Source organism: Bacillus sp. FCW2, assembly GCF_021228595.1.
Classification (GTDB): domain Bacteria; phylum Bacillota; class Bacilli; order Bacillales; family Bacillaceae; genus Bacillus; species Bacillus velezensis.
The window spans coordinates 1,559,007-1,611,254 of the sequence record NZ_CP089436.1 but is presented as its reverse complement, the minus strand read 5'-3'; the positions used below and the strand labels follow the sequence as shown (position 1 = coordinate 1,611,254).

Sequence of the window (52,248 nt, the reverse complement as noted above, 5' to 3'; positions counted from 1 at the left end):
TTGCTGTCGATTCCGGCGCTTATTTTTCTCATTATCTTCGCGGTGAAATACGGCTCGCCGACAGACATCGTCAGCTTTTCAATCTTCGGTGCTTCAATGCTGCTGCTGTATCTCAGCTCGACTCTTTTGCACAGCATTCAGCATAAAAAAACGAAAGACATTCTTGAGATTGTGGATCATTCCGCGATATACGTATTAATAGCCGGAACATATACGCCATTTTTATTAGGACCCCTTAAAGGGGCGCTCGGTCTGACCCTTTTAATTATTGTTTGGTCGCTTGCCATCGGAGGCATCGTGTTTAAAATCTTTTTCGTAAAGCGGTTTATCATTTTTTCAACGCTTGTCTATTTAATGATGGGCTGGCTGATCATCATCGCCATTAAACCGCTGTACGCTTCGCTGTCAGGCCCCGGTTTCGGCCTTCTTCTTTTCGGCGGCTTATTGTATTCAGCCGGCACAATATTTTATATTTGGAGAAAGGTTCCGTATCATCACGCCATTTGGCACAGTTTTGTTTTAGGCGGCAGCGCCTCGATGTTTTTCTGTATTTTGTTTTATTGCGTCAAAGTTCCCTTTATCTGAAATAAAAAAGCACAGCCTCTCGTATAGAGACTGTGCTTTTTTTATGCACGGAGCCGTTTCTGACCGGCCGGATAATAAGCGGGCTTTATATGTAATTCAATGTCAGCCGGTTTCAGCCGTTTCAGTAATCTGCCCTGCAGCAAGCGGTCTGTTCCCGAAGTGCTGACAGGCACAATCGGGAGATCGAAACGAAGAGCCAGTTCCTCCGGATTGATTTTGCCGTCTTCGGACAGAATCAGGCTTTGCCCTTTTTGCAGACGGACTTCCGCCTCCTGAAACACGGCATCCCGGCTGTCTCCGTCACAAATGACACCCATCAGCCGCAGCCAATTTCCGAGAAACGGCATCCGGAAAGCTTTCTCGCCAGCGATAAAACCAGCCGGCTCTTCAAGATGTCCCGCAAGCAGCAGAAGATCAGCCGGGCGCAATCTGTGATGCACATACAATACGGGGCCGTCCGGTATCGGCTGATCATGATGAATGCCGATTGCCGATCCCGACACGTCAATGCAGCCTCTCATAAAGGCTTTCGGCCGCTCATACACCAGCCTCATCTGTTTTTGAAAAGAAAGTCGCGGGTCAAGCTCTTTTTGATTGATATATTCCTGAATATTTTTCATGAACATAAATACAACGTACATCACAAGGCAGCCGTAACGAATCAATTCTTGTCCCCCTGCTTAAACTCAATTCTTTTTCTCGTATACAAGGTACTCATAATCGTAAGGGTTTTTTTCATCTTTTACTCCCTGTTTGCGGGATGTCAATTCCCATTCAGCTTCATTAAATTCCGGAAAAAAACGGTCTCCTTCAAAGACATGGTGAATTTTTGTCATGTAGAGTCTGTCCGCATAAGGAAAGAGCGCACTGTACAGCTGGGCGCCGCCGATCACAAAGCATTCTTCATCGGCCGGGATCAGCTTGAGCACTTCCTCAGCCGAGTCGGCGGTAATACAGCCCGGGAATAAAGATTCGTCCCGTGAGGTTACAACGATGTTACGCCGGTTCGGAAGCGGGCGTCCGATTGATTCAAACGTTTTCCGCCCCATTACAATGGTGTGACCCGTCGTCACTTTTTTGAAATATGCGAGATCATCGGGAAGGTGCCAAGGCAGATCGTTATCTTTTCCGATCAGCCGGTTTTCATCCATCGCAAAAATAAACGAAATCATACGCTGACAGCTCCTTTGATGTGCGGATGCGGGTCATAATCCTCAATGATAAAGTCTTCAAACGTAAAATCAAAAATAGAATCAACATTTCGCGCAAACCGCAGTTTCGGCAGCGGACGGACATCCCTTGTCAGCTGCAAATTCACCTGCTCCACATGGTTTTGGTAAATGTGGACGTCTCCGAATGTATGAACAAACTCACCCGGTTCAAGCCCCGTCACATGCGCGATCATCATTGTTAAAAGCGCATAAGACGCAATATTAAACGGCACGCCGAGAAAGACATCCGCTGAGCGCTGATAAAGCTGACACGACAGTTTTCCGTCCGCGACATAAAACTGAAACAGGCAGTGGCAAGGCGGAAGCGCCATATGATCAATTTCGCCGACATTCCAAGCGCTGACGATTAAACGTCTGGAATTCGGGTTTGTCTTGATGTCGTGAATCAGCCGGGAGATTTGATCAATGGTCTCGCCGTCCGCTCCGCGCCATGAACGCCATTGAGAGCCGTAAACCGGTCCGAGTTCTCCGTTTTCATCCGCCCATTCGTTCCAGATGCGGACTCCGTTTTCCTGAAGGTAGCGGACATTCGTATCTCCTTTTAAAAACCAAAGCAGCTCATGCGCGATGGATTTAAAATGGAGCTTTTTCGTCGTAAGCATCGGGAAACCTTCCTGAAGGTTAAACCGCATTTGGTAGCCGAACGTGCTGATCGTACCCGTTCCCGTACGGTCTCCTTTTTTTTCTCCGTTTTCTAACACATGACGGCACAAATCTTTATATTGTTTCATTTTTTTCATCCTTTTAAAGTAGTCTTTTAGTAGTGTAACACAATAAAAAATCATTTCTGCAAAATTTCTCAGAAATGATTTTTTTATTTCTTCTCGCTATTACACGCTCATCCAGTCAGGCGGCGTATTGCGGTCCCAGTAAATGCTACCGAGCTCATGATGTGATTGAAATCCGTCTTCAGCGGTATGGTAATGAAAATTAAACCAGTAGCCGTCTTGCGGAGGATGGTCCCGGCGGACGTGAAACCTTAAAAGGTCTTCACCCGTCAGCCTGTTATACACATGAAAAATTTTTTCGGTTTTTCCGGCCGACGGTTTACTGGAAATAACCACATCCTGATACGCTTCATCATCTTGAAACTTGGCTAAATGTCCTGTGATCACATCTTCGATTTTCGGCAGAATTTCACTTCTGTAATCATCTTCAATGACCGGAGAGATTTTGCTGCCGAATTTTAAAAATGATTGATTTTCAGCATCACCGAGAAGCTGCTGCTGATACGATTGAAACAGTAATTCAGGCTCCCGCCCTGCCTTCTCTTCTCCCGGCAGGGCATGTTCATCATAAAAAGCGGTGTAATCATTCTGCTCAAGACTGCTCGACTGTCCTGAAGGCTTGTCTGTCATCAAAGCAGCCGGAGGAGACACGAGACCGAACGTTACAATGGTAAACAGAACCACAAGGGTCTTTTTCATCCACAATTTCATGACAGATTGTTCCCCTCTGTTTTATTGTCCTCTTTTCCTTTATTTTAGCATAGATGAAAGCGCGGCGTCATGTCCGGCAGCGTATTATCATGCAATATGGGAAATTGGTAACTGTGACCGAGCGGATAAACCGCTTACAATAAGAAGGAGAAAAAGGAGGGGATGAGATGATTAACGCTTTATTTGCGACTGTATCACTTCTCACGCTGCTTTATTTTGTCGTTATGGAAATCACTGATTAACGAAAAAGAAGCCCATGATATCATGAGCTTACATGGATGACACCGAAGTGGAAAAGCGCCGTCTTTCTTTTCAGCACCTTGAAGCCGTATCGTTCAAACCGCGGGCTTTTCCAATGGTCTTTAAGCACTACGCATTTTTTCGCCGCCCGGACGGCTTGCGTGATGCACTCTTCGTTAAAACCCTCTTCTGCCAGCGCGCGGAGCGGTGCAATGCCGTCTGACGTTTCAACAGGTTCGTGAAACATCGGGTCAAAATAAATGACATCTACCGATGAATCAGGAAGCTCCCGCAAATAATCGGCGCAGTCGGCATGTTTGACCTGAATGCGTTTCATGGCGGTTTGGAGCTGCTCCATTCCGGTTTCCCACGTTTGAAGTCCTGTTTCAACAAGCAATGAGACAAGCTTGTTTTTCTCCAGGCCGATAACTTGTCCGCTTTTTTCGACTGCCAGGCTTGCCAAAATCGCATCAGATGCCAGGCCGAGCGTACAATCTAAAAAGGAATCCCCCTCGCGTAATCCGGCTGCTTTTAACAACGGCTCGGCTTCCCCTCTCAAAAACCGCTTTGCACGGAACATCGCTGTATTCGGGTGAAAAAAGAACTTCTCCCCTTGCTTCGTGTAAAGTTCGAACCGTTCCTTTCCGATGACTAAAAGATCACCAGCCGCTCGTTCCAGCATTTTTTCAATGGGCTGTTTATTGCGGCTGCAGTAAGTGTCACCCAGCCTGACACTGAGTGACTGCGCTGTGTGTATCGTATATTCGCTTGGTCTGTAACTCGTTGTGATCATTTTTTTCTCCAAAAAGAAAATGCCCGGAAATCGGGCATTTCAGCAGTGCGCATCGAAGGCATCCGTCAGATTTTTCATAATTTCCTCCATGTCATGCCCTTCAATTTCGTGGCGGGGAATAAAATGAACGACCTCTTTCCCTTTTAACAGCGCCATTGATGGCGATGAAGGTTCCTGCCCCGTAAAATATTCACGCATTTTTGCAGTTGCGTCTTTATCTTGACCGGCAAATACGGTAACCGTATGATCAGGCGCTTTTTCATGCTGTAAAACAGCCTGAGTCGCAGCCGGACGGGCAAGACCGGCTGCACAGCCGCACACGGAGTTGACAACGACCAATGTCGTGCCCTCTGCCTGTTCCATAAAACTTTCTACTTCTTCAGCAGTCGTTAATTCCTGAAAACCCGCACCCGTCAGCTCACGGCGCATCGGCACGACCAGCTGGCGCATATATTCTTCATAAGCCATTGACATAAAAAAGCCCCCTCTAAAATCCTTATATGAAGTCAAGGATACTATAGAGGGGGCCGGAATTCAATTGTTCAGGCCTCTGTTTTATATTTTCATGATTCCGCCTGTATTGGCGCTTGTTACGAGTTTGGAATACCGGGCCAGATATCCTGTTTTTACTTTCGGCTCGAAGCCTTTCCATTCGGCCTTGCGTTTTTCCCATTCTTCTTCAGGCACTTGTACGTCCAAAATCCGTTTTTCTATGTCAACGATGACATGGTCGCCGTTTTCTACGAATGCGAGCGGGCCGCCTTCAGCCGCTTCAGGCGATACGTGCCCGATTGAAAGGCCCCGGGACGCTCCTGAAAAACGGCCGTCTGTAATAAGCGCCACTTTCGGGCCAAGCCCCATTCCGACAATCTGAGACGTCGGAGCAAGCATCTCCGGCATGCCCGGGCCGCCCTTTGGCCCTTCATAACGGATAATGACAACATCTCCTTCTTTTACTTTGCGGTTTATAATGCCTTCAAGCGCGGCATCCTGGGAATCAAAGACGACAGCGGGACCTTCATGTCTTGTAATCCCGTCCTGTACGCCGCCTGTTTTGATAATGGCGCCGTCCGGAGCCAGATTCCCAAACAGGACGGCCAAACCGCCTTTTTCGGTAAACGGATTGTCAAGCGGATGAATCACGTCATAATCCTTTACTTCATGACCCGCAATTGTTTCTCCGAGTGTGCGGCCTGTTACAGTCAGCGCGTCAAGATGAAGCGCCCCTTCTTTTTTCGCCAATTCATTAAGGGCCGCCGAGACTCCGCCCGCTTCGTGCAGATCTTCAATGAAGACGTCCGAGGCCGGCGCCAATTTCGATAAGTGAGGCACTCGTTCAGCCACTTCGTTAATGCGTTCTAAAGAGTACTCAACCCCAGCTTCATTGGCAAGCGCAAGCGTATGAAGCACCGTGTTGGTTGAGCCGCCGAGAGCCATGTCTAACGCAAACGCGTTGTCAATCGCTTTTTCGGTGACGATATCGCGCGGCTTAATGTCTTTTTTGATGGTCTCCATCAATTGGGCCGCTGATTTTCTCACAAACTCTCTTCTCTCCGGTGAAGTTGCTAGAATTGTTCCGTTGCCCGGAAGCGCCAGACCGAGCGCTTCAGACAGACAGTTCATGGAGTTTGCCGTAAACATGCCCGAACAAGATCCGCATGTCGGGCAGCCGAACTGTTCCAGCTCCTGCAGGTCGCTTTCACCGATTTTCCCGGCTTGATATGCGCCGACGCCTTCAAATACTGAAGAAAGCGAAATTTTGCGGCCGTCGCTTGTACGGCCGGCTGCCATCGGCCCCCCGCTGACAAAAATGGTCGGAATATTAATCCGCATAGCCGCCATCAGCATTCCCGGCGTAATTTTGTCGCAGTTCGGAATGCAGACCATTCCGTCAAACCAGTGCGCCGAGACGACCGTTTCAACTGAATCGGCAATGATTTCGCGGCTCGGCAGCGAATATCTCATGCCGATATGCCCCATCGCGATTCCGTCATCTACTCCGATCGTGTTAAATTCAAAAGGCACACCGCCCGCTTCCCTGATTGCTTCTTTTACGATTTTTCCAAATTCCTGCAGGTGAACATGCCCGGGAACGATATCGATGTATGAATTGCAGACCGCGATAAACGGCTTGCCGAAGTCTTCTTCTTTTACGCCGGCAGCGCGAAGAAGGCTTCGGTGCGGCGCTCTGTCAATTCCCTGTGTGATCATGTTGCTGCGTAATTCTGCCATGGTGATCCCCCTACTGTTTTTAGACTGTGCATTATTTTTAAAATTTTCAGTTTATTCTAGGGCGCGTTCTGCAAATTTTACAGTATCTTTGCCCTGGCTCGCTTTTCTATTCTTTCTGTATTTCGATAAAAACCCTCCAACAATTAATATTGTACTTACTATATAGAGTTTTGAATCATTTTTCAACAATATTCTAAATAATTTTTATAAAAAGTGAATTCAAATAAAAAAGGTGCATGGCGCACCTTTTTGTTATAACTGTTCTTTTTTTCTGCTTTCAGTCATCTGTTTCCAGACTGAACCTTTCGCCTCTTCTCCGTGCTCAATCCGTTCAATCGCCATTTTGACTTGCAGGCTGACTTCGAATTCCGGATCGTCTTCCGCCGCTTTTAATGCTTCCAGCGCGCTTTCATCGCCGACTTCATATAAAAACATGGCCGCGCGCCAGCGCACAAGCTTGCTTGAGTCACTGAGCGATTTCATCATGGCCGGGATGGCGCTCGCATCGCCGAGATCCGACAGACAGTCACCCGCCGTCCTTCTGACCGTCACCGTTTTGTCTTCAAGCGCTTTGTATAACAGCGGAAGCACAGACGGCTTTTCGATCATTCCCAAATAAACGACGGCTTGTCTTCTGATCGAAGTCTTCGGATCATGCAGCGCCTTTTCCAATACTGGTAAATCGTCTTCACCCGGATCCATTTGCTCAAGATGGGCATAGCGCTGTTTCCAGTCTTCATCATCAAGCATCTCCAGTGTCACTTTATAAGCTTTCCGCTGCACTGCCGGTTTGGCCTCACCCTTTTGCTGTGCGGCTGCTTCTGTCAAACGTTTGAGCCGTTCATCACTGTAGGCGGCCTGAAGCTCTTCTGTGACATCGTGTCCGATTTCGGTAAAATCCCCGAAGCGCACGCCTTGTTCTTTCCAAGCCCGCTCAAATACGACATTTGAAGCTTCGGAACGCAGCTTTAAAATGGCTTCTTGGAAACGTTCCGGAAGGCCGAAGCGCTCTTCACGTTCGCCGTCCGTCAATTTGACCTGCATCGGGATTCCGCTGAACATTTGTACGAAAACCTTCACTTCACCGAACGATTCCTGTTCAGAACGGCTCTCAGACTGCTCCGTATGTTCCATTCCGAAAGCGGAACGGACCTGAGGCAGAATTTCCTTCCAGTCAAAACGGGCGTTTCTCTCCACAGCCAGGAAATCGGCAACGTGATAAACGCCCTTTACTCCTTCAATGTTTAAAATATCACGTACGACAGCCGGAGCATCATCTGCCTGATCGGGTTTGTAATTGTTGCTTTTCCCTGCCGGAAGCTCTTCAGTCAAAATCACTTTCATCGTGTTCGGACTCGGCGTCGGTTCTATTGATTTAATCTTCATATTGGTCCTCCTATGCGCAATCTGACACTTATTCTAACATAGTCGGCACAAGCGTTCTATGGCGCCGCTTAGCTTTTGCAAATGCCGGCCTCTTTTTGGATACGGGCGGCGAACTGCAAAAGAAATTGATGCCGCTCCTCTGCTAAACCGGCCCCCGCTTTTGTATTCATTAAGCCTTTAAGCTTGATTAATTTATCCTCTATATGGGCCAGCACACTTGTTTGAGTTCCGTACATCGGATGACCCTTCGCCCCGGCAAACATAAAAGCCCTGCCGATGCCCGCTGCGCCGATCGCATCAAGCATGTCTGCATCCTGAACAACTTTCCCCTCCAATGAAAGCGGCCGCTTTTTCAGCAGTTCCCTGTGTCTGAATGACATTCTCGTGATAATATCCGTGATCTCCTGAATGGGGCCATCCGCGATGTTGAAAGCAGCCAGCCGTTCTGTCACTTCGCCTGCCGTCAGCCTTTCGCTTTTTTCGAGCTTGGCGTCAATCAGATCATGAACCAGCGCGGCCGTCTCAGTGATAAATAAGTCGGCGCCTTCTTCTTTTGCCATATAAACAGAAAGTGTTGCGACCCGGGAAATATGAAGCCAGTCATGGCCCGTTCGTTCATTGATAAGCTTTTCTCTGACCCAATTCCTGACGCTTTCCAGCTGCTCTTTTTCGTTCACCGTATCACCTCTTATCGGGCCAAAAGCTTCTGCACCGTATCTTCAAGCTCTTTTGGGTTGACGTTCGGTGAAAAACGCCCGGTGACTTCACCGTTTCGGTCCACGATAAACTTAGTGAAATTCCATTTGACCGCTTTTGTGCCGAGCATCCCCTTTGCCTGTTCCGTCAGATATGTGAAGAGAGGATGAGCGTCTGCTCCATTGACATCAACTTTCGCAAACATCGGGAATGTGACCCCGTAGTTTTTCACACAGAACTCTTGAATTTCCGCTTCGTTTCCAGGTTCTTGGTTCATGAATTGGTTGCAGGGAAATCCTAATATTTCAAGACCTTCCTCCCGATATGTATCATAGAGCTCCTGAAGCTGCTTGAGCTGGGATGTGAACCCGCATTTGCTTGCTGTATTCACAATGATCATCACCTTGCCTCTGTAAGCCGATAGCGTCATGTCTTCGCCTGTTATGGTCCGTACGTTTATATCGTAAATTGTCATCTGCGGCCCTCCTTTTTACATTCTTCATTTATTTTACCTGTTTTACACTGCAAAACAAACGGTAACCGCTTTTTCCTTCCACTTAACGGAAAACGTTTTTTTCGAGGAACCAAACGGCTCTTTACCCGTCATAATAAAGAGCCGCTCCGAATTTATGCCCATTTGCCGCTTTTATCCCTGTCATTATGCGTTAAATACGGTTTATTACGCCGGGATGGATTGAAAAATGGCTTAAAAATTTCTATAATGAAGAAAATTAACGGGGAATAACGGAGGTGGCATGTTGCCTATTAATATACCAAATCACCTGCCCGCTAAGCAGGTGCTTGAAAGTGAACACATCTTTGTAATGGATGAAAGCCGGGCTTTTCATCAGGATATCCGGCCGCAGAAGATCGTGATTTTAAATCTGATGCCGAAAAAAATCCAAACGGAAACCCAGCTCCTCAGGATGCTTGGGAATTCACCTTTACAAGTTCACTTTACGTTCTTAATTCCGAGCACACATACTCCAAAAAATACGGCAAGGCAGCATCTGGATGAATTTTATACGGATTTTTCCAGCATCCGCCACAAACGGTTTGACGGAATGATTATTACCGGGGCTCCGATTGAGCACCTGCCGTTTGAAGATGTTTCTTACTGGGAAGAATTGAAGGAAATCATGGAATGGAGCAAAACGAACGTCACTTCAACACTCCATATCTGCTGGGGCGCTCAAGCCGGTTTATACTATCATTACGGCATTGAGAAAGTGGAGCTGCCGAAAAAAATCTTCGGTGTGTTTGAGCATACCGTTCTTAAAAAACATGAGAGATTGGTAAGAGGATTTGACGAGCTATACTATGTGCCCCACTCACGGCATACAGATATTAATACGGAGCAGCTGCAATCGGCTTCGGATCTGGATGTGCTCAGCGTTTCAGAGGAAGCGGGGGTCTGTTTAATCGTTTCAAAAGACGAAAAACAGATTTTCTTAACGGGTCATCCGGAATATGATACCGATACGCTGCTTCAGGAGTATGAGAGAGACATAGAGAGAAATCTTTCAAACGTAGAAGCTCCTAAGCACTATTTTGCGCCCGGCGGGAAAGAACCTGTTAACCGCTGGAAAGCTCATGCAACGTTATTGTTTATGAATTGGCTGAATTATTACGTATATCAGGAAACCCCGTATGAATGGGATTAATTTTTGTTTTGAGTGATACGGTGACAAAAATATGATAAAATACTCTTGATTCAGTATGCGTATAACAAAACTTTAAAATAATGGAACATATCAATTAAATTTAGTTTAAATATGTTGCCGCGCTTATTATAAAATGATGCACTTGTGTTATGTTTATCTATAGACAATAACTCCTTACGATGCATGAAGCTTGCTTGTTGTTGATTACATTGAGGTGAATTTACTTGAATACCAATAAAAAAGTATTAATTTTGACTGCAAATTACGGAAACGGACATGTTCAAGTGGCCAAAACGCTCTACGAACAATGTCTGCGTCTCGGCTTAGATGTGACGGTTTCCAATTTGTATCAAGAGTCAAATCCGATTGTTTCAGAGGTTACTCAATACCTTTATTTAAAAAGCTTCTCAATCGGAAAACAGTTTTATCGTTTGTTTTATTACGGAGTTGACAAAATCTATAATAAACGCAAATTCAATATTTATTTTAAAATGGGAAATAAACGTTTAGGCCAGCTCGTCGAAGAGCATAAGCCGGACATTATTATCAATACATTTCCGATGATTGTCGTACCGGAATACAGACGGAGAACCGGAAAAGTGATCCCGACGTTCAACGTTATGACCGATTTCTGCCTTCACAAAATCTGGGTTCATGAAAATGTTGATAAATATTATGTCGCCACAGATTACGTGAAGGAAAAACTGATTGAAATCGGCACTCACCCGAACAACGTAAAGATCACGGGCATTCCCATCAGGCCTCAATTCGAGGAATCGATGCCGAAAGAGCCGATTTATAAAAAATACAATCTCTCTCCCGACAAAAAAGTTCTTCTTATTATGGCGGGAGCGCATGGTGTGCTGAAAAACGTAAAAGAACTGTGCGAAAATCTCGTTCATGACGATCAGGTGCAGGTTGTGGTGGTATGCGGCAAAAACAGCTCGCTGAAAGAATCCCTCAGCAGCTTGGAAGGTGACAATGCCGACCGGCTGAAAGTGCTGGGCTATGTAGAAAGAATTGACGAGCTGTTCCGTATTACGGACTGCATGATCACGAAACCGGGCGGCATCACACTGACGGAAGCGACGGCGATCGGAGTACCCGTTATTTTGTACAAACCGGTTCCCGGACAGGAAAAAGAAAACGCCATTTTCTTTGAAGATCGCGGTGCGGCTGTCGTGGTCAACCGCCACGAAGAAATTTTAGAGTCTGTCACCTCCCTTCTTGCGGATGAGGAGAAGCTGAACCGGATGAAGGACAATATTAAAAGCCTTCACCTCCCCAACTCTTCTGAAGTCATTTTGCAGGACATTATAAAAGAATCTGAAATGATGGCCGGGAAGGCGGATATGGCATTATCGTAAAAGAAAAGCACACGAACGATTCGTGTGCTTTTTGTTTTTTTCCGGTTAAGCTTTGTTACTGGAAAAATAAAGATAAAAAATAGGGAGCTGCCGCTTGACGCCCGCTCCCATATGGTGTATAGTTGAACCATCATTTAACAACGTTTACATACGTACGGTTGGATGATGACAAAATTTTTTTTAGCACGAAGGTGCTACAGTACTAGGAGGAATTAAGCAATATGCAAAACGGTAAAGTAAAATGGTTCAACAACGAAAAAGGATTCGGCTTCATCGAAGTTGAAGGCGGAGACGACGTATTTGTTCACTTCACTGCTATCGAAGGAGAAGGATACAAATCATTAGAAGAAGGACAAGAAGTTTCTTTTGAAATTGTCGAAGGTAATCGTGGACCTCAAGCTTCTAATGTTGTAAAACTCTAAACTCAATACATGTTGATCAGATGACAAATAGAGGAGAGGCGTATGCCTCTCCTATTTGATTGCCGTCTGAATCTCAATGGCGACAAGATTCTGCTTGCAGCGCTGCTCGATTTCTTCAATTTGTTTCTCCATTGACGGCATTCCTTTTTTTGCCATTTCCGCTAAACTTCCCAAATCACCGTATATTTCTTTAAATGTCTGCTGAAGGATTGTTTTTAAATCTTTATCATTCACGGCTGGTTTTTCCCTTCTCTCCCAAGATACCCTGAATAATAGTAAATTAGCCCTAATTAATCAGGTTCAATAGTTATATCGGCTTATTTTCTATATTTTTTTCTATTTTCCGTACATATTTCTAAAAAAAATCTCCAAACTATTTGCGGAGGTGTTTTTTAATGGACTCTGAATTTTTTCCAAACGGACTGACGGATAAACGCCAGCTTGAATTAGCGGTGGAAACGGCCCAGAAAACAACGGGAGCGGCTACCCGGGGCCAAAATTCAACTTTGGTGGAATCTGCGCACCAGGCGATTCAGGATGCCAGAACGATGTCACAATCCAGTGAACTGCAGGCTCTCGACCAGGATTTTCTGCAAAAGCAGCGAATGCTTCTCGACGATTGCCAGCATCAGCTCGATGAATTCGAAAAATAAAACCGCAGAAGCTGCGGTTTTATTTTTTATTGATTTGTCAGCACCTTGCCGTAGGCTTTCAGCTTCTCCCCCACCGTGCATTGGTTGATGCAGAAAGAATGAGCGTGCGTTTTTCCAAACTCTTTGCGGAAATGCTTTTTTACGAAACAGTCTTTGCAATATTCATCCTGAAGCTCTGTCAATTCTTTATAAATGCTTTTTTTATCCAATATCAGTCATCTCCGTTACCTTCTAATGTTATGCGGCTTTCAATCTGCCGGTCCGAGAGAATTTTTCTGGCAAGGTCATCCGCTTCTTGATTTTCCTTTCTGTTTACGGCTTCATATGTCGGTGTCAGCTTTAAGGATTCGAGCAGCGCTTCAATTTTATCCAGCCATTCGTTTTGCGTTTCATCATAACACGGCCAGCTGCCGTCAAGCTGATGTAAAACGACGAGGGAATCCCCTCTTATCGTGATTGAATTTCTGCTTGCGCCAAGTTCCTGCACTTCCTTAAGCGCTTCGTACAAAGCGGCATATTCCGCCTCATTGTTCGTCTGAAGCGTTAAGCTTTTGTTTTTCCGTATGCGGTGCCGCTTGCCGCCGAGAGAATAATACACGACAATTCCGAGTCCGGCGCGTCCGCTTGTTTTGTCAAAGCCGCCGTCGAAATACACTGTAATGTCGTCAGGTTCGTGCGCAAGCTCTTCAGTAAGCTTTTCTAATTCTTTAAGCGTCCAGCTCGCGCCTTTTTCATCCTCAAAATAAATGTCTTTTATATAAGGAAAGCGGCTGACTTCTCTTGCAAGCATGCGCGCTTTCGGAACGGTCAGCCAATCTTCGGAAAAAAACGCGACAGGGCCTGTTCCTTTTGCTTCTATTTCGATATACGGCTTAAGATTCATTGAAATCACCTTACCATTCATTAGTTGACGGGCGTGTGCTATAATCAAACCATTCTCAAATTGAAAGGAAGTCAGCAGGTTTTGTTTAACGATGTGTTATGGATCTTATTTGCGGTCATTCATTTTATCATTGTTCTTCTGTTTTATAAAGGATTTGGCAAAACGGGCCTATTCGTATGGATCGGTTTCGCCACGGTGTGCGCCAACTTGCAGGTTGTCAAAACAGTCGAGCTGTTCGGACTTACGGCGACACTGGGAAATATCATGTACGGCACCGTTTTCTTCGCAACGGATGTGCTGAATGAAAAATACGGTCCCAGGGAAGCGCGCAAAGCCGTCTGGCTCGGGTTTTCCACTCTGCTCGCTTTGACATGCGCCATGCAGGGGGCTCTTTTATATAAACCGGCTGCGTCAGATATCGCACAGCCGGCCCTTGAGACGATTTTCGGTTTTCTGCCGCGTGTTGCGCTCGGAAGCCTCTTGGCTTTTATTTTCAGCCAAACGATAGATGTTTATGTATATTCAGCCATTCGGAGAATCTTTCCTTCAGACAGGCTTCTCTGGCTCAGAAACAGCGGAAGCACGGCGCTCAGCCAGCTGCTGGATACATTTATCTTCACTGCCGTGGCCTTTATCGGCGTTTATTCCGCGGGAGTATGGTTCAGCATCTTCATTTCAACTTACCTGATTAAATTTGCGGTATCACTCATTTCTGTCCCTTATGCGTATGCGGCAAAACGAATGACACCGAATGGAGAGTGACGGATGATGCCCGCTGAAATTTATGTAGACGGTGCAAGCGCCGGAAACCCGGGCCCGTCCGGTATCGGTATTTTTATTAAACATGACGGGAAAACAGAATCTTTCTCAATTCCGATCGGCGACCATTCAAATCAGGAAGCTGAATTTCTCGCTTTAATTGAAGGAATGAAGCTGTGTGCCGCCCGCGGATTTGAGTCCGTGTCATTCCGGACGGATTCGGATATCGTGGAGCGGGCCACAGATCTTGAAGCGGTTAAAAACAAGGCTTTCCAGCCGTTTGTGGACGAAATCATCCGCTTAAAGGCCGGATTTCCATTGTTTTTCATTAAGTGGATTCCCGGCAGACAAAACCAAACAGCCGATCAGCTCGCAAAAAAAGCGATTCGGCTGAATAAATAACCGGAATGAAATTGCGTCTCACTGTTCATCCTACAAATGAGGTGAACAGCTATGAGAAAAGAAAATAAAGGCCGGCTGACCGGGGGCGTGAATCCTCAGGGAAATATGGAAGGAAACGCGCATAAAGACCCGAAATCAGCCCTTGAAAACAACGCAAAAAAAAGCAATACAAAACGCTAGAGGGATCAGCTGATCTCTCTGGCGTTCAGCTTTTCGAGCATTCTTTCAATTCCTTTTATCTGATGGCGTCTGAGCATTAAGGATGCTTCTTCCATCTTCAATGAAAAAAGTGCTTCTTCAAGCGTACAGACTAACGGCACCTCGCAATGTATTTCAGCAAGCTGCCTTGACAGCTCCAATTCTTTCAGGCTTTGCTGAATTTTCGTTTGCTGGCCCTTCGGCAAGAGAGCGAGGCTTTCTAATAACCGGTCTATGTTTTGATATTCACGGATCAGCTTGTACGCCGTTTTTTCCCCGATCCCTTTAACGCCGGGATAGTTATCGCTCGTGTCTCCCATCAGCGCCTTAATGTCAATCAGCGCTTTTGGCGGAACTCCCGTTTCTTCTCTGAATATCTCATCTGTATATACCTTATAATTGCCGATACCCTTTTGCAGCAGCGCTACTTGAACTTGATGATTCAGCAGTTGAAGCAGATCTTTATCACCCGTTACAATCGTAATTTCCGCTTCCCCGGAAAATAGGGCAGAAAGCGTACCGATACAGTCATCCGCTTCATAGCCTTTTATGCCGATGTTTAAAAAACCGAGCTCTCGCGCTGCTTCTTTCGCTAGATCAAATTGCGGAATCAGCTCTAGCGGCGGTTCGCTTCTGTTGGCCTTATAATCTTGAAACAAGTCATTGCGGTACGTTTTGCTTCCCATATCCCAGCAGCAGACGACATGTGTGGGTTGAAACGTATCAACCGCCGTAATAAGATGCTTTAAAAAACCGTTGACGCCGTTTGTGGGAATTCCGTTTTCATTTATCATAAAATTGCGATGAACGGCCGTCGCGAAAAACGAGCGGAACAAAAGCGCCATGCCGTCAACGAGCAGTAATTTATTATTCATATATCGAAACTCCTTTTTATTCAATGTTCCTATTTTACCAAAGAAGGCGGTAAAAAAACAGCATCCCCCCATTTGGAAGATGCTGCCGTCACGTTACTCACCGTGTCTTTTATTGCTTGCTATCAGCTTTTCAGCTTCACGGCCGGCATAAGAATCAAATTTCTGTCCGAAGCCGTTTTTCTTTTTGGCATTGTTATTCTGCTGAGCATTTCTGTTTCCCAGTTTTGTTCTGCCCATGGTCATATCCCCCTTTAGAGAAGATACGAATAGTATGTACAGCAAGCGCTGATGACACACGCGGCAGGTTCATCCATTACTGTCTGCTGACGAATTCTTTCACCATCTCTTCACTTACGAATCGTCTTTGCGGCACGATGCCCTTTTTCGCCAGCTGGTTCATTTTTGCGGTGATGCCATTGATGGCATCTGTCGTGAACGGTTTATTCTGTCTGCATTTTACAATGGCTTCTTCAATGGCCTGTTCACGCTCATAATCAAGCTGTACAAATGTTTTGACGTGCTGATGCTGTTTTGCGGAATGTGCTGAAATTGCTTTATGGACTTCTGACATAAAAGGTTTCATCTCGCTTTTTTCATTTTAGTCTACCACGACTGATATCTGCCCGCCAACCGGATTTTTAAATTTTCAGCATTTCATCTTTCTTTTTCCATGCTTTTTCGGCTTCGTAAAGGTGTTCAATTTCCCTTGCACTCGTATTTTCCGCAAGACCTTGTAAATAAGTGTCCCGCTGCTCGCGGATCTGGGACAGGCTTTTATCCGCCATTTCTTCTTGCAGACGGCGCACCTGCTCAGCATATCGCTCTGAAAGGCTTTCTTTCTCCTGCTCAAGCCACTTTTCTGTCACTTTTTGCAGGCTGAGCCTGAGCCCTTCTACAAACGCTGCTTTTCCGTTCTGTTCAAAAAACTGCTTCGGTGATTTAACTTCCTTTACGTGATGTGAGAATGCCGAGACGTCAATGACCGGAGCGACCTCTTTCAGCTGAACGGCAAATTCGTTTTCACCGCTGACATAAATGGAGAAATCTCCGTCTTCCATAAGCTTCTTCTGACAGTTTTCCATCCATTCCTCAGTCATATGGCGCTCAATAAAACCGGTCATCCGGATATCGAGCGTTTTCAGCTCTTGAATATATTCAAAACGGAATTCCTTGAGCGCTTCATTCAGCGCCGCTGATATATTTTGTTTCCAATCACCGTTTTGAAGACCCGGATGGAAGGCGGTTTTCAGCATATCATTCGCATAAAACGTCAGGCGATGTTTAATGTGATAGAGCTGTTCTTCCGTATCTTTCATCACTTTTCGAATGATGACCTCAGACGTACGGCGCTTTGAAATGTCACCGAGAGCTTTTTCATAGGAAGACTCCAGACGCTGTTTCTTTTTCTCTTTTTCTTCTGCCGACTGGTGAAGAGATTCGTGAAGCTGTTCCACCATACCGCACAATTTGTCCGCCTCTGTTTTCAGCTGGGCGCAGCTGGCCCTCATTACATCTTCCTCAATAAAGTGCTCAAGCCCGGTTCTTACATCAGAGAACCTGTTATAAAAAGCTGCTTTTTTACCCGCAAGCTCTTCTTTACTTGAGACATGATATAATTTCGGCCGGTTAATTCCCTCTTTTGAGAGTTCTGAGCGGACATAGTCTTTGACGGTTTCCAGCTCGCTTTCTGTTTTGGCCAGATCGGCGGCGTTAATGACAAAAAACATTTTATCCATGCCGAATGATTCTTTGACGAGGCCGAGTTTCTTCAGAAAAGACCTGTCTCCTTTTGAAAAAGAATGCTGATAGTACGTCATATAAAAGAACGCGTCAGCATCTTTTATATATTGAAAGGCAAGTTCCGTATGGCGCTTATTGATACTGCTTGCTCCCGGCGTATCAACAATGGTGATGCCTTTTTGCGTGAGAGGCGAATCATAATACACGGTGACTTCTTTTACGCAGCAGGCCGTTTTTTCTTCGGCTGCGTACGGTTTTACATCTTCAACCGGCACAGTCAGTGTCAGCCTTTGACGGATCTGTACTTCGTACGTATCAAACGCCTGCAGCATCGTCTGAATCACCGGGATGAGTTCATCGGGAACTTTTCCCTTTTTAATGGCATAATTCCATCTCTCTTTCAGTGAACGCCCCTTTACGTCAGTGTCTTTCAGCTCAGTCAGCTGAAGCATTTCAGCGTCCAGCTCCTCCTCCGTTTTAAAAACGATCTCCGCAGATTTATGCGGTTTGCCGTCTTGCGGTTTCGTTATTTTGTTGATCGTAGCCGTTGTGGGCGTCGGTGATGACGGAAGCACGTATTCACCGATAAGCGCATTTGCAAATGATGATTTACCGGAACTGAATCCGCCGAATAACGCCAAGGTAAACTGGCGGTTTTCAAGCCGCTCAATCCTGCTTCGAAAGGCTTCTGCCTGTTTTCCTAATATGCTTGAGGATTCAAGAATCCCGGCAAGCTCATAGAACCGATCAGTCTGCTCTTTTATAGGAAGTTCCTTCATCGCATTTTTTTCGGGCTTGTTTACTTCATGCCGTACAGCCTCTTTTGGTTTCTCTTTTTGGACGGGCGCTTTTGCAAGGCGTTTTTTTCGCGTATACCAGTCGCCGTTTCCCGTATCACAGGTCAATTCTTCTTCCCACAAAGCGCGGACTCGGGCTGCTTTTTCCAAGGCATTGCGTTCTTCTTTTGCCGATTGCGCGAGCTCATCCCTTATTTTCTTTTCTTTTTCGAGCCGGTTTTTCAAGTTCTCAATAAGCGGTCCGTTTTTTGTCTGAACATAAGCGGTCAGCTCCTCAATGAGTTCCGCTGTCTGTCTTTTGGCTTCCCTTCTGATCATTTCAGCGAGGTCTTTCGTATAAGTTAATACGTATTCAGATGAAAAGGCCGCTCCCTGCTTAAGGGCCTGAGCGGTGATATCATCAGAAAGCGGTGTGCGGTACGCCTGGATTTTCCTGATCAGTTCGTCCGAATCCGCTTCATACCGCTTGGCCGCTTTCGTAAATGTGTCGATAATATGCCAATCCGCTTCCCCTTCCGTTCTTTTTTTAATATCGGCAAAAAATTCAGCATGCCTTCTTTCTTTTTCCGAAGCCGTTTTCGCTTTTGAAAAGAATAATCCGGTTTTAAATGAGGGCTGCTGTGATTCAATATAAGCAGATGCAAGCTCCCTCATCTCAAAGGGCATCAGATTAGCGTTTTGCAATATGTTCTGCACGTCTTTTCTGATGTCTTTCTCTGCTGTTTCAGCCTGTTGAACGGCTTTTTTAAGCTCATCTTCAACAGAACGGACAAGTGCTTCTTGTTTGTCAAACTGCTCTCCGTTGCCGTTTTTATCATCTTTTACGAGCATCTCTTCATGCTCTTTGACTAAGTGCGCAACTTTTCTCTCCGTTAAGGACCATAAATTTGTTTTTGCCTGCTGTTTCAGCTTCTGCAGATGTTTTTTCAGCTGTTCCATGCCGTTTAAAGGATGGTCAGGCTCAGTGACAGACGTAAAGAAAAGCGATTCTTTCGGTATTCCCGCGCCTTCAAGCATATCTTCCACCTGCCTGCGGTACTCTTCAAACTTCGTTTCAGTTTCATCATGTCTGTCAATTTGGTTGACGATCAGAAACAAATTCGGAATACGGTCCTTGATGGAGCTGAGAAACAGCATATTTTCTTCTGAATGAACGTGATTATAATGAACGACGTAAAATAAAGCGTCAGCCTGATGAAGAACCGAAGCCGCAGATAAAAAATGCGCTTCGTCCGTCGAATCAATTCCCGGTGTGTCGATGTAGGCCGCATAAGGCTCTGACTCCTTAAAGCCGGCATAGACTTCCACCGTTTCAATTTGCTCACCATCTTTACAGAATTGCTGCACTTGTTCTTTATCGTAACTTCCTTTGATCTCTGCATAAGCCCCGTCCGTCGTATGAAGCACGACTTTATCTTCACCGTGCCGGATGACAACGAGGTTGGCGCTTGTAGGAATCGGGCTTGTCGGCAGTATGTCTTCACCGAGCAATGTGTTTAATAAAGAGGACTTTCCGGCCGAATAATGCCCGGTAAACGCGATATAAACCTCTTCATCAGCCGCTTTTTTCATAATGGCCGCGAGCTGATCGGCCCGTTTTTCATCCTGATGATCCAAAAATTGTGCGTATAAGGCACCCGTTCTGCTGAAAATCTCCCTGTTATGGCGTTCTTCTTCTGTCATGTGTCTTTACCCCTTTGTGTCTGTCGCATCAAATGACGTTTTCATTTTTAGAAAGCTCTGAAAAAAACCTCTCCCCCATTTTACACAAGAATGGCACACTTTTCTTCAGGAAACGCAAAAAAGCCGCCGATATCGGCAGCTGATAAAGAAAAAACACCCGCGGCAGGAAAAACCGCAGATGTTTAAGAAGACATCGATTTATTCGAAACTTTTTTCAATACGAAACCAATTAAAACACTGTATGTACAAACGGCTGCAAATAAAAATAACATTGTCATTTTCGGCACCACCTTGAATGAGAATCATTTTCATATTTACATCTTATCATGAGTGAGAATGATTTTCAATCTCTATTTTGCGGTGTTTTCTTCTAGCGCTTTCTCTTCGGCGCGAATCCTCACAGTGAGCATGCAGGCATTGAGAATCGAAAAGAGAAACAGTGTCCAATACGCTCCGTATAACAGCGGCAGAAAAATAAATTCTAAGATGACGACCGCGTAGTTCGGGTGCTTCATCCACCTGTACGGCCCCTTTCTGACAAGCTCCGCATCCGGCACGACAAGGATTTTCGTATTCCAATACCGTCCTAATGATAATAGCGCCCAATACCTGATCCCCTGTACAAATAAAATGATACATATAATGGCGGCCCACCTTGGAGAAAGCGTTTTTTGAAACGCCGCCACCTCAGCTGTAAGAGAGACAAAAAAGAGCACATGCATCAGGACGAGAAAGGGATAATGTCCTTCTCCGTATTCGACTGCGCCTTGCTTTTTCACCTTTTGCTCATTGCGCCGGGCCACGATCATCTCCGCAATCCGCTGGGCCGCAAGCAGCATGATAAACAGCCAAAACATTAAGAAGCCCCCTTTTCCCAGCCGAACAGCAAAAGCTCAGACGAAAATCCCGGCCCGAGAGCGCCGATCAGCCCTTTTTCGTTTTCTTTCTGCCGTCCGTGGAGCAACTGTTCTTTTATCACATGAAAAATAGTTGCGGAAGACATGTTCCCGTGTTTTTGCAGCACCTTCCGAGATGCCGCAAGCTGCCCGGTGTCCATTGAAAGACTCGTTAAATAGGCATCAATGACCTTTTTCCCGCCGGGATGGGCAAGAAAGGTTTTAATGTCGTGAGGACTGACGCCATATTCAAGTAAAAATTCATCAACATTGTCCTTCAGCCACTGTGAAACCAGGGTGGGAATATCTCTTGAAAAAATGACTTGAAAACCGCTGTCCGTGAATTCCCAGCCCATCACATCTTCCGCATCCGGCATCATCACCGATTGAGTGGCGAATATCCGCGGAAGAAGCGGCTGTTTGACGTCGTTTCGGTTCGCCTTTTCTCCTCCGATTAGTACTGCGGCAATTCCGTCCGCAAACAGGGAAGTTCCGATTAAGTTGCTTTTTGACTTGTCGTTCGGCTGAAACGTTAAGCTGCAGAGTTCAGCCGCGATGACAAGCACGTATGCTTCAGGATACGCGCGGCAGTATTCGTATGCCCTGGACAGGCCGGCCGCTCCGCCCGCGCATCCTAAACCCCAGATCGGTATCCGTTTTGTTTTCGCAGAAAACGGAAGCTGATTCATCACTTTCGCTTCAATGCTGGGTGTCGAAAGCCCGGTGCTGGAAATAAAAAAGATCGCATCCACTTTTTCATACGGAAAGGGATTTGTTAAACAATCCGGGTTTGTTAAACAATCAAGTGCCGCATCCGCACTGTGCTTGACGGTTTCTTCCGTATACAGCCGGTTTTTTTCTGAAAAACCCCGTGCCGTTTTATACCATTCAATCGGCCGGACAAACTGCCTTGATTCAATTTCGCCGTTTTGAAAGGCTTTTAACAGCCGGTCAATATCCTTAAATGAATCGGCAAACATCCCTCTCGCAAAATCCGCCGCCGTTTCTTGCGAGACATGATACTTCGGAATGCTCGTTCCGACAGATAACACATATGCCATGCCCATCACCTCTTTACATAAAGTTTTCCGCTTTTTTCCTGAATGTATGCATAAGTGTGAATCGAGGATTTCACTGACATGCCATTTTAATAGGAAATTGGCCCTTTTGAATAAGAAACCGTTCGACTATACTTGATCCATTCATAAAAAAAAGGTTGTGATAAGAATGCTGAAGCCTGTCATTCTTAGAGGGTCACTCGTACAGTTAGAGCCGCTGGCGATTGATCACACTCAAGCACTTTGTGACGCTGCTTCAGAAAATAGGACGACTTACGCTTACACCCATGTTCCTGACGGAATCGAAGAAACAAAGCGTTATATTGAGCGCGCGCTTTCCGATTATGAAAAAAGACTTGCATTGCCTTTTGCAGTACGGAGTCTTGAAACAGACCGAATCGTCGGGAGCACGAGGTTTATTGATGTGGAAGTGTTTACGCGGCCGACAGATGCAGCTCCGGAAGTATGTGAGATCGGCAGCACTTGGTATGCCTCTGCCGTGCAGCGGACCGGTGTCAATACGGAATGTAAACTTCTGATGCTGACCCATGCGTTTGACGTGTGGCAAGCTGTCAGGGTGACGCTGAAAACCGACGTTCGCAACCAGCGCTCACGGACTGCGATTTTGCGGATCGGAGCCCAATTTGAAGGGATCCGCCGCGCACACATTCCGGCTGTCGACGGCGGCCTCAGAGATACCGCCTACTACTCCATCCTTCGGGAGGAATGGCCTTATATCCGGCAAAACCTTTCTGGCCGGCTCAAAGCATATAACTGAAAAACCTGCCGATATACGGCAGGTTTTTTTACATATTCGGATCATAGACGTATAAATTGAGATCGATCCGTCCGTCTGACGTGACCGCTACCCCCTCAGCTTCAAGAGACAGCTTCTGTACGGAAAACATCTCTTCATCTCTCAATCCGATTTCGCCCTTTGCATTGATGACCCTGTGCCAAGGAAGATGATGCTTTTTACTCATGGAGTGAAGAATCCGCACAACCTGCCTCGCTCCCCGCGGACTTCCCGCAAGACCGGCAATTTGACCATACGTCATCACTTTTCCTTCAGGTATCTGTTTGATAATGGCTACCGCCCGTGCCGTAAATGTCATGCAACTCCTCATTTCGCAAGAGCAGATGATTTTTGAGAAAATCAGCTACTTCCTGATCTTATTTTTATAGATGATAATTGCTTCATCATCATACTTATTTCAACTCTGCGTTTAAATAGATTATCTGTTTGTTCACAAAAAATTAACAAAGATAAGCATGTACTTATTTAACATAATATGTAATAATACAATTGTATTAAAAAAAGAAAAGGAGTGTTTACAATGAAAATGAAAAAAACTTTAGCCGGCTCAGCCCTATCACTCGCTTTACTCTGTTCTGCCGCCCCTGCTTTTGCCGCAGGTCCTGCTGATACACCTTCTGCAGAAAGTAAAACGAAGGAAGTATCTGCTTTGGCGACGTTCATACTTAATGGTTCTGGCCCTGATTATCCTACTTCAATTTACCGGAATGGAATCACCTATTATTTAGACAACATCACCTTCCATGGTGCTGATGGCACTTGGACAGCCGTCTACAAAAGCTGATTTTTCATGACGGGCGGAAATGACGGGCGGAAAGTTTGTCTTAAGTAATAACTAAAAATAATCCGTATGTTACCGTGCAGATGAGAGAATAAATGATTGCTAACATGTATCTAAGAAGTGTCAAAATTGAAAATTATGACAGATTCTGTATTATCTCTTGCTCTACTTGTATCAGCATCTCCTGCTTTTGCAACTGCTGGACGGTATCAACAATTGGTATCTAAAAGGAGTTTCTTTCTGGAACGGAATCTGGTATGGGAATGATGAGCGCTGTTACGAATATGAAGGGGGCTCTGTCCCCTTTTTCTAGTTTCACTGACCTTAATAATTGATCCGATATATATGCCACTTTAGAAACTAATGGACAATTAGACTACGAATTAAAAGATGACTGTAAACCATCAAAGATCTTAAAAATGTGATCGATCCAAAATGTCTTAACAAAGAGCCTCGGCCTCAAAAAGATGATCAAGCCAATATATTCGAGGAAATCAAAAAACACCAGACTCAGCACAAGCCAAAAAATCTTGAATAATTCGCGGATTAGTAAGCCTTTTGTTATTCAAAACCGAAGCCGAATCAGACCGTTAACCGCCGATCATTTTTTACCGAAACCGGTTTACAAGAAACAAAAAAAGCATCTGAAGCAGATGCCTTTTTTCAATCGATATTGCGATGATGAAAAGAGTCGGTATTCCCCGTATTTTCCGACGAGGTCCTTGTATGCGCCTGAATATGCTTTTCAGCCGGCTATAAAATCATTGATTAATTGATCAGTCGTTAATATTGTGGCGAATTCATCATGCAATGTTGCCAGAGATATATTGTGAATAGTCTCTGCATCATAATATGTATCATTTTGGTCTCTCATTCCAAAGGCTGCTGTTGCATCTGAAATCAGGTATGTATCAAATCCTAAATTACCGCTCATCCTTGTGGTTGTTGAAACACAGTGCGGTGTAGTCAAGCCAGTGATTACGACAGTTGTTATATCATTTGCTTTTAAAAGCTCTTCTAGATTAGTACCAATAAAGCTGCTGTTTACTTTCTTGGTTATAATGACTTCTTTATCCATAGGTTTAACGATTTCCTTTATAGCAACCCCCTCATTTTTTGGATAAAATAAAGAACCAGGTTTATCAGAAATATGTTGTATGTATATGACTGTCCATCCTTTTTCTCTCCATAATTTCAGTATTTTGCTGATATTTTCTTCCGCCTTTACGTTATTTCGTTCTCCCCACTTTTTATCATCAAAGGCTTTTTGTACATCCACAATGATTAAAGCTTTTTTCTTTTCTGCCATCAGATAACCTCCTATATTGAAAATTCGTATTTATAACATTTTAAATAAAGATTTTACTTTTGTACAATTGTTTCAGTGTTAAATTTCATATCGCACCTTCCCCGTTGGAAAAGCATTGAAATATCTAAAGCAAGCACTCACTCAAAAGCTGCAGATCACCAGAGGCCGGCAATATTCAACTCTTTTTCTCTATATACTTATCAATATCCTGAAATAAAGCCTCAACAGTGAATGATAGGATTGCCCCTAACTAAATTCACACTCACAAAATATTAACAAAAAAATCCTTGGTCATTTTTGTATTTTATGTAATAATACAATTGTATTAAAAAAGGAGTGTTTAAAATGAAATTGAAAAAGGTTTTAACTGGTTCTGCCTTGTCTCTCGCTTTACTCGTTTCCGCTGCCCCTGCTTTTGCATCCAGCCCTGGCAATACAAATAGCGACTCAACTCAAACAAAAATTTCGACACAAGCGACCAAAGATTCTTTTACAATGGATTACCTTCATAGATGGGATATCCCAAATACAACTGTTAAGAATGGTGTTACTTATTACCTTAAGAAAGTAGAGATAATCGAAGGGTTCTATCGCGCAACTTTTGAAGGATGGATTAATTAAAAGAAGGGGCTTTCCCTTCTTTTCACTCTCTTTTGTAAGGATCTGTGCACAAAATACTCGTTCACGTACATATAGTGCGGGACGGTTTTTCGGCGAAATAAGGCGGATGCCTCATCACTCAATTTAGTTTCTTTTTCAAAAAATGAAAGAGAATGCCTCGCAAAAAGTTCAGCAACTTTCGGAAGCATCCTCGATCTGGATAAAATAAGATGTTATTTTAAAGAAAAACGGATAACTAACCCTCTTGAACCCTTGTCACATCAAGGGTTTTTTTCGTTTTAGGAATCATGTTATAAATAATATTCAAAATCACGGCGGTAAAGCTTCCGGCGACGATTCCGTTTGTGGTCAGCAGATTTAAGTAAGACGGCAGGTGCTTAAACATATCGGGAACGACGGTTACACCGAGTCCCAATCCGACCGAACACGCGACGATCAGAAGATTTTCCTGCTTTTTAAAGTCAATTTGACTGAGCATTTTAATGCCGTAGGAAATGACCATGCCGAACATGGCCACCATCGCGCCTCCCAGCACCGAAGACGGGATGATGGTCGTGAAGGCTGCGATTTTCGGAAAAAGGCCGAAGAGCATTAAAAGTGCGCCCGTGACACCGATGACCGCGTTTTTCTTAATTCCCGTCAGCTGCACGAGGCCGACGTTTTGGGAATAAGCCGTGTACGGAAAAGCATTAAAAATGCCGCTGATGAATACCGCCAGGCCTTCCGCGCGGTAGCCTTTTGCTAAATCACGTTCAGACAGGCGCCGGTTTGTCAGGTCACCGAGAGCGAAATAGACGCCGGTTGATTCAACAAGGCTGACAATGGCAACGATGGACATCGTAATAATCGGTGCCGCATGAAATGTCGGCGTCCCGAAGTAAAACGGTTTAATCATTTGAATTGCGTCAGCACTCGCCACATTGTCAAATTGCACTTTTCCCATAAAATATGCGATGGCCGTCCCGATGACAATGCCGATTAAAATCGAAATGGATTTCAAAAATCCTTTTGTAAACCGATAAAGCAGCACGATGATGACGAGCACCGTAAATCCGAGGGCAAGGTTAGCCGGATCACCGAAATCCTCGCTGCCTTCCCCGCCGGCAATATGATTCATCGCGACCGGCATTAAGGTCATCCCGATAATCGTCACAAGCATTATAGTTTAAGTACAACAATAAAAAGAGCCAGATTAATGGCTCTTTTCTTTTGCTAATAAATTAGACATTACTTCATTCACTTTTAAATTGACTTTCTTAATTGCTTCAGCAGATGGTTGATTCATGCTTTCAATCGTTATATGATATTTTTCTATTTCAAACGATTGCTTTGAAGATGACTTAACGAATTGACTCATACAGCACTCACACTCTGCTGTTCTTTTTTAATCAAATCATCGCAAAGCTTATTCAAGTAATATGTATAGTTAACTTTTTTCTTCATCGAACGGACTTCTGTGCCGATCTCTTCGCAAATTGCAATTGGGATACTGGATTTGTTTACTTTATTCTTATATGTATGTGACAACTGATTTTCAGCTATGTTCTTATATGTAAGGAAATCATTAATATGTACGAAATAAACTTTGTTTTCCGGCTCTCTAAACTGAAATAGAAAACCAGGAATTATGTTTGGATATTGCGCTGCCTCTTTTAAATGTTTAATCTGTTGTGGCTTGATGATCTTTTCACTGAAAGATACAGACTTGTTCTTTGTTGATTTAAGTTCAAAAGGAAAAAGATAACCTTTAAAGTGCAGGAAACAATCGTATTTGTTTTTTGATACAGCTGCTCCCCTTTTCAAAAACATTGGGTTAACATCTTTAATTCTATAGAAGAACAGCTTTTGATCTGCAGCTGATTTTTCTATATTTGCTTCAAAAACCTTGCCTTGGTTTGTACCTGCCAATCAATCACTCTCCTAAAATATTGAAATCAGAATTGATATTAAAATAAACCTTTGTTACACTGTTTTATGTCAATTAATATTGAAAGAAGTGTACGAAATGAAGCAATGGACACCTCTACGCCCTCGTTTAAATGAATTAATGTTTGAATATGACCTCACAGTTGATGACCTTTTCAAACGCACAGGATATCCGAGACAACGTATCCACGATTATATAAGTGGGGCTAAAGCTAATATGAACTTAGCTACAGGCATGACTTTTGCTGATGCCATTGGTTGCTCAATTGAAGAGCTGTACGAATGGAACCACGAAGAAAGAAGAAAAGTTAAATCTTAATCCCTTTTCGAGCCCATCTGATTTCCTGCATCAATTCTTCATTATTATCTGAAAGGTTGATTAGGTTACGGTGGGCTCTTTCGTATTCTTTTTCTTCAATGGCCTCCTTTGCTGTTTTCATTTGCCTATCCATCTTATTACACAGTGCTTGAATTGAATGATAAGGCTTGTTAATTGTTCTCGCCTCTTTTCCCTATGTTATTTGAATTTATTGTCTCGCTACTAAATGGTAACTATATCATGCGATTATGTATGTCATTTCTTGATTAAGTAATTGTCCATTATCACTTAATGGGTAACTAGTATATCAGGATCATTCGCTCTATATGGAAATTCTAAATGATCATCAAAGTAATGTACTGTGGTATGCGGGCTATGAAAATTCCTATTATAGTTACTAGTTCTCATTTTTATTGTGCTACGGTTATACATCTCTTCCCACTTCAAATAGGCGACTTTATTGTTTTCAGTATCAACTAAAGCAAGAACATCAAAACTAGTTTTCGAATACACATTGTTAGATCTGCGAATATCAAATACCAATTTATCATTCAGAACCTTATCAGAAGCTTTTACTTGAATTTTAAAGGATGCACCATTTTTTATAGCAACAATATCAATTAAGCTTCCATTATTCATTGGGGAAAAAAGCTCAAACCCCTTTTTAGTTAAGTCATATAAAACTAGAAACTCTCCACAGTCCCCAGTTTTTCTTTTTTCATCTTTTAATAGACCCATACATTCACCTATACTAATTTTATTTTTACTCTAAACAAAAGACCGATTTTATTTAATGTTCAACTTACTTTATTTGAGTCATAAGACAAGTGTACTCGTATCCAATAAAGTGCATCGGTTGCTTCATGAAAATCACCTTTAAAGAAATTCTTGGTCGCACTCCTTGATAAGAAAAAAATGTGTCTCCAATCGTCTGATTTAAAACCGAAAACTCTTTTGATCATTGGAGCAGTCCTCCCTCGTTTTGCGCAATTCTTTTTCCCTCTCTTTATTACTAATCTTCAAACAACCCCTCCTTTCTCGACTCACATCCCCCAAATAGTTAAAATCAGATAAGTCCCAACACAAGTCGCAACACCGGCCACAAACCCCTGAATAAGGCTGGTCAAACGAATGTACCCTAATTTCTTAAATATCTCTTTCATCCCTTAGGCCTCCATAGTTCTAACCCCTCTTTATTAATTTCGATTAACAGTTGATTAATTTTTTTATAGTCGGGGGCGTTAGGCAAATCTGAATTTGCAGCAGCGACCTTTAATTGAGCATCATACTCCTCAATCATCTGCATAGCTTCTTCAAAAGAGTATTTTCCATTACGGCAGTCTAATAGTAGCTCTCTGTTAGTTCGGTAAGTACTGAAATCACCAGTTTTTAAAATTTCAATTGCACTGGTAAGTAAACGTACACCGTGCATAAAAAACTTTGTATCGTAGCCATACTGCTCAATCAAGTCCTGTCTCCCACTCCCGTTAGACACCTTGTTCTTCAGTTTCTGGATCTGGGAGTTGGCGTAACCCCCAAAACGTTTTTGAATAAGCTTTGATAAGAACAAGTGACGGCTGTCAATGATTTTCTGACCTAGGCGAGTTAACTTTAGGTATTTATCAGGACTAACAAATAGGATTTCAATATTGTTAGGTACTCCGCTCATAGCATCTTTAATGAACTTGTTAACATGAATGATGCTAATATCTACGTCGTCCTTTGTGTTTTTAAAGTTTTTTCCGCCGCTTGTGTGGTATTCATTAAAGGATTCTAAACCTAGATAATACTCTTCTGGGGGAATACACACTCCCTTGAAATCACGGTCTGAATCTTCTGTGTTTGTTCCATATGCGTAACTGCCTGTAGGTGAAAGAATAATAGTTCTTTCATCTAACCAAGATAAATTTGATTTTTCATTAGGTAGCTCCATTTAGACCCCTCCATTCTCAATAGAATCAACATTTTATTCATTTAAAGCAAAAGTCCAATTTTTACATCATCGACGTAATCAAGGTCAAGTGTTAGTGTTTTACCTATTCTCAAACCCAACGAGTTTTCACTGTCGTTTTTAATTATGATATGCCCTGTGTCAAAGTTGATATTTGCAACTTCAAACCACAAATTATTGTATAATGCTTTCCCAATCATAGTATCAATCCCTCTCTTCCGTATAAAATTAGAAACGATTTGTCTATTTTTCTTCTATTGTGTACCCTGCATCTAAAAGCATTCTTTTTGCTTTTTTATACCTCTCATCTCTTTTAGACTTATCATCAAATAGTGTCATATTGGGGTGTCCTACGCATTGATTTAACATTATTCTAAATGCCTTTATGTCTAAGTTGGCAGACCCATCACAGCCTATATTTAGAGCATATTTACCATCTTCAAAGTCATATTTGTATAAGTGAATTACGCCCCTCTTTTTATTATCCACTTAACCCTCTCCTTTCTAGTTTATGAAGTCCCAAAGTAAGAAGAAACTTTTGTTGTTACTGTTAATTACATGTTTTGCAAAAATACCAATAAAAGATTCCGTATGAGTGTCTTTGCAAATGTCCATATTGATAACATTTATCGCATTGTCCATATGGCATGGTTTCACTTTTCAAAGTCATCAAGATCGATTCCATAAATGCTCTTAATCCAATCTTTAATTGTATAATCCCATCCTCCAAGAAGGCCATTCCAAGCTAGGACATCTCTAAACACTTCTGAGTTCGTCATTTCTAGAATTTCTTTATCCATGGAGACATCTTCCTTATCTAAACCTTCTCTCTGTCTTACATACTGAATAATGCTAATTGGGTACTTTTCTTCTAACAGTTTTGTGTAATCCATTCTTCATTTCCCCTTTCTGGATAAAATCGAAAAATAAACAATTTATTCTTTTACAGATAACATATCAAACGTTATTAATGTTCCTTCAATTTGCTCTAAGGAAGGAATTTCATCTACTGAAAATTTTTCTTCCATTTTCTTTTGAATTGATACTAACAAGTCATATGATAAAGTCCATCCTCTTTCTAAGTGCTTTCCGCTTGCGTATTTCAGCTCCATATCTTCAATTCCCTTCTGTATAAAATTAGAATTTTATTTTCTCTATCCTAGTCGCTTTTAATTAACCTCCCTTGGATTAAATAGACCCAGTCTAAATGAATATGCCCTACGACTTCTTCCTTTTCATTAACTAACTGAGTACCGTTTGATTTTTCAATTGTCTGTTTTGCAATCTCCGCATCTGTTTTGGAATAGTATGAAAAGGCCATAGGTTCTTCATCATGATCTTTATATACAACTGTCCACACATCATCTAATTTTTTCTTCACGAATTCACCTCATATTTCAAATGTCTTCAACTCAAACGTTTTATACGTATCAACTTGCTTACCTGGTATCTCATTTACTCTAGAATACATATCATAGTCATATGGATATCCAATGCAGTTCATGTGAAAGCTCGTTCCTTCTTTATAAAACTCAGCTTGTAAATGATCATGGCCACAAACCCAATGTTTTGCGTTAATGAACGGGACATCAACCATGTAGCATGTATTAGGCTCAAATGGAGAATAAGGATTGTGAACAGGTGGAACATGTGAGACAAATACATCAACTTGTGCATTTTCAAGAGTGTCATACCATCCCATTGATTCTTTCCACATTGCTCGTACTCCATCTTCTTTGCTGTATCCATTAAGACTGATATAGTTTGAATCATTAGAGACACCTTTGAAGAAATCCCATCCTTCATTTCCTTTTGGAAGATACCACATGACATCTCCAGCAAAGACTTTTCCTTTGTATGTATCCGTAGACTTTATTAATGGAGTGACATTATTGATGTCTGCTGCCTTCTGAATTAAATCTTTCACTCTTCCCAATGAATCGGAATATTTTCGTTGCTGATTCTTACTGAGTAAATAAAGATCATGATTACCATATGTGAAGTAAACCTTTTCATACTGCTTTGCTACTTCATCAAGTACCCACAGTGTCTGTTGATTCCACTCAGTAAAGTCACCGGCAATGATTAATACCTCTCCATTTCCATTCGATATTAACCTTCTAATAATCTCCCTTGTTCGTTTTTCCCATTTGATTTGGTTATTGTTCCAAGGTATCCAGTGATTAATATGAAGATCTGAAACATAATCGATTTTCATATTATCCCCCTTCTTTGTTTAAGTACATAAACAGTTGCATATAATTGTTGTTAGTGTATCCATATGTATTATGAAAATGTTCATGGCAAGAATCACACAAGGTCAACCCGTTATCAACTTCTAGTCGAATATCTTTATGCTCCATATAATTATAGATATGGTGAGCAGTTAAATAATTTTTCTTTTTAAGCCAGCATTTTTGACATGTGTAATCATCCCTCTGTAGAACTTTCTTTCTCCACTGTAAATATTCACGATACTTTCTGTCATTTATCCTCTGAGTATCAGTTTTATTCTTATTCCACCTCGGATTACCTTCTCTAAAACGACTCTTCCTATAGCACTGCTGGCATCCCCCTCCTTGTTGAAAATAGTTCCACGCAATTTCTCCATAGTGTCCATTCTTACATTTAAAAGCTAACTTGCTCTTTTCGTGGGCGTATTCATTTGATAAAAGCAATAAGTTTTTCTTTAAGAATTCTTCTTTAATATAATCAATGCTCAATTTCAGGCTTTCCTGATGACATTTTAAACATTTAGATCCATTATTAATTTGAGACCACAATTTTGTTGATTTATGACCATTCTTTAAACAGATCAAATCAACTTTACCTTTTACACCTTTGTATTCTGATGTTAAAATAAACCCTCTTTCCCGCGCTTTATCCTCATAATAAGAATGGCTATGTTTTTTACATTCATATTTTTTATTTTTGTACAACCGGTTAAATTCATTATATTTAACTGACTTAACATTTGTGCATTTCTCTTTGTCACAAGAAACTAAAACCATTTTTTCAGAAGTAAGTGGTAAATGATAATATGGCACATGAAATTTATCCCTCCAAAAGGTAAATTCATATCCTAGTGTTTGATAGTGTCTCGATGTCATAGGATTCCAGCTGACCTCAACCTTTTGTTCTTTAATAATGCCTATACATTTCACTCCTTTGTTTATTGTTCATGATTACAAAACGTTTGGTTCGCTTAGCTAAACAAAGTATGAATGGCCAATTTCATTAATCAAGAGGGGTCTGTCCCCTCTCTTTTTTATGCTCCTCTTCCAAATCCGTATAAAACTACTGGCATTGTATTCACCACCTTTTATAATGTTCCTATTAAGCTCCCCGTCCAGGGTTGTGTAGCACCTGTCCCATTTTCCCACCTCCTTTTTCAGCCTCAAGATAACTCGCATTCTCTTTAAAATACAGATTTCATAAAGAATTAAGTCCAGCACAGTAATTGCAAAACGCTACTCCGTTGTTAGTTGCCCAATCTTCCCCCAATTCATCGCCACACTCAGCGCATCGGCAGCTCGATATTACTTCGTTTAGAAAAGTAATGTGATCGAGTAGCGACGGAATATCTTGGCGGGCGTTTGCGATGAAATTTGCGTCCTCTTCATCCGTTGTTTGTGCAGTCAGTAATCCGCCAATTGTTCCGATATTATTTAATCCGTTTGGTGATTGCTTCCCGATTCGCCACGGGCCTTCCGTAGCCTTCTCCGAACGCTTTCGGATTACTTCGAGTTGATCTTTCGTCAATTTATCGATCATCTTCTGACCTCCTCACGTAAGGCTTCGATTTCGTAGAGAAGGCGCCAAACGTGATGATAAAGGTGTTCGGGTACGCCGAGCTGTAGCGCTGATATTGCTTCGTTTAATTCGTACGGTGTCGGTCGTTTCATCGCGCGTTCACCCCTTCGATTTCGATTCCGAGAAGGTCAAGTGTATTGCGTATTCCGGTTAATACTCCAGCATTATGGCGTTTAGCTTCAATATCCCCTGCTACATACCTCTCATCCCGCGATCTTTTTATATGCTCATAATAGTCCCGCAGTTTTTCCTCAGGTGTCGGTTCAGATTCATAACCGTTAATTAATGCAGCAGCTAATGTTAATAAATCAAGATTATATAAACAACCGCTTTTATTATCGCCAACTGTTAAGCTATCATTTGTATATGATAGCAATATTCCTTCATCGCTCAATCTTAATCGGAGTTCTTCTATAGCCTCTGCCTGTTCCTTCGTGATTGTCGGCTTCATTTTAACGCCTCCTCTAAGTCATCTAGTTCTTCTTTCGCAAAGTGTCGCCATTCCGGCATTAAGTCGTCCATAAGTGATACGTTTAAAGCGAATGACTTCACAAGCATTCCGACCAACTTCTGACGGTCTTCTTTCAATCGCCTGTTATCCGCGCTCAAATCCATAAGCTCTTGCCTGATGCGGCATAATTCATTTGACATTGCGAATATATTCCGGGGCATGTCATTCTTCAATCGTTCATTCTCTGCAATAGTCTCAGCTAATGCACAGCGCAAAGACTTGTTATCCTCGACAACCTTCTCAACCTCTGAATGAAAGGCTTTATACTCTGATGTCTTCTGCTTCACTAGTTCTTGTATCTCCTGTATTTTCTGTATCTCGTTATTACGATCGCATATAGGTCGGCCGTTTTTATCTTGCATCGCTCTAACAGCCTTTTCAATTTGATCTGAAAAGCTTGTGTTGTTATTCACGCGATACACCTCTAAGTTAAATTTATTTGATTCTCAATTTCCTCAATAAACGCTGCTAAAGCTTCTTCATTAACCATTACTTGTCCATCCTGGACTTTGACGATTTCTTTCATTCGTTCATCCATATTTCTAAATTCTTCTGCTTGCTGCACAGTAAACATCGCTCTGTATTTCTTTATGTATAAAAGAAAATCTTTAAGTACTCCGATCTCCCCAATTTTGTGGAGATTAAAATCTTCTTGTTCCACTTCTAGCCGGAGTAATGCTGCTTCCTTTTCTAAAACGTCAACTTCAAGCTGTTCTTTCTTTGACAGCAATTCTCGCTCTTTTTGTTGCAATTAATCACCTCCTTATAAGGATTCAATATGTATTCACAATGTGAATGTGGATTATGTCTTTAAACCGATTCATACTGTAAGTGCTTGTTTTTCTTTTTGCTAATTTTATACTCTGCAATTTTTAGTGATTCAAGAGTCCAACCGTTATTGTTCAAACTCCCGAAAAGTGTGTTCATTAATTGGAGCTCTTGTTTTAAGTTTCTTCTCTTTCTCAATATCCTTTGACCTTTTAACGAAAGATGATATCCCTCTGAAGCATTAAATTTTGCCTCTTCTAACTTGTGATAAAATTCATTGAGCTCTTTATCAACTTTCCCTAGCTCTTTATAAAGGTTATCAATTTCATTTTGAAGTCGTTGTTTAGTCTCCTCAATTGCAACAAGAGGTTTGGAAATGGAAACAAGATAATCTTTTGCAGTTTTCATAACGTCACTCCTATTTATTATTTTATTTTTATTCTAAAAGTATGTAAAAAAAGACAAGCTTTTAACTTGTCTTTATCTTATCATTCAACTTCTCAAAAGTCTATAACTATTTTATTTTTATCCTTAATTTATTTTGAGTAAGTCACAAATGAATAATTAAATGTGGTATTGTTGTGTGCTTTCCTGTGATCCTTTTCAATTACTCTCCAATCATCATTTAACCTTGGAAAATATGAATCTGCCTTCTCAGCAACTGAGTCAACAATCGTCAAATAAACCTTATCAGCATGTGGCAAGAATGCCTCGTATATAGTGCCTCCTCCGATGACCATTACTTCTTCATCTGTATCCAATTGTCCTCGTATGAGCTTTAATACATCATCAATCGAATGATAAACAAATGAAGAATGATCAGGCTTGAAATCCTTATTTTTAGTCAATATGATATTCCTTCGATTTTGAAGTGATTTACCTGTAATATTTACGATCGATTCGTATGTATGTCTTCCCTGTATACACAGCTTTCCTGTAGTGAGTTCTTTAAAACGTTTCATGTCTTCAGGAATATGGTACAGCAAATTATTCTCATACCCGATGGCCATTGATTTGTCGCAGCAAGCAATAAGAGATAGCATTATACTGCTACCTCAAAGTAAAGCTTGTCTCCATGCTTATAATTAATCAGCTTGAAATCGTCAATTGTGAAATCACAGAAGTCCTTTACATCTGGATTAATCCATAACTCAGGTGCTTCATACTGCTCTCTGTCCATTTGAATTTTTAAATTGTCTATATGACGAGTGTACACGTGACAGTCTCCAATATTGAAGATATACTCACCTAGCTCATATCCAGTAACTTGAGCAATCATACGCTGCAAAACATTGTACTGGAATACATTAAACGGATTCCCGAGCGCAAGATCATTACTGCGACAGAAAACTTCTAAATGCAACTTCCCGCCTTTTACAAGCCATTGAGTGCCATAAACACAGGGCGTCAATGCCATAGAGTCTAATTCATCAGGATTCCAAAGCGTTGTAATATGTCTGCGTGATGATGGATTATTTTTCAACTGATGAAGAAGATAATCAACCTGATCAACCTTTTCTCCGTTTAGTATTCTGTTCTTCTTACCAAGCTGATAGCCATAGGCATTGCCGATCGTACCGTCTTCTTGTTTCCATTGATCCCAGATATGCACGCCCATCTTGTTTAATTCGTTAACATTGTTTGATTTAAGCTGCCAGATCCAAAGTAATTCCTTGATCGCCGTTTTCCAGGCGACTTTTTTAGTCGTTAAAATTGGCACTTCGGAATTATCAAAACGCATTTGCTTACTGATTACACTTAATGTATGTGCTGGTGTTCCATCAGTGTCCCATTTGGTTCTGACATTGAGTTCTTCATCTGATATCCCATTATTAATAATGTCATTTATGATTGTGTTGTACTGCTTATCAAATTGAGTCATATTTCCATTCTCCTTTATTGAAACCAACTGATAATAAAGTTAACCACGAAGACAATATTACCGCAAACAAACAGCATATACACGAACTTGTTTTGCTTATTGTTTGAGTCACCTTCCAAAACATCAAGAATTTTAAACATCGTTAAACCGGTATAAATTAAAGCAAAAGCTGTCCAAGCTAACATTAGCAAGTCTCCATGTGTAATCAGTCCAATAGTAGCCAAGGGGATGATGAACGAAATCCCCTTGAACAATGTCATGACATACACTAAGTTCTTATTCTTCTTCAGTTCTTTATACGGTGAGTTAGAAAGCAAACGTGTGACTTTAGCGTATACGTTCTGTTTCCCTCGAGTAATTAATCTAATTTCATTAATGTTTAGTGCAAATAAGTATGCTGCAAGTAATAACGTAAAGTATGTAATCCTAATACATCTCCTTATTTTATTTTTATCCTATAAATAATTATAACTAATCAAACAACTCTCCGGCTCTCTTCATGTCTTTGATTTCTTCACTTACACTTTCTTTGATTGTATGAGGTAGCTGGTCAATTCCTCGTTGTATTCTTTTCTGACCTGTATTTCTTATATGTAAAGTTAATTCTTTAAACCCTTCCATTGATTCATCTGAAATTAAATCAAACTGATGTTGAATCTTAGCTAATAAGCTTATGTATTCTTCTTCATCTTCACTGAATAATTTTAGGCCATTTTTAAGGTTGTCTATTTCTTTTAGATGGTTTTTTATTTTCTTTATGTGATTATTCATATTTCTTCACATACTCTTTGAAAACATCGGCAATTTTATGAGTATTGTGGAATACAGTTTGCCCTAATGAAGTGGCATGAGAATAAAGAGGGTGATTATCAATATTTTTAATTTCTTCTTGTAAACAATCAAGAAGGATTCTTTCTGTTTTCACTGACACTTGTTCTAACAGCCAACTGTTCCCGTTGTCCATAGAAAGCTGAATTCTTATTTCTGGCGGCAAGTTCTTAAATGCATTAATAAAGTCGTCAACCTTATATTGATCAGTCGGATTTAGCCTTGTTTTAATTGAAATTTTCATTTTCAAATCTCCTTTTTGTTTTAATTTGATTCTAATAAACTCAAAAAATTAACTGCTGCAACTCTATACCTTTGGTCTTCTTCATAAGCTGCAACTTGTTTCATATGCTCCAAAAACACATCTTCAAGCCCATGTTTTTGAATAAATCCTAAACACAGCCCATTCCTGAAGAGCATGTCGTCATATTTTGCTTGCAAATCTTTATAATTGTTATTGTTTATCGTCTTTTTCCTCCTTATTGTTTAGATAAAAGTCTTCTTTTATAGAGATGTGCATTCCATCAACACCCCTGTTTTTAAAACCTTTTCATGAAACAACCGCTTTGTTGGGCATAATTGTCGAGCTTTTTGAGTATTTTAAGTTGTGCCCTGGCTGAGACCCTCCACTGGACAAACATCATGATCAAAGCCAGGGCTTGTATTACTTAGTTCCAGTCGATCCGTGACCGCCTCGATCATCGTTGCCTAAATGATCTACCTCAATCAATTCAACTGCAGGCATCTTCTCCATGATTCTGAACTGACAGATACGCTCCCCTTTTTTAATTTCTGTATCCCGTAATGCATAAGCCGGAAAGAACCAGAAATCATTGTCTCCCTTGTAGGACTCATCAATAACACCCATTGAGTTTGTCTCAATGATGCCAAAGTTTTTAAATGTACTTGAACGTGGAACAACATGAGCCTCATATCCTTCCGGTAGCTCCATTGCTACTCCTAAAGGGATAAGTTTAAATTCGTCCTTTTTGATTGCTACATCTTCAGCCGCTCGGAGATCAATCCAATCCCCTTTCTCAATTTTGCTGATCCTTGTTTGTGTATCATCTAAATATTTGATTTTAATTTGCATTATGTTTTATTAACTCCTTTAGTTTTTTATGTGAAACATCTATTATCCAAAAATTAAATAAGCAACCCAATCTGAGTACCGTTGAATAATCCAGTCTACACGTTTAATCTTGCAGAAGGTTATCCAATCAATTATCCATAAGGGTATTATAGTGATTAAAAAAACCAATAACAATATGTACTTCCACCACAAAAGCCTGTTAAAATTCCAACCGAATATGGTCAGCCCTCCCTTTTAATTACAATAAAATCACCCTTTTTTCATAATTCCTTTAACAACTCATCAAGTTCATTAGGCTTAAAACCAATACTCCGCTTTACTTCTTCTCCTTGCTCATTAAGCAAGAAAGTTACCGGTACACCCATGACACCAAATTGCGCTGCCACTTCTGGTTTCTGTGTTACATCAACTGTCTCATATTCGACTCCTGCTTTATTTAAGTAATTGGATACCATTTTGCAAGGATTGCAATTCGGTTGCTCTAATTTAATCAGTCTCATGAAATAACTCCTTTGTTAATGAAAATGAAATCTGAATCCTTTAATGGCTCCACCGTTGCTTTTTTGTACCCATTCCCTTTTTGGCTAAAGAAGTCATGCGACTTAGTTTTAGTGCTCAATCCATTAATAACGATTGGATTAACATCCTCTTCTTCAAACCAATGATCAAAGCCCAGATTGTTTAATGCTTTATTCGCATTGTACCTGATGAATTTCTTTACATCTGGAGCTAAGCCAACCTGATCATAAACATTTTCTGTATACTCCAATTCATTTTCATAAAGCTCTTGTAGCAAGCTTAAAGCCCATTCATACAGTTCTTTTTGCTTCTTAGGCGTTTGTTTCTTGTATATCTCCTGTGCTAATAAACCGACGTAAACGCCGTGAATCGCTTCGTCTCTAATACCCCTAGTTCAACCGAGTTCGCTACTCTCGGCTCGTTGCCCTGTTGCAACCGCCTTACGTTACCGTAAGGAGCAGACTATATCATCATCCCTGTAGGATGCCTCCCGTTTCGATTTAAGGGGTTCTCACCCACGCCAATAGCTTGCGCCCTACTCGTTTTGCGGAATTTCGCCGCCTATGCGATAGTCGTTGAACGTTCTATGCGATCCCATAAAGTCTTCCATCTTCTTTTATGTCGAATCAGACTAACGTAACGAGGATGAAGGCTGTATTTTTCACCAGCTTCAACATTGTTCATTCCAGCAAGCAAATCATAGATTAAATTTGTTGCCTCTGAGTCTGTGAGCTTTGACATTGAATTACTTTCTCCAGGTTGTCCTGACATTAATCCAATTTTCATTGCGTGTAGAGTATTTTCTTTAGGTGTAACTATCTCTAAATTCCGAACGTGATTGTTTAGTTTATTTCCATCTATGTGGTTTACAAACATTCCTTTTGGTATTTCATGAATAAAATATTTTGCGACTAACCTATGTACTAAAAAGTTCTGTGTTCCTTTATTCGGATGCGTGTATCCTATCATTTCATAGCCATGTGGCGTAATAAATGTCTTTCTTGGTTTCTTTAATTTTTTTGATATGATAACTCCCGTTTCCGTTATCCACCAAGGTGCTTCATCGACTTCTTTCCTTATCATTTTCACCTCCTTTGGGTTCGCATAGCTTCGCTGCTGATTGTCCTAAAAAGGATTTTCCAGCAATTAGAGAGGTTCACATTTGCCGTTGCCGACAAAAGGGACTATTAAATAATCAGGTTAATGATCTCACCGCTTTGCATCAGTTTTCCTTGTCCGTAGAAATATAACGGATAATAGAAACCGCTGTAGAAAAGGAAACTCTCCAGAAACACAGACGCAACCATTGCTTTGAATAAGGAAATAACATCGTTTTTCTGAACTGCTTTATAAATTGAAACAATTGTTCTTGCTTTCTTTTGAAGAAACCTATTGTTTTTCACCCATTCGAAGACTTCATTGATCTGCTCGGTTGGAGCTAATGTAAGAAAGATGTTGCTGTAAGACTTCGCATGGACAGCGTTTTCCATCATCGCCATGAAATTAAGAACCGCTTTTCGCTGATGGCCTTCGACGTGCTCGGCCACAATCGGCATGCCCGTGTTCCCCTGCTCTGTATCAAGCAGTGTCAGACCGGCGAGCACCTTCATATACGTATCCTGCTCATTTTTACCTAAGTATTTCCAAGTGAGGAGATCGCCGTTTAATGCGATCTCTTCCGGAAGCCAAAACTGCTTTACGTTTTGGTTGTAAAACATTTGCGTAAAGTCGTCTTCGTGCCGCGACCAATCGGCCGCCGTATGGATTTCGTTTGCGTTCGTCAATTATTCGTCCTCCTTTCCCCGTTTGCCTTTATGCTTAACTACACCCAACACTTCCGATGTCTTGATCTCGTCCCGGTATCCTAATAAGCAGTTCAGTATCGGGAAGTCTTTATGGCGAACTTCGAGGTACCCACCTTCATACGCTTGAATAACTTTCGCATTAATTAATGTACCCCCGAAGTAGTAGATAATTATGTCTCCACGTCGTATACTCTTCTGTCTCTCCTCACTTAAACCGCGCATGACAAACACCCCTCCTGTGTCGTATCTTTAGTCCGTGCATAATAAAGCGTCTTGATTCCCTTATGATGCGCGTATAAGTCAATCCGGTTTAGATGGCGCGTCGTCATCGTATCTTTCAAAAACAGCGTAAACGAAATGCCTTGGTCGACGTGCTGCTGAATAGTGGCAATAAGATCAACTACCTTAAACATATCCATGTCGTATGCTTCCTTATAAAAGAACCAATTCTGAGCCGATAAACCTGGCATTGGATAATATGTCTTACTGTTTCCGTATGTACGTTCCTCGATTCTCTCCATAATAGGCATTACGCCGGCCGTAGATGATTGAACGTATGAGATGCTTCCTGTAGGTGCAATAGCCTGCCTATACGAATGATACAAGCCATATTTCATAACATCCTCTTTAAGCTTCATCCAATCTTCAATGTTAGGAATATGTTGATCTCCAAACAGGTTTTTAACCATTTCATATTTAGGGATATAATCGTTTGTCACGTACTTATCAAAATACTCGCCTGATTTGTAAGTTGATCCGTCAAACTTGTAGTACGTCTCTCCTGTTTCTCTTGCAATTTCCATTGAACGCTGCAGGGAGTAGAAGTTAACCATCATAAAGTATGTATTTGCAAAGTCCTTAGCTTCTTCACTTTCATAAGGGATTTTATTTTGAGCTAGAAAACCATGCAGGTTCATCTGCCCTAGACCAATTGATCGCATTAGTGTATTTGCTCTCGCAACAGCTGGGGCATTAACAATGTTTGTTTTTCTTGTAACAGTTGTCAATGAGTCAATTGCTATTCTAACCGTTGAAGCAATTGATTGATTATTCATTGCATTTACAATGTTCATGGATCCAAGATTACATGAAATATCTAATCCAATTTCATCTTCCTGATCGTAATCTGTATAGACTGACACTTGTGATGCTTGGAGGACTTCAGAGCACAAATTAGAAAACTTCACTTTTGAAATATGTTCATTTGGATGCACTTTATTTACATTGTCAGCAAACATGATATAAGGATATCCAGATTCACTTCTTAAAATGGCCAATTGCTCCAACAGCTTTCGAGCATTTCCTTTTGCTTTTCTAACCCTAGGGTTTTCAACAAGCTCATCATACATTTTATTGATGTCCATCTCATCAAGATACTGCCCATATTCTTTGTAAACTGAATGAGGATAGAACATGTAAAAATCCTTATCTTCTCTTGCCAATTCAATAAATTTATCAGGAAGAACTACACCAATAGACAGTGTTTTAACTCGGACATCTTCATCAGCACTTATTTTTTTGGTATCCAGGAAGTCTGTAATGTCTGGATGGAACACGCTTAGATAAGCTGCTCCAGATCCTTGCCTTTGTCCCATCTGATCTGCATATCTAAAAGCATTATCTAATAGCTTCATAACACCTACGACACCTTTTGTGGCGTTTTCCACATCTTTAATCGCTTCACCTCTGGCTCTTAATTTGTTTAGATTAAGCGCTACGCCACCGCCCACTTTAGACAGCTGCATGGAAATATCGATTGCCCGTGAAATATCATTCAAACTGTCTCCCACTTCAAGCAAGAAACAGCTTACCATTTCACCTCTTCTCTTACGTCCTGCATTAAGGAAAGTAGGCGTTGCCGGCTGATACTCTTGCTTCATCATGGCGTGTACTTCCTCAGTAGCCTTTTCATAATCACCATCTGCACAATACAGAGCTACAATTGACACACGATCCTCATATCTTTCCAGAATCTTTGTTTTGTCGTTTGTCTTCAATGCATAGTCATTGTAGAACTTAAAGGTACTCATGAAAGATGGGAATCTGAATTTGTAACTGTAAGCAATTTTAAAAATCGATTTAATCTGCTCAAATGTGTATTCGCTTAAGAATTCTTCTTCGTAATAATCATTTTTAATCAGATAATCCAGTTTCTCTTTTAAGTCATGAAAAAAGACTGTATTTTGATTAATGTAATCAACAAAGTAGCTGTGTACTGCCTCCTTATCCTTCTCAAATTGAAACTTACCGTCTTTCTGAATCATGATCTCATTATTGAGCTTGATCCACTTTGGTATTGTGTTTGTCAATAAGTTGTACCTCCCGATTAATCTTCTGTAAGTCTTGTTTTGTTCCACTTAGTTCAAACTTTAATAACAATGGTACGTGGAACATTGCTGAAACCTTGTCCCCAGCTAAACCATAGTTATCACCCCAAACCTTGTTACCACTCACAGCAACCCCTTTTATTTTATTTTTATTCTTAACAATAAAATTTAAAGTCCTTTCAGGTACTTCCCCAAAGCCTATCGTATATGTAATATGTATGAATTCTTCTTCAACGATTAAGTCATCTGTAATTTCAATGATGTCGAAGTTTAACTCCCTTTGTAATGCTTGAGCAAATCTTTTCACATTACCTGTCTTGCTTTCATATGTAATAATCAATATTCTTTATATACTCCGTTAACTACGCTGTTCGTGGTTGTTTCTGCTTCATTTTCAGCATGATGGAATGCTTCTGATATTTCTAAATTAATGTCTCCCATTTCCACGTAACCATTAGCCATACTTTCATATAACGAGCTCTTCTTTTCTTCAACAACAGGAACATAGTCTTCTAGATTTTTTTCTAATTCAACAAATTGATTACCCTGTTGGTCAGTGGCAATAATATCTCCTTCGATCACAGGAAAAGATTGCCCATCAGCTAAATGAATATGAGTATTCTCAGTGGCTATTGTAAAGGTGATAATGTTTTTCTTTTTTACATACGGTTGAGTTGAATCAATACGTCTAACAGCTCCCATTCCACAACTCCCTTTTCTCTATTTTTTGTGTTTATCTTTTTCGTGTCTTATGTCCAACTTATCCATATCATTTAGAATATGGTCAATAACAACATCACTGAACTTACCGTAGACCTTATATCCAATTAATTTGCTTCTCAAATCTCTCCACTTTCTTGCTGCACTCATACTACTTCCCCTTCCTATGAAACTGTGATTTTATAGAATTAATCTCTTACAATAAATGTCCATCCATTACAACTATGCCTTCTTCTCTGCCTTTTAAATTGTTTGTAATCTCATCTTTAAAGAAGAATCCTTGTTCAAATCTAGTTCTATGAATGTAGGCTTTTACTGCATGATCTAATGAAACTTCATACATTTCTTTGCTAAGATTCTCTTCGTCATCATCAGCAACTTCTTCTGTATATAGCTTCATTGCCTTTTCTTTTGTATTTGCCTTGATTAATGCGTAATATGGATCACTTACCTCAAAGAATTTCATCATATTTCGTCAACTCCTAATCTATTTTTGTGAATCTCTTAATCTCTTTACCATCAATAATCACTTTTCCAAAGAACATTTCTTTAGGTCTTGCCCAAAGAACAGCGTATTGGTCTTCATATGTAACCAGCTTTTCTTCTGTTTCAGTGTGAATGACCTCTCCTATAACCTTATACAGACCGCCTTTATAATGTCTAAACCAGCAACCAATTACTTCGTATGTATCCATTTGAACTTATTTCCCCTCAAATTTCAGTTTTAGTCTTTCATATTCTAATCTTTCTCGCTCTTCTTTTTTCTTCTGGTATTCAATTTGACGAGCTTCTTCTGCTTTTTTAAGCTTCAGCTCATAATCAGCCCAATCCTTTTTTGTAATGATTTTTAGTCTATTAAGTTCATGTTTTGCATATCTGTTCTCATATAACTCTTTTTTTGCCCGGCATTCATTAAATACAATGGTATTTGTTTGATCTTCGTCCAAATCAAAAACCTGTTTTACAATCAACACCCCACCATCTTTGGTTACGATTATAGTGCTATCACAAAATCGGTTTGCATGAATGAATCCAATTTCTTTGCCGATCAGATCATTCGGTTCTGATATAAAGTACATTTCCTGCCTCCTTATTTAAGACTCCTCTAAATGAAACAATAAAACATTTTCATATGGATCTAATTGAATTTCATTGCTTGTTTCTTCACCATTAATTCTGAATTCAATTGGCGTATCTCCGTTAAAATCAAGTTGGTCTTGCAACGCTTTAATTACATCACTAACTTTAGCATTAATTAATTTCCCATTGATCTCATCATAAGCCATTGGTTATTCCTCCTTTTCTCTTTAAAATCATCCTTTTAAAGTAATGAATAAAATCCCAGTTCGCTGACCGCCCCGCCAGCCATTGTTTTGAGCACTTTGAATTCTAATTTAACTGCCAAGTCACCTGCCATGTTGAAATGAATTTTATTAATGTTCACCTTTAACACCTTTGTTTCGCCCTCATAACTTGTCAATTTCATTTTAAGTGGGTCTTTTTGTGTTCCGTTTAAATCAAACACCTTATATGCCGTTGAATTCTTATCAACGTCTAAAGTAATCCTGTCCTCATCCTCAACAGCTTCAATGTTCTGGTAGTAAAGAACGATTTTCGTTTCCTTAGGTAAATGGTTATTAAATTTTTCTCTATAAACAGAGATTTCTTTTAAAATCATATATGACTCTCCTTTTGCAAAGTTGGTTTAAAATAAAACTTTTAACCGGTTACGCGTTCAGAACTCCGCTCCATTCATTGAATTCCTTAATGTCATTTGCTTTTCTCTTTTTTGTTGTTTCTTCTGATTCGACATGACTAACAATTCGCTTAACTTTATCAACCAACGTCAATCGTTTTAAGGGAGAAGGAACATGTAACAAAGGCATTCCATTGCCTGCAGCCAGTGTGCATTTTGTAACAACATCCTTAACCTCCCATTCTAGAATTTCCCACCCTGCCCTCTTTCCTTCTTCAGCAATTAATTTAATTTCATATGTACCTCTAGCCGTTGTAATCTTCTTTGTTAATTCCATAACATCACCCTCCATGTATTTAAGTTCATGCGATTGAAGAAAAGAATTCTTTCGCTTTGAATATTCCGAATTTCTTCTTGTTAAATAAATAGTGTGCTCACATACAGAACAATCAACGCAAAAGCTGAATACAGTAAAGACTTACCTGCTTTCTTGAAGATGTGTTCGTTTTTTTCTTGATCTGACCGTTTTACACCTTTGACAAATACATTGAGTAAAACACCAATAACAAATGCATGAGGTAAAGTAACATGAACATTTTGAATATCGTATGTATCAATAAGCAAAGGATTTAACACGTGATTCAATCCATAATAGACAACTAGTGACATAGTCAATGCTTCAACAAAAATAAGTAACCCAACTACAATCAGAGAACCTGATCCGATAAAGAAACCGTTCCAAATATCTTTTGTATCCTTATTCAAAAAAATCTCTCCTTTAGTCTTTTTTAATTAACCTCTTCCACCAGGATGTTTTACTCACTTCATTTTGTTCTTCAACTTGATGATTCTCTTGTCTGACATGTTTCTGCCATTCCTCTTCAAATTCCGCTTGCTCTTTAATTGCTCTTTCAAGACTTTCTTTGTCTTCAATTGTCTTAATGATCTTATCAGTCTGATATGTCCATTCATTTTTTATGTTGCGCTGCCTGTCTGTTACGACTACGTATTCGTTAAACCCTGGGATATACACTTTCCCTCCGACTTCAATTGGGTCTAAATCAATAATTCCTTCGAAGAAGGCTTTGAACTCAGTTTTTTCCTTTTCAGTAATACCGCAAAGAATATCCAGCCCCCAACTTTTCTTAATTACCTTCCCTTCAAATGTTGCTTTATGCCGTCCCACTTATCCACCTCCTTATATGTAACTTCCTAATGTGTAATCTGAGATAATTCCCTCTTCAATTAAGTAAGACATAATTTCTTGGACTTTATCATGTATGATATGTGGAAATTCAAGTTTTTCTCTTGTATAAGCATTCATGTAGTACTGATAATCATATGGTTGCAAACTTCTTTCATTTAGAACATCAATTTCACCGTTTAGACTGTTTTTATGTATTGTTAAATTAAAAGTAATGTTAGGGTGAATTGATTTTATGAAGTACCACTTTGATTTCACGTGATCTGTAAAACCGATGCCTCTCATTTGTTTCTCTTCAAGTATGTGAAACCTCATTTTTCTCCCTCATTGATGATTTTCTTTACGGCTTTTAAAAGCATGTTTAGTGATTTCTTGTCACCCATTTCATCCCGATTGACCTCAATAAAGTGAACTGCTGACATTAATTTATCCTGCATTTCAGTTGCTCCTCTCGATAAAAATTGAATTTCATTTAAAATTTATTCAAATGGCTCAAAATCGCTTACAGGAACCCATTTCCAACCCCCATAATGTTTTTTATAAATCAAAAATTCTTCTTGGTTTTTATCGTTTCTTCTCGTTCCATACACCTCAAAAATGTCCTCTTCGTGAGTAATATGCTTAATCATAGCCATTAATTTTTTCTCTCCTTTGGTTCTAATTTGTCGTATACTGCGGTTGCCCGGGAAATTATGAATATTGCCTTCTGACTATTTCCCTTCACATTGTTCATATCACTGTAAGAATAACTCCAAGAATGAGTGAACACCCTCCAATTAAGAAAACCGTAAAATAGAATGGTCTGCCTTCTTTAAAGTTCTTATTCTCAACCAAGCATGCCATTCCATTGCCTAAGAATATTGAGCCGAATAAGATCAGACCCAGTACTAAATATGAAATTTCATTCACCTCGATTCTCGATAAAAGGAATATTTTATTTTTACTCTTAAAGTAGTTGTAAGTAACCCAATGTCTTTTCTAATTTCATGTCTTTACAATTTTCAATGCATTCTTTCTTGATTGCTTCTCCACATTCTTTATGTACCGCGAATTCCTTATATTCTTTGTTGTCAGCTATTCTTATGTAATAAACTATGTCGCCAATGTGATCCTTGCATTTAACACACTCCAATGCATCACCTCGCTTCCTATATTTCTAATATACTCGCATCTCATCAATTAATCAATAACTATTTTATTTTTATTCTAAATATTTTTTAAAAAGTAGGAGAGTTTCCTCCCCTACAGTACAATAAGGCTGCTGCTAATGGTTTTGAGTTCGTTTATGAAATACACGAACGATTATTGCTGCTATGAAGAATAAGGCAAACAACCCAAAAGCCATTGATCCATCCTTTAAAATTATCCCAAAGATCAACAATGCGCAACCAGACAAAATAAATAGTATTTTACTTAAGATATTTATCATTTACACTTCTCCATACAATCAAAGAATGCATTTACACCAATAATACCAGCAGAATTTACACAAGCATAGCAAGCAGTCCCCGCTGTTGCTGGAACACCAGCTGTGCATGAAACTCCACATAAAATAGCTAAACCGGTAATTGCCCATTGGCTAATATTCTTATCACCTAAGCAATCTGATACGCATCCAGTCCAACTCTTCTGAGCACTCATCATGTTAGATGAACTTACTTTGTCCTCTGAAGCTTGTTTTGTTTCAAAGACCCCTGACTTGTCCTCATCCTTAACACCATTAACCCAATAATTCATTTCGTTTTGAGTACTGCTGATTTTCTTCATGTCAACTTCATAGTACTCTTCAATATTCATATCGCTATCAAACGAAACATTGAATGAGCTAACTCTGTCTACTTTTTCATTGTCCACGTATAAATAAGAAACCGAATAAGTTACTGTTCCATCATCATACTTGATACCTCTAACTGATGCATTATCAAATACCTTTTCGTTTGATTTATGATACTTAATGTCTCCATCTTCAATTGCTTTTTCTGCCTTGGATAGAAGTTTTTCCTTAGTCTTTTTACTCACATCAATAGTGTGATCTGCAATAAATTCTGCCTCTGATTTTACTTTACCCTTGTCGACATTATCTGTTGAAATTGTGCTCTTTGCATCACTGTTCGGAGGAAATGTTGAAAAGGCCAGGACAAATACGGCAACTAGTGCTAAGATCGTTCGATAAAAATTGTTCATTAAAATATCCCCTTTGTAAAAATATAATTCTCATCTGGCACCAATACTTATCAAACAAACAATCTCATAAATCACCTTCTTTCTTTAATAAATGCTACCAATCATATAAATAATTGTTAAGAAATACTGATGATTTTGAATATTAAGTAACACAGATGTCCTTATATCAAGGGGATATTGCTCACCTTTATAAACAACTTATGTAATTTTGTAATTCCTTAGATTTAGTAAAAATCTCACCGAATTTTTTGTCTATAGTTTTCCATTGTCTTTCAGATGTTGAAGGCAACTCATTTTCCAGATAAATGAACAACTCATCAACTCTGCTACTAAGTTGATCTATATTTTGCACAAGTGTTTCTTTTATTGGGTCAGATATGTGCACGGATCCGTCCTCCCTTATGAAAAGATAATTACCGCCTTGCTGTTGTTATTTTTTATGTACGGTGAATGTTTTCTCTGAAGGTAATTTGTCCCCCCACCTTCACCAATGCTCACGTTATAAACAATCTTTACCTTATGTATGTCTAATACCTTTCGTTTAGCCTCTTCTGTAGACGCTGCTTCAATTACCAAAGAAGCGTTTTCGTCATTGTGATCTTTACATCTAACATAGTACCTTTTCAATAAACATCCCTTTATCCTTTCTTTTTATCCTGTTGTATTAATCCTCTTTTAGGTAAGTCTTAAAAAACTCTTCTAGGTTTGCAGCAATCGCACCAGCGACTTCTGCATAATATGTATGGCTCTTCTCTTCGGATCTTAAAAGCTCAACTGCAGCCTTAGCAATGGCTTTTATTTTCCCCTCGTCTAATTTGCCGCTTCTTACTTCATCTTTAATTTTTTCTGCCTTCTCTTTTAAGCTTTCTGGATAGTTCATCGCAGCGTTCACCTCTTATATTTTATTTTTACTCTTTAAAATTGATCTTTTAAACAGTTTCACAAACACTTCACACATTTCAAATATTTAACATGCTAGACTGGAGTTGTAATCACAATCAAAACCTAGGAGGTAATTCTTATGAAAAAGTTTTACAAAGGATTGATTGTTTCTGCTCTATCGCTTTCAGCACTAGCGCTTCCTGCATTCACATCACAGGCTTCTGCTTTAACCCCTGTCAAATCAGTTGATCAAGTTAAGCAGCTAGGTGATCCGCTTGGTACAGTTGATTTTCACATGCTTAGGAATTCTAATGTATCTCTATTAAAAGGCTACACCCGATGGGAAATTGTATCTGGAAGCAACCTTATAAGCATTAGTTCCAGTGGTGTCGTATCCTCTCATTCAACTTTGGGTACAGCATTGGTTTACGCGTATGACATTAACGACAATTATGTGATTTATAAAATTACAGTAGAAGCACGTTAGTTTACTAAGGAGTGTTAATTCACTCCTTTTAACTTTATTTTCACTCTAAATATAATGATATTTTAAAGTAATTTCCGTTCAATTTCTCCCCAGTTCATAACACGAATAAACCTGTGGTCATCCCTGTTATGCGGTGCATCAAATAGTATCTTCATTCCATCAAATGTTTCTAAGTTATGTACCCCGTCATCAATCATGATGTCTGCTTTAATTATGTTTTTATTGCCACAAAGCACCACATTGCTATGTGGAATAAATGGAAAATGCTCTGTAAGCCATTCTAACTTTGCTTTAAGGGATTCTGGATGGTTTGTTGCAGTAGTAACAACATATACTTCATATTTCTTCGTCAGCTCTTCAACTGTCCTCTGACTCCCTTCTATAACATCCAGATTCCTGAATAATTCGTAATCCAAATGTCTATAAACATTGTTTTGGGTATTTGAATATTTGCTGATATCCCAGCACAGTATATCTTCCTCTTTTAGAAAAGGATCATCATGGGCATTAATGTAGGCTACCCAATCACTTAATAAATCAGCTAAAACTTGATCCATATCAATTGCAATTACTTTCTTCATAAATCCCCCTAATCCACTAAAAAGATTATGCCTTTAGCAATTTCTTCGCTAGACCACTGTTCTGTATCCCATGAATATGTATGTAACCCTACATCGCTCATTACTTCTCTGTATAGCTCTAAAACCGGTTCAATGTCTACATCATTTATGTATTCATCACCACGTTCACGTAAACGCTGCTTAATAACTTTTGGATCAGCATGTAAGTAGATCACTTTTGTTTTATCTCTAATCTTCTCCTCGATTGCCCTTTGTTGCTCTTTCGTTAAGATTGAGTAACCCTTGAATTTCTTCGCATAAACCAAATTTGAATATATGTATCGATCTATAATTACATTGTCCTCGTCGGCCAGCTTACTAAAGTGTTCAAACAGCTTCTCATTACCGCTCTTAGCTAATTCAAAGCTAGATCCTTTTATTACCGGGTATCCGAGTTCTTTGCTTAGCTTTTCTGCTACTGTTGATTTGTAGCAGCAGTCAGTGCCTTCTAAAATAATCATCATCATTTGTCTTCCACCCTTCTTACATTGCTGAAGCCAAGCACTCTATATGAGCCGTCTGGATACTCAACTTCTAATTGTTCATGCCCTTTATCAACTTGTGCAACAACACCAATCTCTCCTGTGAAACCTGCAATCACCTTCTCTCCCTTTTTAAACATACAATTAACCTCCTTTAGCTGGATTTAATTCATGCTCCTTGAAGAATGTAATATCACCTGTTTCATCACTGACTGCGTAATCATATGTGGCAGAGTGTAGCAGCTCAATAATTTTCCCTTCCCGTCCAACATGATGAGGACAAGCGTTCTTTGCATTCTCATTTATGATGACTTTTAACCCTTCTGGATAAGACCAAAACTTCGGCAATTAATCACCTCCTAACTAATAATTGAGATTGTCCCCTTTTGCTTGCCAAAATTAATTGCGTCACGCTCGGTTGCTACAAGCAAGTCCACTTTATTTCCAACAATTGCTCCTCCAGTATCAATTGCAATTGCTTTGAACTTTTTCCCACCAATGCTTACTTCAACTATTGAATTCAAGGGAATAACACTTGGGTCGGTTGCAATAACACGATACCCTTTGTAATAGATTGATTGAGTGACATCAACACCTGTTCTAGTTGTTCCTGTGCATCCTTCTTGGCAGTGGGCAATATAAGCACTCAGCTTAACCTGGATGGTTTTCTTTGCGGCCGGTGGCTTGTTTTCTTTTTCCCCAA

Annotated in this window: 82 protein-coding genes and 4 pseudogenes (2 of these 86 running past the window's edge); 14 read left to right on the top strand and 72 right to left on the bottom strand. The window is 40.6% G+C overall.

Going from position 1 to position 52,248, the window contains the following annotated elements:
- A protein-coding gene (locus K3G25_RS08445) for a PAQR family membrane homeostasis protein TrhA (protein ID WP_003153625.1) crosses the window boundary here: on the top strand, nt 1-585 show its 3' portion. 54 nt of this gene lie to the left of the window's left edge; 585 of the gene's 639 nt are visible here — the last part of the coding sequence; its start codon lies off the left edge, out of view; the stop codon is at nt 583-585.
- A gap of 41 nt (nt 586-626) precedes the next feature.
- Here K3G25_RS08445 and K3G25_RS08440 read toward each other — a convergent pair whose 3' ends face one another.
- The 10 genes from K3G25_RS08440 to K3G25_RS08395 form a co-directional block, all read right to left on the bottom strand.
- On the bottom strand, nt 627-1,250 hold the full coding sequence (locus tag K3G25_RS08440; protein ID WP_095060728.1) for a lysophospholipid acyltransferase family protein: 624 nt from the start codon (nt 1,248-1,250) through the stop codon (nt 627-629).
- A 21-nt stretch (nt 1,251-1,271) separates the two neighbouring features.
- Entirely contained in the window at nt 1,272-1,757 is a 486-nt protein-coding gene (locus tag K3G25_RS08435; RefSeq protein ID WP_007409527.1) for a dihydrofolate reductase, read from the bottom strand.
- Nucleotides 1,754-2,548: a thymidylate synthase gene (locus tag K3G25_RS08430; RefSeq protein ID WP_003153622.1), complete on the bottom strand. Its 795-nt coding sequence runs from the start codon at nt 2,546-2,548 to the stop codon at nt 1,754-1,756. Before K3G25_RS08430 ends, K3G25_RS08435 begins: the two co-directional genes overlap by 4 nt.
- Before the next feature lie 99 nt (nt 2,549-2,647).
- The gene (locus tag K3G25_RS08425) at nt 2,648-3,256 is read right to left on the bottom strand and encodes a YpjP family protein (RefSeq protein WP_007409526.1); all 609 of its coding nucleotides are present in this window, start codon (nt 3,254-3,256) and stop codon (nt 2,648-2,650) included.
- Nucleotides 3,257-3,518: 262 nt separating this feature from the next.
- A complete protein-coding gene (locus K3G25_RS08420; RefSeq protein WP_232489674.1) occupies nt 3,519-4,289 on the bottom strand; it encodes a class I SAM-dependent methyltransferase in 771 nt (256 codons plus the stop codon).
- Nucleotides 4,290-4,328: 39 nt separating this feature from the next.
- Nucleotides 4,329-4,763 carry a BrxA/BrxB family bacilliredoxin gene (locus K3G25_RS08415; RefSeq protein WP_003153619.1) on the bottom strand — a complete coding sequence of 145 codons (435 nt, stop codon included), beginning with the start codon at nt 4,761-4,763 and terminating at the stop codon, nt 4,329-4,331.
- Between the two features lie 81 nt (nt 4,764-4,844).
- Entirely contained in the window at nt 4,845-6,521 is a 1,677-nt protein-coding gene (gene ilvD / locus K3G25_RS08410) for a dihydroxy-acid dehydratase (RefSeq protein ID WP_007409524.1), read from the bottom strand.
- A 252-nt stretch (nt 6,522-6,773) separates the two neighbouring features.
- Nucleotides 6,774-7,907, bottom strand: coding sequence for a conserved virulence factor C family protein (locus K3G25_RS08405; protein ID WP_128496692.1), 1,134 nt, complete (start codon nt 7,905-7,907; stop codon nt 6,774-6,776).
- A gap of 68 nt (nt 7,908-7,975) precedes the next feature.
- Nucleotides 7,976-8,584, bottom strand: a complete 609-nt coding sequence (locus K3G25_RS08400; protein ID WP_160182738.1) for an HD domain-containing protein — start codon at nt 8,582-8,584, stop codon at nt 7,976-7,978.
- An 11-nt stretch (nt 8,585-8,595) separates the two neighbouring features.
- Nucleotides 8,596-9,078 (bottom strand): glutathione peroxidase, encoded by a 483-nt coding sequence (locus tag K3G25_RS08395; protein WP_014418163.1) that lies wholly within the window; start codon nt 9,076-9,078, stop codon nt 8,596-8,598.
- 283 nt (nt 9,079-9,361) lie between these two features.
- Between K3G25_RS08395 and metA the strand changes: the two genes are divergently transcribed.
- The 4 genes and pseudogenes from metA (at nt 9,362) to cspD (ending at nt 12,056) form a co-directional block, all read left to right on the top strand.
- Entirely contained in the window at nt 9,362-10,267 is a 906-nt protein-coding gene (gene metA / locus K3G25_RS08390) for a homoserine O-acetyltransferase MetA (RefSeq protein ID WP_003153608.1), read from the top strand.
- Nucleotides 10,268-10,491: 224 nt separating this feature from the next.
- Nucleotides 10,492-11,634 carry a diglucosyl diacylglycerol synthase gene (locus K3G25_RS08385; protein WP_007409520.1) on the top strand — a complete coding sequence of 381 codons (1,143 nt, stop codon included), beginning with the start codon at nt 10,492-10,494 and terminating at the stop codon, nt 11,632-11,634.
- A gap of 94 nt (nt 11,635-11,728) precedes the next feature.
- Nucleotides 11,729-11,840: pseudogene (locus K3G25_RS08380) on the top strand (hypothetical protein); the annotation flags it as partial.
- A gap of 15 nt (nt 11,841-11,855) precedes the next feature.
- Nucleotides 11,856-12,056 (top strand): cold-shock protein CspD, encoded by a 201-nt coding sequence (cspD, locus tag K3G25_RS08375; RefSeq protein ID WP_003153604.1) that lies wholly within the window; start codon nt 11,856-11,858, stop codon nt 12,054-12,056.
- A gap of 51 nt (nt 12,057-12,107) precedes the next feature.
- Here the strand turns inward: cspD and K3G25_RS08370 are convergent, their stop codons facing one another.
- Nucleotides 12,108-12,290: a hypothetical protein gene (locus K3G25_RS08370; protein ID WP_012117812.1), complete on the bottom strand. Its 183-nt coding sequence runs from the start codon at nt 12,288-12,290 to the stop codon at nt 12,108-12,110.
- A 161-nt stretch (nt 12,291-12,451) separates the two neighbouring features.
- Between K3G25_RS08370 and K3G25_RS08365 the strand changes: the two genes are divergently transcribed.
- Nucleotides 12,452-12,709, top strand: a complete 258-nt coding sequence (locus tag K3G25_RS08365) for a DUF2564 family protein (RefSeq protein ID WP_014418165.1) — start codon at nt 12,452-12,454, stop codon at nt 12,707-12,709.
- Between the two features lie 26 nt (nt 12,710-12,735).
- On the opposite strand, the gene K3G25_RS08360 is transcribed toward K3G25_RS08365, so the two are convergent.
- Nucleotides 12,736-12,918: a zinc-finger domain-containing protein gene (locus tag K3G25_RS08360; RefSeq protein WP_003153581.1), complete on the bottom strand. Its 183-nt coding sequence runs from the start codon at nt 12,916-12,918 to the stop codon at nt 12,736-12,738.
- 2 nt (nt 12,919-12,920) lie between these two features.
- Nucleotides 12,921-13,592: a ribonuclease H family protein gene (locus tag K3G25_RS08355; protein ID WP_014418166.1), complete on the bottom strand. Its 672-nt coding sequence runs from the start codon at nt 13,590-13,592 to the stop codon at nt 12,921-12,923.
- A gap of 81 nt (nt 13,593-13,673) precedes the next feature.
- Between K3G25_RS08355 and K3G25_RS08350 the strand changes: the two genes are divergently transcribed.
- The 3 genes from K3G25_RS08350 to sspL are packed head-to-tail and all read left to right on the top strand — an operon-like array spanning nt 13,674 to nt 14,933.
- On the top strand, nt 13,674-14,354 hold the full coding sequence (locus tag K3G25_RS08350) for a queuosine precursor transporter (RefSeq protein WP_012117815.1): 681 nt from the start codon (nt 13,674-13,676) through the stop codon (nt 14,352-14,354).
- 6 nt (nt 14,355-14,360) lie between these two features.
- Nucleotides 14,361-14,753, top strand: coding sequence for a reverse transcriptase-like protein (locus K3G25_RS08345; RefSeq protein ID WP_031304201.1), 393 nt, complete (start codon nt 14,361-14,363; stop codon nt 14,751-14,753).
- Between the two features lie 51 nt (nt 14,754-14,804).
- Nucleotides 14,805-14,933: a small, acid-soluble spore protein L gene (sspL, locus tag K3G25_RS08340; protein WP_003153575.1), complete on the top strand. Its 129-nt coding sequence runs from the start codon at nt 14,805-14,807 to the stop codon at nt 14,931-14,933.
- Nucleotides 14,934-14,938: 5 nt separating this feature from the next.
- Here the strand turns inward: sspL and K3G25_RS08335 are convergent, their stop codons facing one another.
- From K3G25_RS08335 to K3G25_RS08305, 7 genes are all read right to left on the bottom strand, one after another.
- A complete protein-coding gene (locus K3G25_RS08335; RefSeq protein ID WP_021494215.1) occupies nt 14,939-15,826 on the bottom strand; it encodes a 5'-3' exonuclease in 888 nt (295 codons plus the stop codon).
- A 93-nt stretch (nt 15,827-15,919) separates the two neighbouring features.
- The gene (locus K3G25_RS08330; RefSeq protein ID WP_014418168.1) at nt 15,920-16,063 is read right to left on the bottom strand and encodes a hypothetical protein; all 144 of its coding nucleotides are present in this window, start codon (nt 16,061-16,063) and stop codon (nt 15,920-15,922) included.
- Between the two features lie 76 nt (nt 16,064-16,139).
- Entirely contained in the window at nt 16,140-16,397 is a 258-nt protein-coding gene (locus K3G25_RS08325; RefSeq protein WP_012117818.1) for a YpbS family protein, read from the bottom strand.
- 67 nt (nt 16,398-16,464) lie between these two features.
- Nucleotides 16,465-20,046, bottom strand: a complete 3,582-nt coding sequence (locus tag K3G25_RS08320) for a dynamin GTPase (RefSeq protein ID WP_232489673.1) — start codon at nt 20,044-20,046, stop codon at nt 16,465-16,467.
- Nucleotides 20,047-20,228: 182 nt separating this feature from the next.
- On the bottom strand, nt 20,229-20,324 hold the full coding sequence (gene fbpC, locus K3G25_RS08315; protein ID WP_025284905.1) for a Fur-regulated basic protein FbpC: 96 nt from the start codon (nt 20,322-20,324) through the stop codon (nt 20,229-20,231).
- 72 nt (nt 20,325-20,396) lie between these two features.
- Nucleotides 20,397-20,903: an isoprenylcysteine carboxyl methyltransferase family protein gene (locus K3G25_RS08310; RefSeq protein WP_003153565.1), complete on the bottom strand. Its 507-nt coding sequence runs from the start codon at nt 20,901-20,903 to the stop codon at nt 20,397-20,399.
- The gene (locus K3G25_RS08305; protein WP_100261850.1) at nt 20,903-22,003 is read right to left on the bottom strand and encodes a type III polyketide synthase; all 1,101 of its coding nucleotides are present in this window, start codon (nt 22,001-22,003) and stop codon (nt 20,903-20,905) included. Before K3G25_RS08305 ends, K3G25_RS08310 begins: the two co-directional genes overlap by 1 nt.
- A gap of 166 nt (nt 22,004-22,169) precedes the next feature.
- Here K3G25_RS08305 and K3G25_RS08300 point away from each other — a divergent pair, with 166 nt between their 5' ends.
- Nucleotides 22,170-22,778, top strand: coding sequence for a GNAT family N-acetyltransferase (locus K3G25_RS08300; protein WP_100261851.1), 609 nt, complete (start codon nt 22,170-22,172; stop codon nt 22,776-22,778).
- A gap of 28 nt (nt 22,779-22,806) precedes the next feature.
- Here K3G25_RS08300 and K3G25_RS08295 read toward each other — a convergent pair whose 3' ends face one another.
- Complete coding sequence (locus K3G25_RS08295) at nt 22,807-23,115, bottom strand: MGMT family protein (RefSeq protein WP_014418174.1); 309 nt, start codon at nt 23,113-23,115, stop codon at nt 22,807-22,809.
- A gap of 222 nt (nt 23,116-23,337) precedes the next feature.
- Here K3G25_RS08295 and K3G25_RS08290 point away from each other — a divergent pair, with 222 nt between their 5' ends.
- The gene (locus K3G25_RS08290) at nt 23,338-23,601 is read left to right on the top strand and encodes a hypothetical protein (RefSeq protein WP_017418009.1); all 264 of its coding nucleotides are present in this window, start codon (nt 23,338-23,340) and stop codon (nt 23,599-23,601) included.
- Nucleotides 23,602-24,343: 742 nt separating this feature from the next.
- On the opposite strand, the gene K3G25_RS08285 is transcribed toward K3G25_RS08290, so the two are convergent.
- The gene (locus K3G25_RS08285) at nt 24,344-24,907 is read right to left on the bottom strand and encodes a cysteine hydrolase family protein (protein ID WP_072177197.1); all 564 of its coding nucleotides are present in this window, start codon (nt 24,905-24,907) and stop codon (nt 24,344-24,346) included.
- A gap of 345 nt (nt 24,908-25,252) precedes the next feature.
- Here K3G25_RS08285 and K3G25_RS08280 point away from each other — a divergent pair, with 345 nt between their 5' ends.
- A complete protein-coding gene (locus tag K3G25_RS08280; RefSeq protein ID WP_007409505.1) occupies nt 25,253-25,528 on the top strand; it encodes a hypothetical protein in 276 nt (91 codons plus the stop codon).
- A 235-nt stretch (nt 25,529-25,763) separates the two neighbouring features.
- Here K3G25_RS08280 and K3G25_RS08275 read toward each other — a convergent pair.
- The 3 genes and pseudogenes from K3G25_RS08275 to K3G25_RS08265 all read right to left on the bottom strand — a co-directional run.
- Nucleotides 25,764-26,684: pseudogene (locus K3G25_RS08275) on the bottom strand (nucleobase:cation symporter-2 family protein); the annotation flags it as partial.
- Nucleotides 26,685-26,720: 36 nt separating this feature from the next.
- Nucleotides 26,721-26,885, bottom strand: coding sequence for a hypothetical protein (locus tag K3G25_RS08270; protein WP_232489672.1), 165 nt, complete (start codon nt 26,883-26,885; stop codon nt 26,721-26,723).
- Nucleotides 26,882-27,436 (bottom strand): Holliday junction resolvase RecU, encoded by a 555-nt coding sequence (locus tag K3G25_RS08265; protein ID WP_232489671.1) that lies wholly within the window; start codon nt 27,434-27,436, stop codon nt 26,882-26,884. The genes K3G25_RS08270 and K3G25_RS08265 overlap by 4 nt, the downstream gene beginning before the upstream one ends.
- A 97-nt stretch (nt 27,437-27,533) precedes the next feature.
- Between K3G25_RS08265 and K3G25_RS08260 the strand changes: the two genes are divergently transcribed.
- On the top strand, nt 27,534-27,773 hold the full coding sequence (locus K3G25_RS08260) for a helix-turn-helix domain-containing protein (RefSeq protein ID WP_014470254.1): 240 nt from the start codon (nt 27,534-27,536) through the stop codon (nt 27,771-27,773).
- On the opposite strand, the gene K3G25_RS08255 is transcribed toward K3G25_RS08260, so the two are convergent.
- From K3G25_RS08255 to K3G25_RS08060, 42 genes and pseudogenes are all read right to left on the bottom strand, one after another.
- On the bottom strand, nt 27,763-27,948 hold the full coding sequence (locus tag K3G25_RS08255) for a hypothetical protein (protein ID WP_232489740.1): 186 nt from the start codon (nt 27,946-27,948) through the stop codon (nt 27,763-27,765). The genes K3G25_RS08260 and K3G25_RS08255 overlap by 11 nt on opposite strands.
- Before the next feature lie 113 nt (nt 27,949-28,061).
- Entirely contained in the window at nt 28,062-28,511 is a 450-nt protein-coding gene (locus K3G25_RS08250) for a group I intron-associated PD-(D/E)XK endonuclease (protein ID WP_232489670.1), read from the bottom strand.
- A gap of 421 nt (nt 28,512-28,932) precedes the next feature.
- Nucleotides 28,933-29,706, bottom strand: a complete 774-nt coding sequence (locus tag K3G25_RS08245) for a nucleotidyltransferase domain-containing protein (RefSeq protein ID WP_232489669.1) — start codon at nt 29,704-29,706, stop codon at nt 28,933-28,935.
- A 41-nt stretch (nt 29,707-29,747) separates the two neighbouring features.
- A complete protein-coding gene (locus K3G25_RS08240) occupies nt 29,748-29,924 on the bottom strand; it encodes a hypothetical protein (RefSeq protein ID WP_158524817.1) in 177 nt (58 codons plus the stop codon).
- Nucleotides 29,925-29,967: 43 nt separating this feature from the next.
- Entirely contained in the window at nt 29,968-30,213 is a 246-nt protein-coding gene (locus K3G25_RS08235) for a hypothetical protein (protein ID WP_029974572.1), read from the bottom strand.
- A 164-nt stretch (nt 30,214-30,377) separates the two neighbouring features.
- Entirely contained in the window at nt 30,378-30,617 is a 240-nt protein-coding gene (locus K3G25_RS08230; RefSeq protein ID WP_022553166.1) for a hypothetical protein, read from the bottom strand.
- A 42-nt stretch (nt 30,618-30,659) separates the two neighbouring features.
- Nucleotides 30,660-30,836 (bottom strand): hypothetical protein, encoded by a 177-nt coding sequence (locus K3G25_RS08225; RefSeq protein WP_158524816.1) that lies wholly within the window; start codon nt 30,834-30,836, stop codon nt 30,660-30,662.
- 47 nt (nt 30,837-30,883) lie between these two features.
- Nucleotides 30,884-31,105, bottom strand: a complete 222-nt coding sequence (locus K3G25_RS08220; protein WP_029974570.1) for a hypothetical protein — start codon at nt 31,103-31,105, stop codon at nt 30,884-30,886.
- A gap of 9 nt (nt 31,106-31,114) precedes the next feature.
- Complete coding sequence (locus K3G25_RS08215) at nt 31,115-31,942, bottom strand: metallophosphoesterase family protein (protein WP_029974568.1); 828 nt, start codon at nt 31,940-31,942, stop codon at nt 31,115-31,117.
- A gap of 1 nt (nt 31,943) precedes the next feature.
- Nucleotides 31,944-32,834, bottom strand: coding sequence for an HNH endonuclease (locus K3G25_RS08210; RefSeq protein ID WP_232489668.1), 891 nt, complete (start codon nt 32,832-32,834; stop codon nt 31,944-31,946).
- A 322-nt stretch (nt 32,835-33,156) separates the two neighbouring features.
- Nucleotides 33,157-33,498 carry a hypothetical protein gene (locus K3G25_RS08205; protein WP_014417970.1) on the bottom strand — a complete coding sequence of 114 codons (342 nt, stop codon included), beginning with the start codon at nt 33,496-33,498 and terminating at the stop codon, nt 33,157-33,159.
- Nucleotides 33,495-33,629 carry a hypothetical protein gene (locus K3G25_RS20730; RefSeq protein WP_257738665.1) on the bottom strand — a complete coding sequence of 45 codons (135 nt, stop codon included), beginning with the start codon at nt 33,627-33,629 and terminating at the stop codon, nt 33,495-33,497. The genes K3G25_RS08205 and K3G25_RS20730 overlap by 4 nt, the downstream gene beginning before the upstream one ends.
- The gene (locus tag K3G25_RS08200; RefSeq protein ID WP_029974562.1) at nt 33,626-33,988 is read right to left on the bottom strand and encodes a hypothetical protein; all 363 of its coding nucleotides are present in this window, start codon (nt 33,986-33,988) and stop codon (nt 33,626-33,628) included. The genes K3G25_RS20730 and K3G25_RS08200 overlap by 4 nt, the downstream gene beginning before the upstream one ends.
- A complete protein-coding gene (locus K3G25_RS08195) occupies nt 33,985-34,461 on the bottom strand; it encodes a hypothetical protein (protein WP_029974559.1) in 477 nt (158 codons plus the stop codon). Before K3G25_RS08195 ends, K3G25_RS08200 begins: the two co-directional genes overlap by 4 nt.
- Before the next feature lie 11 nt (nt 34,462-34,472).
- A complete protein-coding gene (locus tag K3G25_RS08190; protein ID WP_110124165.1) occupies nt 34,473-34,799 on the bottom strand; it encodes a hypothetical protein in 327 nt (108 codons plus the stop codon).
- Nucleotides 34,800-34,858: 59 nt separating this feature from the next.
- Complete coding sequence (locus tag K3G25_RS08185; RefSeq protein ID WP_014417966.1) at nt 34,859-35,224, bottom strand: hypothetical protein; 366 nt, start codon at nt 35,222-35,224, stop codon at nt 34,859-34,861.
- Nucleotides 35,225-35,352: 128 nt separating this feature from the next.
- Nucleotides 35,353-35,859, bottom strand: a complete 507-nt coding sequence (locus K3G25_RS08180) for a dihydrofolate reductase (RefSeq protein WP_110124164.1) — start codon at nt 35,857-35,859, stop codon at nt 35,353-35,355.
- Nucleotides 35,859-36,698 carry a thymidylate synthase gene (locus K3G25_RS08175; protein ID WP_022553159.1) on the bottom strand — a complete coding sequence of 280 codons (840 nt, stop codon included), beginning with the start codon at nt 36,696-36,698 and terminating at the stop codon, nt 35,859-35,861. Before K3G25_RS08175 ends, K3G25_RS08180 begins: the two co-directional genes overlap by 1 nt.
- 471 nt (nt 36,699-37,169) lie before the next feature.
- Nucleotides 37,170-37,469, bottom strand: a complete 300-nt coding sequence (locus K3G25_RS08170; RefSeq protein ID WP_110124162.1) for a hypothetical protein — start codon at nt 37,467-37,469, stop codon at nt 37,170-37,172.
- The gene (locus K3G25_RS08165; protein WP_041482552.1) at nt 37,462-37,770 is read right to left on the bottom strand and encodes a hypothetical protein; all 309 of its coding nucleotides are present in this window, start codon (nt 37,768-37,770) and stop codon (nt 37,462-37,464) included. Before K3G25_RS08165 ends, K3G25_RS08170 begins: the two co-directional genes overlap by 8 nt.
- A gap of 420 nt (nt 37,771-38,190) precedes the next feature.
- Nucleotides 38,191-38,619, bottom strand: coding sequence for a dUTP diphosphatase (locus tag K3G25_RS08160; protein ID WP_165882065.1), 429 nt, complete (start codon nt 38,617-38,619; stop codon nt 38,191-38,193).
- A 260-nt stretch (nt 38,620-38,879) separates the two neighbouring features.
- Complete coding sequence (locus K3G25_RS08155; protein ID WP_232489667.1) at nt 38,880-39,119, bottom strand: thioredoxin family protein; 240 nt, start codon at nt 39,117-39,119, stop codon at nt 38,880-38,882.
- A pseudogene (locus K3G25_RS08150) lies at nt 39,116-39,523 on the bottom strand (ribonucleotide-diphosphate reductase subunit beta); the annotation flags it as partial. The gene K3G25_RS08155 and the pseudogene K3G25_RS08150, both read right to left, overlap by 4 nt.
- A 176-nt stretch (nt 39,524-39,699) precedes the next feature.
- A complete protein-coding gene (locus K3G25_RS08145; RefSeq protein ID WP_038458545.1) occupies nt 39,700-40,221 on the bottom strand; it encodes an HNH endonuclease signature motif containing protein in 522 nt (173 codons plus the stop codon).
- 107 nt (nt 40,222-40,328) lie between these two features.
- Nucleotides 40,329-40,922: pseudogene (locus tag K3G25_RS08140) on the bottom strand (ribonucleotide-diphosphate reductase subunit beta); the annotation flags it as partial.
- Between the two features lie 230 nt (nt 40,923-41,152).
- Nucleotides 41,153-43,252, bottom strand: coding sequence for a class 1b ribonucleoside-diphosphate reductase subunit alpha (gene nrdE, locus K3G25_RS08135; RefSeq protein ID WP_232489666.1), 2,100 nt, complete (start codon nt 43,250-43,252; stop codon nt 41,153-41,155).
- On the bottom strand, nt 43,215-43,610 hold the full coding sequence (gene nrdI / locus K3G25_RS08130) for a class Ib ribonucleoside-diphosphate reductase assembly flavoprotein NrdI (RefSeq protein ID WP_127010621.1): 396 nt from the start codon (nt 43,608-43,610) through the stop codon (nt 43,215-43,217). Before nrdI ends, nrdE begins: the two co-directional genes overlap by 38 nt.
- Nucleotides 43,607-43,972 (bottom strand): hypothetical protein, encoded by a 366-nt coding sequence (locus K3G25_RS08125; protein ID WP_104679053.1) that lies wholly within the window; start codon nt 43,970-43,972, stop codon nt 43,607-43,609. Before K3G25_RS08125 ends, nrdI begins: the two co-directional genes overlap by 4 nt.
- 18 nt (nt 43,973-43,990) lie before the next feature.
- The gene (locus K3G25_RS08120; protein ID WP_165882063.1) at nt 43,991-44,140 is read right to left on the bottom strand and encodes a hypothetical protein; all 150 of its coding nucleotides are present in this window, start codon (nt 44,138-44,140) and stop codon (nt 43,991-43,993) included.
- A 46-nt stretch (nt 44,141-44,186) separates the two neighbouring features.
- On the bottom strand, nt 44,187-44,459 hold the full coding sequence (locus K3G25_RS08115; RefSeq protein ID WP_232489665.1) for a hypothetical protein: 273 nt from the start codon (nt 44,457-44,459) through the stop codon (nt 44,187-44,189).
- Nucleotides 44,460-44,472: 13 nt separating this feature from the next.
- Nucleotides 44,473-44,685 carry a DUF1653 domain-containing protein gene (locus K3G25_RS08110; RefSeq protein WP_232489664.1) on the bottom strand — a complete coding sequence of 71 codons (213 nt, stop codon included), beginning with the start codon at nt 44,683-44,685 and terminating at the stop codon, nt 44,473-44,475.
- 6 nt (nt 44,686-44,691) lie between these two features.
- On the bottom strand, nt 44,692-45,069 hold the full coding sequence (locus tag K3G25_RS08105; RefSeq protein WP_232489663.1) for a hypothetical protein: 378 nt from the start codon (nt 45,067-45,069) through the stop codon (nt 44,692-44,694).
- A 15-nt stretch (nt 45,070-45,084) separates the two neighbouring features.
- Complete coding sequence (locus K3G25_RS08100) at nt 45,085-45,276, bottom strand: hypothetical protein (RefSeq protein ID WP_232489662.1); 192 nt, start codon at nt 45,274-45,276, stop codon at nt 45,085-45,087.
- Between the two features lie 35 nt (nt 45,277-45,311).
- Nucleotides 45,312-45,668, bottom strand: coding sequence for a hypothetical protein (locus tag K3G25_RS08095; protein ID WP_165882061.1), 357 nt, complete (start codon nt 45,666-45,668; stop codon nt 45,312-45,314).
- A gap of 49 nt (nt 45,669-45,717) precedes the next feature.
- Nucleotides 45,718-46,023: a hypothetical protein gene (locus tag K3G25_RS08090; RefSeq protein ID WP_232489661.1), complete on the bottom strand. Its 306-nt coding sequence runs from the start codon at nt 46,021-46,023 to the stop codon at nt 45,718-45,720.
- Between the two features lie 80 nt (nt 46,024-46,103).
- Nucleotides 46,104-46,451 (bottom strand): hypothetical protein, encoded by a 348-nt coding sequence (locus K3G25_RS08085; RefSeq protein WP_232489660.1) that lies wholly within the window; start codon nt 46,449-46,451, stop codon nt 46,104-46,106.
- 13 nt (nt 46,452-46,464) lie between these two features.
- The gene (locus tag K3G25_RS08080; RefSeq protein ID WP_014470222.1) at nt 46,465-46,872 is read right to left on the bottom strand and encodes a hypothetical protein; all 408 of its coding nucleotides are present in this window, start codon (nt 46,870-46,872) and stop codon (nt 46,465-46,467) included.
- Between the two features lie 329 nt (nt 46,873-47,201).
- Nucleotides 47,202-47,327, bottom strand: a complete 126-nt coding sequence (locus K3G25_RS20725) for a hypothetical protein (RefSeq protein ID WP_014470220.1) — start codon at nt 47,325-47,327, stop codon at nt 47,202-47,204.
- Between the two features lie 42 nt (nt 47,328-47,369).
- Complete coding sequence (locus K3G25_RS08075; RefSeq protein WP_160182768.1) at nt 47,370-47,525, bottom strand: hypothetical protein; 156 nt, start codon at nt 47,523-47,525, stop codon at nt 47,370-47,372.
- A 790-nt stretch (nt 47,526-48,315) separates the two neighbouring features.
- Nucleotides 48,316-49,074 carry a hypothetical protein gene (locus K3G25_RS08070; protein WP_165882060.1) on the bottom strand — a complete coding sequence of 253 codons (759 nt, stop codon included), beginning with the start codon at nt 49,072-49,074 and terminating at the stop codon, nt 48,316-48,318.
- A gap of 187 nt (nt 49,075-49,261) precedes the next feature.
- Nucleotides 49,262-49,459: a hypothetical protein gene (locus K3G25_RS08065; RefSeq protein ID WP_021493499.1), complete on the bottom strand. Its 198-nt coding sequence runs from the start codon at nt 49,457-49,459 to the stop codon at nt 49,262-49,264.
- Nucleotides 49,460-49,738: 279 nt separating this feature from the next.
- A complete protein-coding gene (locus K3G25_RS08060; protein WP_094032726.1) occupies nt 49,739-49,954 on the bottom strand; it encodes a hypothetical protein in 216 nt (71 codons plus the stop codon).
- A gap of 141 nt (nt 49,955-50,095) precedes the next feature.
- Here K3G25_RS08060 and K3G25_RS08055 point away from each other — a divergent pair, with 141 nt between their 5' ends.
- The gene (locus tag K3G25_RS08055; protein WP_165882059.1) at nt 50,096-50,443 is read left to right on the top strand and encodes a BLB8/JUQZ-1 family protein; all 348 of its coding nucleotides are present in this window, start codon (nt 50,096-50,098) and stop codon (nt 50,441-50,443) included.
- A gap of 62 nt (nt 50,444-50,505) precedes the next feature.
- Here K3G25_RS08055 and K3G25_RS08050 read toward each other — a convergent pair whose 3' ends face one another.
- The 5 genes in view from K3G25_RS08050 to K3G25_RS08030 are tightly spaced (at most 11 nt apart) and all read right to left on the bottom strand, a layout consistent with a single transcriptional unit that may run on beyond the window.
- Nucleotides 50,506-51,024: a 5' nucleotidase, NT5C type gene (locus K3G25_RS08050; protein ID WP_165882058.1), complete on the bottom strand. Its 519-nt coding sequence runs from the start codon at nt 51,022-51,024 to the stop codon at nt 50,506-50,508.
- Between the two features lie 8 nt (nt 51,025-51,032).
- Nucleotides 51,033-51,530: a dTMP kinase gene (locus K3G25_RS08045; RefSeq protein WP_165882057.1), complete on the bottom strand. Its 498-nt coding sequence runs from the start codon at nt 51,528-51,530 to the stop codon at nt 51,033-51,035.
- Nucleotides 51,527-51,685 (bottom strand): hypothetical protein, encoded by a 159-nt coding sequence (locus tag K3G25_RS08040; protein ID WP_165882056.1) that lies wholly within the window; start codon nt 51,683-51,685, stop codon nt 51,527-51,529. Before K3G25_RS08040 ends, K3G25_RS08045 begins: the two co-directional genes overlap by 4 nt.
- Before the next feature lie 4 nt (nt 51,686-51,689).
- Entirely contained in the window at nt 51,690-51,893 is a 204-nt protein-coding gene (locus K3G25_RS08035; protein ID WP_014417936.1) for a YorP family protein, read from the bottom strand.
- Nucleotides 51,894-51,904: 11 nt separating this feature from the next.
- Nucleotides 51,905-52,248, bottom strand: partial view of a 3D domain-containing protein gene (locus K3G25_RS08030; RefSeq protein WP_232489659.1) — the final stretch only. Its footprint extends 382 nt past the window's final position; only the last 344 of its 726 coding nucleotides appear in the window; its start codon lies off the right edge, out of view; the stop codon is at nt 51,905-51,907.

Excerpts from the sequence above, each read along its gene's own strand:
- cspD (WP_003153604.1), top strand. The coding sequence starts at position 11,856 with ATGCAAAACGGTAAAGTAAAATGGTTCAACAACGAAAAAGGATTCGGC.
- K3G25_RS08205 (WP_014417970.1), bottom strand. The coding sequence starts at position 33,498 with ATGATCGATAAATTGACGAAAGATCAACTCGAAGTAATCCGAAAGCGT.
- K3G25_RS08325 (WP_012117818.1), bottom strand. The coding sequence starts at position 16,397 with ATGTCAGAAGTCCATAAAGCAATTTCAGCACATTCCGCAAAACAGCAT.
- K3G25_RS08345 (WP_031304201.1), top strand. The coding sequence starts at position 14,361 with ATGCCCGCTGAAATTTATGTAGACGGTGCAAGCGCCGGAAACCCGGGC.
- K3G25_RS08245 (WP_232489669.1), bottom strand. The coding sequence starts at position 29,706 with ATGGAGCTACCTAATGAAAAATCAAATTTATCTTGGTTAGATGAAAGA.
- K3G25_RS08045 (WP_165882057.1), bottom strand. The coding sequence starts at position 51,530 with ATGATGATGATTATTTTAGAAGGCACTGACTGCTGCTACAAATCAACA.
- K3G25_RS08300 (WP_100261851.1), top strand. The coding sequence starts at position 22,170 with ATGCTGAAGCCTGTCATTCTTAGAGGGTCACTCGTACAGTTAGAGCCG.
- K3G25_RS08105 (WP_232489663.1), bottom strand. The coding sequence starts at position 45,069 with ATGTACTTTATATCAGAACCGAATGATCTGATCGGCAAAGAAATTGGA.
- K3G25_RS08270 (WP_232489672.1), bottom strand. The coding sequence starts at position 26,885 with ATGAGTCAATTCGTTAAGTCATCTTCAAAGCAATCGTTTGAAATAGAA.
- K3G25_RS08165 (WP_041482552.1), bottom strand. The coding sequence starts at position 37,770 with ATGAAAATTTCAATTAAAACAAGGCTAAATCCGACTGATCAATATAAG.
- K3G25_RS08335 (WP_021494215.1), bottom strand. The coding sequence starts at position 15,826 with ATGAATAATAAATTACTGCTCGTTGACGGCATGGCGCTTTTGTTCCGC.
- K3G25_RS08145 (WP_038458545.1), bottom strand. The coding sequence starts at position 40,221 with ATGATAAGGAAAGAAGTCGATGAAGCACCTTGGTGGATAACGGAAACG.
- K3G25_RS08160 (WP_165882065.1), bottom strand. The coding sequence starts at position 38,619 with ATGCAAATTAAAATCAAATATTTAGATGATACACAAACAAGGATCAGC.
- K3G25_RS08355 (WP_014418166.1), bottom strand. The coding sequence starts at position 13,592 with ATGAATCTTAAGCCGTATATCGAAATAGAAGCAAAAGGAACAGGCCCT.
- K3G25_RS08125 (WP_104679053.1), bottom strand. The coding sequence starts at position 43,972 with ATGGGAGCTGTTAGACGTATTGATTCAACTCAACCGTATGTAAAAAAG.
- K3G25_RS08305 (WP_100261850.1), bottom strand. The coding sequence starts at position 22,003 with ATGGCATATGTGTTATCTGTCGGAACGAGCATTCCGAAGTATCATGTC.
- K3G25_RS08060 (WP_094032726.1), bottom strand. The coding sequence starts at position 49,954 with ATGAACTATCCAGAAAGCTTAAAAGAGAAGGCAGAAAAAATTAAAGAT.
- K3G25_RS08120 (WP_165882063.1), bottom strand. The coding sequence starts at position 44,140 with ATGAGTGCAGCAAGAAAGTGGAGAGATTTGAGAAGCAAATTAATTGGA.
- K3G25_RS08425 (WP_007409526.1), bottom strand. The coding sequence starts at position 3,256 with ATGAAATTGTGGATGAAAAAGACCCTTGTGGTTCTGTTTACCATTGTA.
- K3G25_RS08185 (WP_014417966.1), bottom strand. The coding sequence starts at position 35,224 with ATGAAAACTGCAAAAGATTATCTTGTTTCCATTTCCAAACCTCTTGTT.
- K3G25_RS08040 (WP_165882056.1), bottom strand. The coding sequence starts at position 51,685 with ATGTTTAAAAAGGGAGAGAAGGTGATTGCAGGTTTCACAGGAGAGATT.
- K3G25_RS08230 (WP_022553166.1), bottom strand. The coding sequence starts at position 30,617 with ATGGATTACACAAAACTGTTAGAAGAAAAGTACCCAATTAGCATTATT.
- K3G25_RS08225 (WP_158524816.1), bottom strand. The coding sequence starts at position 30,836 with ATGGAGCTGAAATACGCAAGCGGAAAGCACTTAGAAAGAGGATGGACT.
- K3G25_RS08200 (WP_029974562.1), bottom strand. The coding sequence starts at position 33,988 with ATGAAGCCGACAATCACGAAGGAACAGGCAGAGGCTATAGAAGAACTC.
- K3G25_RS08285 (WP_072177197.1), bottom strand. The coding sequence starts at position 24,907 with ATGGCAGAAAAGAAAAAAGCTTTAATCATTGTGGATGTACAAAAAGCC.
- K3G25_RS08420 (WP_232489674.1), bottom strand. The coding sequence starts at position 4,289 with ATGATCACAACGAGTTACAGACCAAGCGAATATACGATACACACAGCG.
- K3G25_RS08155 (WP_232489667.1), bottom strand. The coding sequence starts at position 39,119 with ATGAGACTGATTAAATTAGAGCAACCGAATTGCAATCCTTGCAAAATG.
- K3G25_RS08435 (WP_007409527.1), bottom strand. The coding sequence starts at position 1,757 with ATGATTTCGTTTATTTTTGCGATGGATGAAAACCGGCTGATCGGAAAA.
- K3G25_RS08365 (WP_014418165.1), top strand. The coding sequence starts at position 12,452 with ATGGACTCTGAATTTTTTCCAAACGGACTGACGGATAAACGCCAGCTT.
- K3G25_RS08240 (WP_158524817.1), bottom strand. The coding sequence starts at position 29,924 with ATGATTGGGAAAGCATTATACAATAATTTGTGGTTTGAAGTTGCAAAT.
- K3G25_RS08095 (WP_165882061.1), bottom strand. The coding sequence starts at position 45,668 with ATGATTTTAAAAGAAATCTCTGTTTATAGAGAAAAATTTAATAACCAT.
- K3G25_RS08295 (WP_014418174.1), bottom strand. The coding sequence starts at position 23,115 with ATGACATTTACGGCACGGGCGGTAGCCATTATCAAACAGATACCTGAA.
- K3G25_RS20730 (WP_257738665.1), bottom strand. The coding sequence starts at position 33,629 with ATGAAACGACCGACACCGTACGAATTAAACGAAGCAATATCAGCGCTA.
- sspL (WP_003153575.1), top strand. The coding sequence starts at position 14,805 with ATGAGAAAAGAAAATAAAGGCCGGCTGACCGGGGGCGTGAATCCTCAG.
- K3G25_RS08290 (WP_017418009.1), top strand. The coding sequence starts at position 23,338 with ATGAAAATGAAAAAAACTTTAGCCGGCTCAGCCCTATCACTCGCTTTA.
- K3G25_RS08075 (WP_160182768.1), bottom strand. The coding sequence starts at position 47,525 with ATGGCTATGATTAAGCATATTACTCACGAAGAGGACATTTTTGAGGTG.
- K3G25_RS08050 (WP_165882058.1), bottom strand. The coding sequence starts at position 51,024 with ATGAAGAAAGTAATTGCAATTGATATGGATCAAGTTTTAGCTGATTTA.
- ilvD (WP_007409524.1), bottom strand. The coding sequence starts at position 6,521 with ATGGCAGAATTACGCAGCAACATGATCACACAGGGAATTGACAGAGCG.
- K3G25_RS08280 (WP_007409505.1), top strand. The coding sequence starts at position 25,253 with ATGAAATTGAAAAAGGTTTTAACTGGTTCTGCCTTGTCTCTCGCTTTA.
- K3G25_RS08055 (WP_165882059.1), top strand. The coding sequence starts at position 50,096 with ATGAAAAAGTTTTACAAAGGATTGATTGTTTCTGCTCTATCGCTTTCA.
- fbpC (WP_025284905.1), bottom strand. The coding sequence starts at position 20,324 with ATGACAATGTTATTTTTATTTGCAGCCGTTTGTACATACAGTGTTTTA.
- K3G25_RS08210 (WP_232489668.1), bottom strand. The coding sequence starts at position 32,834 with ATGACATCGAGACACTATCAAACACTAGGATATGAATTTACCTTTTGG.
- K3G25_RS08070 (WP_165882060.1), bottom strand. The coding sequence starts at position 49,074 with ATGAACAATTTTTATCGAACGATCTTAGCACTAGTTGCCGTATTTGTC.
- K3G25_RS20725 (WP_014470220.1), bottom strand. The coding sequence starts at position 47,327 with ATGCAGGATAAATTAATGTCAGCAGTTCACTTTATTGAGGTCAATCGG.
- K3G25_RS08250 (WP_232489670.1), bottom strand. The coding sequence starts at position 28,511 with ATGGGTCTATTAAAAGATGAAAAAAGAAAAACTGGGGACTGTGGAGAG.
- K3G25_RS08180 (WP_110124164.1), bottom strand. The coding sequence starts at position 35,859 with ATGCTATCTCTTATTGCTTGCTGCGACAAATCAATGGCCATCGGGTAT.
- K3G25_RS08115 (WP_232489665.1), bottom strand. The coding sequence starts at position 44,459 with ATGATGAAATTCTTTGAGGTAAGTGATCCATATTACGCATTAATCAAG.
- K3G25_RS08260 (WP_014470254.1), top strand. The coding sequence starts at position 27,534 with ATGAAGCAATGGACACCTCTACGCCCTCGTTTAAATGAATTAATGTTT.
- K3G25_RS08215 (WP_029974568.1), bottom strand. The coding sequence starts at position 31,942 with ATGAAAATCGATTATGTTTCAGATCTTCATATTAATCACTGGATACCT.
- K3G25_RS08395 (WP_014418163.1), bottom strand. The coding sequence starts at position 9,078 with ATGACAATTTACGATATAAACGTACGGACCATAACAGGCGAAGACATG.
- K3G25_RS08430 (WP_003153622.1), bottom strand. The coding sequence starts at position 2,548 with ATGAAACAATATAAAGATTTGTGCCGTCATGTGTTAGAAAACGGAGAA.
- K3G25_RS08405 (WP_128496692.1), bottom strand. The coding sequence starts at position 7,907 with ATGAAGATTAAATCAATAGAACCGACGCCGAGTCCGAACACGATGAAA.
- K3G25_RS08170 (WP_110124162.1), bottom strand. The coding sequence starts at position 37,469 with ATGAATAATCACATAAAGAAAATAAAAAACCATCTAAAAGAAATAGAC.
- K3G25_RS08100 (WP_232489662.1), bottom strand. The coding sequence starts at position 45,276 with ATGGCTTATGATGAGATCAATGGGAAATTAATTAATGCTAAAGTTAGT.
- K3G25_RS08310 (WP_003153565.1), bottom strand. The coding sequence starts at position 20,903 with ATGTTTTGGCTGTTTATCATGCTGCTTGCGGCCCAGCGGATTGCGGAG.
- K3G25_RS08110 (WP_232489664.1), bottom strand. The coding sequence starts at position 44,685 with ATGGATACATACGAAGTAATTGGTTGCTGGTTTAGACATTATAAAGGC.
- K3G25_RS08415 (WP_003153619.1), bottom strand. The coding sequence starts at position 4,763 with ATGTCAATGGCTTATGAAGAATATATGCGCCAGCTGGTCGTGCCGATG.
- K3G25_RS08320 (WP_232489673.1), bottom strand. The coding sequence starts at position 20,046 with ATGACAGAAGAAGAACGCCATAACAGGGAGATTTTCAGCAGAACGGGT.
- K3G25_RS08330 (WP_014418168.1), bottom strand. The coding sequence starts at position 16,063 with ATGGGCAGAACAAAACTGGGAAACAGAAATGCTCAGCAGAATAACAAT.
- K3G25_RS08175 (WP_022553159.1), bottom strand. The coding sequence starts at position 36,698 with ATGACTCAATTTGATAAGCAGTACAACACAATCATAAATGACATTATT.
- K3G25_RS08090 (WP_232489661.1), bottom strand. The coding sequence starts at position 46,023 with ATGGAATTAACAAAGAAGATTACAACGGCTAGAGGTACATATGAAATT.